Below are 44,264 nucleotides of genomic sequence, written 5' to 3' on the forward strand. Positions count from 1 at the left end.
CGGCGCGATGGATCACGTGCAGGCCGACGACGACCGCTCCCGGCGCCTGGCGGCGGTGCTGGCCGCGCGCCTGCACTCCGGCTGCGCCTGTGCGGTGAACTTCGTGGTCCGCGGCACTCTCGCCGAGCTGCGAGGTCTGGCCTCGCGCAGCGGGATTCGCAGTGTGCAGGCGCTGCCGCCGGATGCCTCCGCGGGCGCGTTCGCGGTGGTGCCGCTGCTGCCCGAACACGTCGACGTCGTGGCGCCGGGACCCGACGACGGCCCGATTCCCGACCACTGAGGCCGGCCTGCGCTGTCGGTGCCGCGCGGCATAATCGAGGCAGCGGGCGAGGGGAGAGGATGTGCCGGTGGATCGAGACGCAGGGCAGCGGGACCGGGCGCAGGGGGTGCTACTGGGGACGGCCGCCGGTGACGCACTGGGCGCCGGATACGAATTCACCCATCCGGCACCGGATTCGGTGATCGAGATGCGCGGCGGCGGCTCGCTGCGGTGGGAACCGGGGGAGTGGACCGACGACACCGCGATGGCGGTGGGTATCGCGCTCGCGGCGGCCGAACACGGTGCGCTGCACCACCCGGCGGGCCTGGACGCCGTCGCCCGGGAGTTCGTGCGCTGGTGGGACAGCCGCCCCAAGGACGTCGGATATCAGACGAGTCAGGTGCTGCAGTGGCGCAGCGCCGACGCCGCCGATATGCGCCGGCGCTCCTTCGAACTCGACGGGCTCACCGGCGGCAACGGATCGCTGATGCGTACCGCTCCGCTCGCCCTGTGCTATCTCGACGACCCGGACAACTGCGCCCGCGCCGCCCGGGCGGTGAGCGAACTCACCCACAGCGACGTCCGGGCCGGTGAGGCGTGCGTGCTGTGGTCGTGGGCGATCCGGCATGCCGTGCTCTACGGCGACTACGACGGCGTGCGCGGCGGCCTGGCCTTCGTGGACGCCGATTTCTGGGCCGCGGTACTGGACGAGGCCGAATCCGGCACTCCCGCCGACTTTCCGAAGAACGGCTGGGTGGTGCACGCGCTGCAGACGGCGTGGTGGGCGATCACCCATACCGAATCCCTGCCGGCCGCACTGGAAGCGGCGGTGCGCGCGGGCGGCGATACCGATACCACCGCCGCCGTCGCGGGCGGATTACTGGGCGCCCGCTGGGGTGCGTCGGCGATTCCGCCGCAGTGGGTCGCGCTCCTGCACGGATATCCGCGGCTGCGCGGCGACGATCTGGTCGCGCTCACCCGCCGCATCGTCGATCGCCGGATCGCACCGCGCGTACGGCCGGATGCCGGATGATTGCCCGCCTGTGGGGCCGGGACCGCGTGCCGTCCGATTCGCCGGAAACGCTCTAGGCTGTCGGACATGTCGATCACCGAGCAGCAAGCGCGCGCACCGGGCCTGACCGCGGCCGAGGTCGCGCAGCGCGTTCGTGACGGGCAGACCAACGATGTGCCGGATCGGGCGAGCCGATCGGTTGCCGACATCGTCCGGGCCAATGTGTTCACCCGGATCAACGCCATCCTCGGCGTCCTGTTCGTGCTGGTCCTGGCCACCGGATCGATCATCGACGGCATGTTCGGCCTGCTGATCGTGGCCAACAGCGTGGTCGGCATCGTGCAGGAGCTGCGCGCCAAGCGGACCCTGGACAAACTCGCCATCGTCGGCCAGGCCAAACCGGTGGTGCGCCGCGACGGTGCCGCCACCGAGGTCGGCCCGAAGGATGTGGTGCTCGACGATCTGATCGAGCTGGGGCCCGGTGACCAGATCGTGGTCGACGGCGAGGTCGTCGAATGCGAACTGCTCGAGGTCGACGAATCCCTGCTCACCGGTGAGGCCGATCCGATCGACAAGTCGGTCGGCGCGAAGGTCATGTCCGGCAGCTACGTGGTCGCCGGATCGGGCGCCTACCGAGCCACCAAGGTCGGCAAGGACGCCTACGCCGCGCAGCTGGCGCACGAGGCATCGAAGTTCACGCTGGTCGATTCGGAGCTGCGCAGCGGTATCGACACCATCCTGAAGGTCATCACCTACCTGCTGATTCCGGCGGGTCTGGTCACGATCTACAACCAGCTGTTCTCCAGCCATCAGAACTGGCAGCACGCGCTGAACGGTATGGTCGCCGCGCTGGTCCCGATGGTGCCGGAGGGCTTGGTGCTGATGACCTCGATCGCGTTCGCGGTCGGTGTGGTGCGGCTCGGCCAGCGCAAATGCCTGGTCCAGGAGCTGCCCGCGATCGAGGGCCTGGCCCGGGTCGACGTGGTCTGCGCGGACAAGACCGGCACCCTCACCGAGAACGGGATGCGGTTGTCGGAGCTGCGGGTCGTCGGCGATGTGCCGCAAGACCGGTTGCGTTCGGTGCTGGCCGCGCTCGCCCACGACGATCCGCGCCCCAACGCCAGCGTGCTCGCCATTGCCGAGGCCATGACCGAGGATCCGGACTGGTCGTCCACCGCGGTCGCGCCGTTCAGCTCGGCCAAGAAGTGGAGCGGCATCTCCTACGGCGAGCACGGGAACTGGCTGCTCGGAGCGCCGGATGTGCTCCTCGACCCGGATTCCGGCATCGCCGCCACCGCCCAGGACATCGGCGCGCAGGGGCTGCGGGTGCTGCTGCTGGCTTCCTCGGATCGGCCCGTCGACGATCCGGACGCGCCGGGCACGGTGACGCCGCAGGCGCTGGTGGTGCTGGAACAGAGGGTTCGCCCGGACGCGCGCGAAACGCTGGATTACTTTGCCGGCCAGGACGTCTCGATCAAGGTGATCTCCGGCGACAACGCGGTGTCGGTGGGCGCGGTGGCCTCCTCGCTCGGCCTGCCCGGTGGTGAGCACGCCGTCGACGCGCGCCGATTGCCTGCCGCCCAGGCCGAATTGGCCGATGTGCTGGACCGCGAAACCACCTTCGGCCGGGTCCGCCCGGATCAGAAGCGGGCGATGGTGGGAGCGTTGCAGTCGCGCGGGCACACCGTCGCGATGACCGGCGACGGCGTCAACGACGTCCTGGCGCTCAAGGATGCCGATATCGGTGTCGCGATGGGATCGGGCAGTCCGGCCACCCGCGCGGTCGCGCAGATCGTCTTGCTGGACAACCGTTTCGCCACCCTTCCGTATGTGGTGGGGGAGGGCCGGCGGGTGATCGGCAATATCGAGCGCGTCTCGAATCTGTTCCTCACCAAGACGGTGTACTCGGTCCTGCTGGCCTTCCTGGTGGGGGTGGCCGGCATCGGATCGCAGATCTTCGATTACGCCCCGCTGTCGTATCCGTTCCTGCCGAGGCACGTCACGATCGCCGCCTGGTTCACCATCGGCATTCCGGCCTTCATCCTGTCGCTGGCTCCCAACAACGAAAGGGCGCGAACGGGTTTCGTGCCGCGGGTGCTGCGGCTGGCGGTACCCTCCGGCACGGTGATCGGGGTGATGACCTTCATCGCCTACCTGATCGCCTACTGGAGCGCCGACCAGAGCCTGCCGACGGAGGCGCGCGAGGTGCAGATCGGCACGACGGCGCTGATCACGCTGCTGGTGATCGCGGTGTGGGTGCTGGCGATCGTGGCGCGGCCGTGGAACTGGTGGAAGATCCTGCTGATCGCCGGTTCGGTCGCGGGTTATCTGATCCTGTTCACGGTGCCGTTCACCCGCCACTTCTTCAAACTCGACCCGTCGAATGCCGAGCTGACCGGGGTGGCGTTCGCCTGCGGCGCGGTCGGCATCGTGCTGGTGGAGGTGGCGTGGTGGGTCACCGCGATGGTGACCGGTGAACAGCGGCACCTGTTCCCGGATTCGCCGGGCCGGAAGCCGCTGGGGCGCAAGGACTGAGCCGCGACGGCGCGTCAACTGGTCGCATGGTATGGCGCGCCGTGAACGTCCTTGTGCCACGCATCGATTCGCAACGCGGGTACCTTCGGCAGTATGGAGGTCCTGCTGCATCAGATCGATGCGTTCGCGGATGCGCCCTTCACGGGTAATCCGGCCGCGGTGATGCCGCTGCTCGGCTGGTTGCCCGACGAGCTGCTGCAGCGACTGGCCGAGGAGAACCGGCTGTCGGAAACGGCCTTCTACACCTCGGCGCTGCCGGTGGAGGCCGGATTGCCGCCCGGTGACGGCCCGGCCTTCTGGCTGCGCTGGTTCACTCCGGCCACCGAGGTCGACCTGTGCGGGCACGCCACCCTCGCCACCGCGGCGCAGATCTTCGACGATATGCATCCCGCCGCCGACCAGTTGCACTTCTACACCCGCAGTGGCTGGCTCGGGGTGAGCCGCAGTGGCGACGAACTCGAACTCGATCTGCCGCTCGTGGAATCCGTGGACACCGTCCCGGACCCGGATCTGATCACGGCCCTCGGGGTGCGGCCGCTGCGCGTGCTGACCGGCCAGGACGAGGTGGTCGTGGTCGCCACCGAAGCGGAAGTGGTTCGTGCCCGCCCGAATTTCGCCGCCTTCCCGGTGCTGCGCCGCGGGGTGATCCTCACCGCACCCGGCGACCACACGGATTTCGTTTCCCGCTTCTTCGCCCCCGGCGTCGGTGTCGACGAGGACCCGGTCACCGGTTCCGCGCACGCCCAGCTGGCACCGCTGTGGGCCCGCGATCTGGGCCGCGGCGATCTGTCGGCCCGCCAGCTCTCCGCCCGCACCGGCCGCCTGCGCTGCACGGTCATCGGCTCGCGCGTGCTGCTCACCGGCCGCTGCCACCGCTACCTCGACGGAGTGGTCCGCCTCCCGCAGGCTGAAATTCTGCCGATCTCGCCCTGAACGAATCCGCTCCCGGCGCCGGAGCGGACCGGCGACCGCCGGGCACCCGTGACCGCGGCGGTCCGCGGCCGTGCCGACGAATGAGCGCGTGGTCCGAAACCCGCTCGACAGGCGTTACCGGACGGAAGTAGCGTGCGGCTGGTGCGGGTGCGTGGATCGGTGAACGACGTGGAGGAGGCGACCGGCGCGGGAGGTGCCGCCGGGGGTCGAGGACGGTGGAGGCGCTCTCCGGCCGGTGGCGGTGTGGCGGTCGGCGCGGCGGCGTATCTGATCTGGGGCATGTTCCCCGCCTTCTTCGGATTGCTCGGTTTCGCGGGGCCGGTGGAGATCCTGGCGCAGCGGATTCTGTGGACCCTGGTCGTGGTGCTGGTGTTGCTGCTGGCGGCCGGGCGGTTGCGCGAACTGGGAGCGATCGACGGCCGGACCTGGCGGCTGGCGGCGGTGGCGGCGGCGGCGATCTCGATCAACTGGGGGACCTACGTCTACGGCGTGACGTCGGGGCACGTGGTGGAATGCGCGCTCGGCTACTTCATCAACCCGCTGGTCACGGTCCTGTTCGCAGTGGTGCTGTTCCGGGAGCGGCTGGTGTGGCCGCAGTGGGTGGCGCTCGGGCTCGGCGGCGCGGCGGTGGTGGTGCTGACCGTCGACTACGGCAAGCCACCGGTGATCGCGCTCGTGCTGGCCTGTTCCTTCGCCACCTACGGTCTGGTGAAGAAGGTGATCCGGCTCGACCCGATGCGCAGCGTCGCCGCCGAGGGTGTGGTGTCCGCGCCGTTCGCACTGGCGGTCGTCATCGCGCTGGGGGTGCGCGGGGACGCCGAGTTCGGGCACGGCGCCGGCCACACCGCCCTGATGGTCGCCACCGGCCCGGTGACACTGATTCCGCTGTTGCTGTTCGCCTTCGCCGCCTCGCGGGTGCCGCTGTCGACTATGGGAATTCTGCAATATCTCACTCCCGCACTGCAATTGGCGTGGGGTGTGCTGGTGGGGCACGAGCCGATGCCGGCCTCGCGCTGGATCGGATTCGGGCTGATCTGGACGGCTCTGGCGGTATTCACCGCCGACGCGCTGCACCGATCCCGGCGCTTGGCACGGCGGGACGCGCTGGGTTAATGTCGGATCCGTGGCGATGCTCCCGTAGGCCGACGAGTACCGGTCCGGGGTCGGGATCGTCACTATCAGAGGAGAAATCCTGTCCATCCAGTTCAACCACACCATTGTCGGCTGTCGTGACAAGCGGGAATCGGCACAGTTCTGGGCCGATATTCTGGGATTGAGCGTGGGAACGCCGTGGGGGCCGTTCATTCCGGTCACCGTGCACAACGGTGTCACCTTCGATTTCGCTCCGGTCCCGCCGCATGTCACCGAGATTCAGCCGCAGCATTACGCCCTGCTGGTGTCCGAATCCGAATTCGACGCGGCCTACGCGAAAATCCGGGATCGGGGCCTGAGGTTCTGGGCCGATCCGCGGCAGAGCCGGGAAGGCGAGATCAACCACAACGACGGCGGTCGCGGTATCTATTTCCTCGACCCCAGCGGTCACTACATGGAGTTGCTGACCGTGCCGTACGGCGGATGGCCCGCGGCGACCGGCGAACAGCGATAGTGTGCGACCGGCGGCCGAATTCGCTTCGGCCGCCGGTCTTTTTTCGATCGAATTCCCCCGTTGTCAGGGCGAGACCGCGATACCCAGCGACAGTGCGGCGAAGGTTTTCGGTGCCGGAGAATCGTAGAACCGATCCATTTCGGTGATCTCGAATCCGGCCTCGTCCAGTAATCCGCGGATATCGCGATTGAGGTGGCATCCACCGGCGATCACCTGCTGAACCGGATCGAGCCGATGCTGCCAGGCACGCACGTTCGCATCCGGCGCCAGCCCGTGCTCGACGAAATGAAATGTGCCGCCGGGCAGCAGAACTCGCCGCACCTCCCGCAGCGCGACGGCGATATCGGGAATCGTGCACAGCGTCCACGTCGACAGCGCGCTGTCGAAACTGTTGTCCGCGAACGGCAACGACTGCCCGTCCAGGCCCGCCCGCTCCACCGGCACCGGCGAGTCCGCGACCCGCGCCGCCGCCAGTCGCCACCCCAGATCCGCCGGCTCCACGGCGCTGACGCGACTCACCCCGGCGGGGTAGAACGGCACGTTGCGACCCGAGCCGAATCCGATCTCCACCACCCGGCCCCGCAACCCCGCGCACACCCGTCGGCGCAGCCGATCGTTGGCCGGCACTCCACAGACCCGATCCGTCAACCGCGGCAGCACCCGCTCGCTGTAAATTCCCACCCTCTCACTGTGTCAAGTCGCCCTGCGCGCCGCTACCCGTCAGGGCACGGGGGTGACGTATTTGCCGAGCCATGTGGTGATGTAGCTCAGTACCTCGGGTGCGATGGTGGTTTCGATGGTCGGGTATTCCTTCGGGCTGCCGGTATCGGCGGGCTGCATCAGATGGTTGAGGCCGTCGAATACGTGGACGTCGGCATTCGGGTTGCCCGCCAGATCCGCCCGCGCGGCCGGGGCGCTCTGGGCGGCCGGAACCTGCATGTCCTTGGTCCCGTAGAAGGCCAGCACCGGAATACGCAGTGCCTGCAGGGCCGGCGCCGGGTCGTAGTCGACCAGGGCCTGGAAATACGGGGTGGTCAGCTGATCGATCGCCGATTGCGGCTGCCGCTGCTCCGGTGGCAGGGAGTCGTTGTGCTCGGTGGCGAAGCGGCGGATCTGTTCGTCGTCGCCGGTGCGGATCAACGTGGTCAGGGTGGTGATGTAGCCGACCTGCTTGCGGATGGCGTCGGCGTCGGCGTGCTCGCTGCGCAGCAGCAGGTCGTTCTGCGCGAGCAGCACATCCGAGCCGGAGACGGCCGGTCCGGCCATCATGATCACGAAGGCGAGCCGGCTGTCGGGGCGGGTGGCGGCCAGCGGCGCGAGATAGCCGCCCTCGCTGTGGCCGAGCAGGCCGATGTGGTTGCCGTCGATATCGGGACGGCTGCGCAGATAGCCCAGCCCGGCCATGATGTCGTCGGTCAGGTCGGTATAGCTGCAGGTGTCGAGTTGCCCGCCGGTGCCGCCCACGCCTCGGTCGTCGGTGCGCAGGACGGCGTATCCGGCGCGCGTGAGGGTATCGGCGAGCAGCAGAAACGGTTTGTGCCCGGCGATCTCCTCGTTGCGATCCTGGGGGCCGCTGCCGGTCACCAGGACGACCGCCGGGAACGGTCCCGGCCCGCGCGGCCGGGTGAGCGTCCCGGCGATGGTGATGCCGTCGCTGCGATAGGTCACGTCCTCGGAGAGGTACGGCCACGGCGGGTGCGGCTCCTGCGGGCGCAGCGGAGCCGGCACCTTCCCCCGATGCATGGTCAGTGCCAGATCGTGACCGGACTGGGTGAAGGTTCCGGTGACGGTATCGGCGCGGCGGTCGTAGCGGCCGGTGAAATGCGGATCGCCCGGCAATCCGGGGATCGTGAAGGCGATCGCATCCGGGTTGGTATCGACCTGTTCGAGCGGCAGATCGAAGATGCCCTGCGCCGGAACCGTCACGCTCCCACCGTCTTCGGTGAAGGTCACCCCGATCGGCAGCTGCTGGTTCGGCAGCGGCAGGACAGCGTTCCAGTCACCGACGACGGGGGCCGGGCGCGGCGTCGCGGTCACCTTGTCGGAACTCGAGCAGGCGGCCACCAGGGCCACGGCGAGCAGCGTGGCCACTGCCACGATCAGATCCCGATGCCGCCGCGATCTCGGCGGTGTTCCCGCCCAGCCGCGGGATTCCGGCAATTCGGACCTCGTTGACCGCAACGATCGCATGTCTCAACCATGACACACCGCAGCGGGTGTAGAGGTGTTTCGGCAGTTCACGACACTGGGTGGGCGCGTGGTCCGAAGATCACGGACAGGGTCGGCGCCGTGTGCGGTCCGGCTCGAACCGGTCTCGGGGGTGTCACTGTGCGGACAACGTCGTTGCCCGCACAACGGTACGCCCGTACCGTAGGGTATGTGAGCAACGACGCTTTACCCGCAGGTTCTGCGGCTCTGCCCGCAGGTGTGCGTGGCTCGGCCGCGGTCGAGTTCGAACCCTTGGTGCGCAATTTCGCGCGTATTGTCGGGGGCCGTGCCGGAGCCGGAGGCGGTCTGACCGTGCTTCGGCACGGTGAGCCGGTGGTCGATGTCTGGACCGGCTACTCCGATCTCACCACGCCCTGGACCCGTGATACGGGTAGCGTCGCGTTCTCCGCGACCAAGGGCATCGCCTCCACTGTGATCCACCGCCTGGCCGACCGCGGCCTGATCGACTACGCGGCCCCGGTGGCCGAATACTGGCCGGAATTCGGCGCGGCCGGAAAATCGCGAATCACGGTGGCGCAGTTGCTCACTCACTGCGCCGGACTGTCCTCGCTGCCAGGTGTCGCCGGCGGACTGGACGAGGTGCTCGACCACGAACTCATGGAACACCGGCTGGCCGCCGCCGCGCCGGACCGGTTGCTGGGGGTGCCGGCCTATCACGCCCTCACCTATGGATGGCTGCTGGCAGGACTGGCCCGCGCGGTCACCGGTACGAGTATGCGCGAGCTGTTCCGCACCGAAGTCTCCGAGCCGCTGGGCATCGACGGCCTGCATCTCGGGCGCCCGGCGCCGGACTCGACCACCACCGTCGCCGCGCTCGCCGGTTCCCGGCTGGCCGTGGCCGGCACCGCACTGGGTGCCCTGCTCCTCGGGCAGGCCGGGCGTTTTCCGGGTCCGCCCGGCGCCGCGATTCGTGCGCTGTTCCTGCCGGGCGTGCATGCCCTCTTCGACGGTGACGAGCCGTCGATCCTCGCGACCGAAATGCCCGCCGGAAACGGCGTATTCACCGCGGGCGCATTGGCCTCGGTCTACGGCGTGCTCGCCGACGACGGCATGATCGCCGGTCGCCGATATCTGTCGGCGCAGACCATGCGTCATATCCGGCGTGTGCAGACGCGCCGGCTCGATCACGCCCTGTTCTACTTCCCGATGATGTGGCATCTCGGATACCACACGTTCCCTATTCCGGGGGCCTCCTCCGGATTCGGCCATATCGGCCTGGCCGGATCCTTCGGCTGGGCCGAACCGCGGCTGGGCCTGTCCGTCGGATTCGTGCACAACCGGTTCACGCCCCAGTCGTTCGTGTGGGATCAGCTGGCCGCGGCCTGGGTGCTGCCGCTGGTGATTCGCGGCGCGCGGGCCATGCGCGACGGCCGTCGTTCGTCGCAGCGCCGCGCTGCCTGATCGGACGCCGAACTGCCCTGTGCCGCAGAACATCTCGCGGCACAGGGCAGTTCGTTCGTAGAGATCAGGTGAGGTACTGGTAGGTGGGGGAGTCGGGATCCAGCTGCTGGCATTGGATCGGCGAGGCATCCATGCGCGCCAGCAGTGCGTCCAGGCCGGACGGCGCGCCCAGTTCGATGCCGACGAGTGCGGCCCCGGTCTCCCGGTTGTTGCGCTTGACGTATTCGAAGAGGGTGATGTCGTCGTCGGGGCCGAGCACCTCGTCGAGGAACCGGCGCAGCGCGCCGGGTTCCTGCGGGAAGTTCACCAGGAAATAGTGTTTGAGGCCCCGGTGCACCAGTGACCGTTCGATGATCTCGCCGTAGCGCGAGATGTCGTTGTTGCCGCCCGACAGCAGGCACACCACCGTCGACCCCGGCTCGATATCGATCTCCGCCAACGCCGCCACCGCCAGCGCACCCGCCGGTTCGGCGATCACACCCTCGTTCTGGTACAGCTCGAGCATGGCGGTGCAGATGGCGCCCTCGTCGACCTGCATCATGCGGAAAGAGCCCGCGCCCCGGGGGGATTCGGTGCCGATGAGCAGCGGCAGGGACGCATGCGACACCACGCGCCCGCCGAATTTCGAGATCGTGGCATAGGGCAGGTCGCCCACCCGCCGCACGGCCGCGCCGTCGACGAAGGGATCGATCTGCGGCAGCGTGACCGGACCGCCCGCGACGAGGGCGGCCGTCATCGAGGCGGCACCGGCCGGCTCGACGCCGAGGATGGCCGTGGCCGGCGAGCGGTCGCGCAGATAGGTGCCGATGCCGGCCAGGCATCCGCCGCCGCCGACGGGGATGATCACCAGATCGGGAGCGCTGGGCAGCTGTTCGAGGATCTCCACCGCCACGGTGCCCTGCCCGGCCGCGGTGCGGGCGTCGTCGAACGGCGGGACCATGGTGGCGCCGGTGCGGGCGACGTCGTCGGCGGCCGCCGCGGCCGCCGCGTCGAAGGTGTCGCCGACGGCGATCAATTCCACGAAGTCGCCGCCGTGGGCGAGGATGCGGTCGCGCTTCTGCTTGGGTGTGGTGGTCGGTACGTAGATGCGGCCCTGGATCCCCATCGCGCGGCAGGCGAAGGCGACGCCCTGGGCGTGATTGCCGGCGCTGGCGGTGACGACTCCGGCCGCGCGTTCGCCCGCATCGAGCTGCACGATCAGGTTGTAGGCGCCGCGCAGCTTGTAGGAGCGGACCGCGGTGAGGTCCTCGCGCTTGAGGTAGACGTTCGCGCCGGTGGCCGCCGACAACCGCTCGATTCGCTGTAGCGGCGTCGGCTCGACGATGTCGGAAATTCGCTTGGCGGCCGCGTCGATCTCGTCCGCGCTCAGTTCGGGCAGCGGAGCGGATACTTTCTCTACGACATCCAGCGGTTCAGACACCCGAACATGCTATCGGTCGCGCTCGGTCCGGCGCGCGGCAGTTTCCGTAGCGGTCCGGAACGCCCGGAAACCGGCGACGCCCGGACCGTAGGCCGGGCGTCGCGGCGGTGATCGTCGTGGACCGGTGACCGTGGTGATCCGGGTGAATCAGGACTTCGGGGTCAGGACGAAGACCGGGATCTCGCGGGCGGTCTTCTCCTGGTAGTCGGCATAGTCCGGGTAGGCCGCGACGGCGCGCTCCCACCAGACTGCCTTCTCCTCGCCGGTCACCTCGCGTGCGGTGTAGTCCTTCACCACATCGCCGTCGCGCAGTTCGACGGTCGGGTTGGCCTTGAGGTTGTAGTACCAGACAGGATGCTTCGGGGCGCCGCCCAGTGAGGCCACCGCCGCGTACTCGCCGTTGTGCTCGACCCGCATGAGCGGGGTCTTGCGCAACTTGCCGGTCTTGGCGCCGATGCTGGTGACCAGGATGATCGGCATCCCGCGGTCGAGCAGGGTATTCGCTTCGGACCCGTTGGAAGCCTCGTACTTCTCGGCCTGCTCGCGGGCCCAGTCGGATGTGCTGGGTGCGTAATCTCCGGTGAGTGGCATGCCCGGCACAACATCGACGGCCACGGATGTGTTCCCACGTCCTTCGTGACCGGATCGCCGCAAATGTTCGGTGGACCGAAATTCCGGATACGTGTAGCCTGACGACATGACAGCGGTCAGCCCCATCGTTCGCCCGGTCCGCCGTGCTACGCATACGGTGCGGATCGCGGGGGTGCCGTGGCCGGTGTACAAGCTCGAGTCCGTCGCGCTGGGCGCGCTGCTCGCGCTGATTCTGGGCCTCATCACCGGTTCCGCAGAGCTCGCCGTCCTGGTCGCCGCCGGCGCGGCGGCGCTGCGATGGATTGTGGGAACTGTTGCCCATCGAGGTAGCACCGCCTGACGGCGACACCACCCGCGCACGGTAGTCGAATCCGCGTGCGCCCAGCCCCTCGTACGGACCATCGAGGAGTCCGGCGTGGCGCCCCGGTGTGCCTCAGCTCGCCAGGCAGCCCGGGCCGAGCAGCGCTTTCAGATCACCCATCAGTGCCGAGGACGGGGAGACCCGCAGGTTGTCGGCGACCTTGAGCATCGTGGTCTTCTCGCGTGATCCGACGTGGCGGATGTGCACATCGGCGGTGCCGGGGTGGCTGGACAGGACCCGCTTGAGCGCGCTCACCTTGTCGGGAGTGCACAGCCGGGTCGGGATCGTCACCGCCAGAGGCTTCTCCATACCGATCGACGACAGATCCGGCACCACCAGATCGTTGGCGATCAGCGAGATCCGGTCGTCGCGCACCGAGACGCGCGCCTTCACGAGCACGACGGCGTCCTCGGCGATGTCCATCCCGTACACCGAATAGGCCTGCGGGAAGAACAGCACCTCGATACCACCGGTGAGGTCCTCCAATTGTGCCGAGGCCCAGGGCATTCCGTTCTTGTTGACGCGCCGGGTCACCGAGGCGAGGATGCCGCCGATGGTCACCTGGGCGCCATCTTTGACATCGCCCTGCAGAATGGCCGGAATCGGCGTGTCCGCCTGTGCGGCGAGCACATGTTCGACCCCGTTGAGCGGATGGCCGGACACATAGAGCCCCAGCATCTCTCGTTCGAGGGCCAGCTTGTGCTTGGCCTCCCACTCCTCGTCGGGCACCTTGACGTTGAAGACCGAGGAGATCGAATCGTCGGCGTCGTCGAGCCCGCCGAACAGGTCGAACTGCCCGATCGCCTCGGCCTTCTTGGTGGCCATCACCGCGTCGATGGCATCGGAATGCACGAGCAGCAGGCCCTTGCGCGGATGTCCGAGGGAGTCGAAAGCGCCTGCCTTGATGAGGGATTCGGTGACCTTCTTGGTGCAGGCGATGGTGTCGATCTTGTTCAGGTAGTCCGAGAAGTCGGTGAACTTCGACTTCTCGGTGCGTGCGGCGATGATCGAAGAGACCACGTTGGTGCCGACGTTGCGCACCGCGCCCAGGCCGAAGCGGATATCGGTGCCGACCGGCGCGAAGTTCTGTTCGGACTCGTTGACATCGGGCGGCAGCACCGTGATGCCGAGGCGGCGGCAGTCCGACAGGTAGACCGCGGCCTTGTCCTTGTCGTCGCCGACGCTGGTGAGCAGTGCGGCCATGTATTCGGCCGGATAGTTGGCCTTGAAGTAGGCGGTCCAGTAGGAGACCAGGCCGTAGGCGGCGGCATGCGATTTGTTGAACGCGTAACCGGCGAACGGGAGGATGGTGTCCCACAGCGCCTTGATCGCGGCCTTGGAGTAGCCGTTCTCCAACATGCCCGCCTCGAAGCCCTCGAACTCCGCGGCCAGCACCTCGGCCTTCTTCTTACCCATCGCGCGGCGCAGGATATCGGCTCGTCCGAGCGAGTAGCCGGCCACTTTCTGGGCCACGTGCATGATCTGCTCTTGATAGACGATCAGACCGTAGGTTTCGCCGAGGATGTCCTTGAGCGGCTCCTCGAGCTCCGGGTGGATCGGCTTGACCTCTTGGCGCCCGTTCTTGCGGTCGGCGTAGTCGTTGTGCGCGTTCATGCCCATCGGGCCGGGGCGATACAGCGCGCCGACGGCCACGATGTCCTCGAAGGCGGTGGGCTGCATGCGTCGCAGCAGATCGCGCATGGGCCCACCGTCGAGCTGGAACACACCCAGCGTGTCACCGCGGGCGAGCAGTTCGAACGTTTTCGGATCGTCCAGCGGCAACGCGTCGAGGTCGACGTCGACGCCGCGGTTGGCCTTGGCGTTGTCGATCGCGTCACCGAGCACGGTGAGGTTGCGCAGGCCGAGGAAGTCCATCTTCAGCAGGCCGATGGCCTCACACGACGGATAGTCCCAGCCGGTGATGATGGCGCCGTCCTGGGCTCGCTTCCACACCGGGATCGCGTCGGTCAGCGGCTCCGAGGACATGATCACCGCGCAGGCGTGCACGCCGGCGTTGCGGATCAGGCCTTCCAGCCCCTTCGCCGTGTCGTAGATCTTGGCGATATCGGGATTGGATTCGATGAGGGTGCGGACCTCGGCGGCCTCTTTGTACCGCTCGTGCTCGGGGTCGGTGATACCCGACACCGAGATGTCCTTGGCCATGATCGGCGGCGGCAGCGCCTTGGTGATCTGATCGGCGATCGCGAAGCCGGGCTGGCCGAACAGGACGCGGGCCGAATCCTTCAGCGCCGCCTTGGTTTTGATGGTGCCGAAGGTGATGACCTGGGCGACTCGGTCGGTGCCCCACTTCTCGGTGGCGTAGCGGACCATCTCACCGCGGCGGCGATCGTCGAAGTCGATATCGATATCGGGCATCGAGACGCGCTCGGGATTGAGGAATCGCTCGAACAGCAGACCGTGCGGCAGCGGGTCGATATTGGTGATCTTCAGTGCGTAGGCGACCAGCGAACCGGCGGCCGAACCGCGGCCCGGCCCGACCCGGATCCCGACCTCGCGGGCGTGGTTGATCAGGTCGCCGACGACGAGGAAGTAGGCCGGGAAGCCCATCTTCAGGATCACGTCGATCTCGTACTCGGCCTGATCGAGGTACTTCTGCGGGACACCGTCGGGGAAGCGGTACTCCAGGCCGCGCGCGACCTCCTTGCGCAGCCACGAGGCCTCGGTCTCACCCTCGGGCACCGGGAATTTCGGCATCCGGTCGCGGTGGGTCCACACATCCTCGTAGGACTGCACGCGCTCGCCGATCAGCACGGTGTTGTCGCACGCTCCGGGGACCTCGCCGTCCCAGATCTCGCGCATCTCCGCGGCCGACTTCAGGTAGTAGCCGCTGCCGTCGAATTTGAAGCGGGTCGGGTCCGACAGCGTCTTACCGGTCTGAATGCACAGCAGCGCTTCGTGATTCGTGGAGTCGAATTCGTGCACGTAGTGGCAGTCGTTGGTGGCCAGCGGCGGAATGCCCAGCTTCTTGCCGATGTCGATCAGGCCTTCGCGCACCCGGCGCTCGATGGACAACCCGTGGTCCATCAGCTCGAGGAAGAAGTTGTCCTTGCCGAAGATCTCCTGCCACTTGGCCGCGGCCTCCAGCGCCTCGCGCTCGTGCCCCAGTCGCAGCCGGGTCTGCACCTCGCCCGACGGGCAGCCGGTGGTGGCGATGATCCCCTCGGCGTACTGGGCGATGATCTCGGCGTCCATGCGCGCCCACTTGCCGAGCTGGCCCTCGATCGAGGCCAGACTCGACAGCTTGAACAGGTTCCGCAGACCGGTCGCGGTCTCGGCGACCATCGTCATATGGGTGTAGGCGCCGGAGCCGGAGACGTCGTCGCTCTTCTGGCTCGGGTCACCCCACTGCACGCGCTTGGTGTTGAACCGGGACTCGGGCGCGATGTAGGCCTCGATGCCGATGATCGGCTTGATGCCCTGCTTCTTGGCCGAGTTGTAGAACTCCGAGGCGCCGTACATATTGCCGTGGTCGGTCATCCCGACCGCGGTCATCCCGAGCCGCTCCGCCTCCTTGAACAGGGGCGTGATCTTGGCGGCGCCATCGAGCATCGAGTACTCGGTGTGATTGTGCAGATGTACGAATCCCGAGTCGGCCACGCGAGGAATCCTAGTCGACCGGACCGACAGCCGACGCCAGGGAACTACATGCGTGCAATTCGGAGCTCGGCGTGTCGGGCGAGTCTCCCGGAATCGCCGGGAATGCCCCGCATCGCCGTGGCGAACCTCACCGCCGCGACCGCGGCGGGCGGGCGATTGCCGGAACGGATTCGAGTGGCACCGGTAACGCCGCGCGGGCCCGGCGGCGATAACCCGGCTGCGAGAGACGAACGGTCCGGAAGGGCAGATCGGTGCGTCACGGCGGTCGGCGGTCATCGTGCCGCTCCCCGTCTCGCCGATGACGGTCGACCGAGACGAGGGCGGTCGGCCGTCATCATTTCTTCGTCGCCGTCGTTCTCTTCGCCGTCGAACGCCGTCCCAGGTAGCTGCCGGCGGATCGCGGACGGGCGGGCTCCCACTACTCGCATCTCTGCCCTCCGATGCCGGCGAGCATTAACGTAATCACGCGCCCGGCGGGATAATTCGAGTAGTTCGCTACTCGCGAGCGGCACGGTACGGGGCGGGAGGATTGCCGGTATGAAGCGTTTGGTTGTGTGCTGTGACGGCACGTGGGGATCGGAGAGCAATCCGACGGTCTCCAATGTTGTGAAGATCGCCGAGTCGGTGCGGTCGAGCGCCGTCACCGACGCGGGCGACCATGTGGGACAACGGGTTTTCTATGTCGACGGCCCCGGCTCCCGCGGCTATCTGGCCGACAAACTGCTCGGCGGCGCGTTCGGGCTCGGCCTCGACGCCAACCTGTCCACGATGTACTGGCAGCTGGCACTGAACTGGGAACCGGGAGACGAGATCTACGTCTTCGGCTTCAGTCGCGGCGCCTATACCGCCCGCAGTCTCGTCGGGATGATCAACCGGCTCGGACTGCTCACCGCCGACGCGATGGTCGAGCGCGCCTATCCCGAGGCGTTGAAGATCTACCGTCAGCGCAAAGTGGATCCCGACGGTCCGGATCGGCCGGAGTGGATCGAATTCCGTGAGCGCAACTGCGTCTATCCGGTGCCGATCACCTTCCTCGGCGTCTTCGACACCGTCGGCGCGCTCGGGGTGCCGCTGCTGACGTCGTGGCGCTACCGCTTCCACGACGTGCGGCTGTCGCGAAATGTGCGGTACGCGCGGCAGGCACTCGCGATCGACGAACGCCGCCGGATGTACGCACCGTGCCTGTGGGAGATCACCGACGACCCCGAGGGCGGCCCGAGCGGAGCCGACCGGGTGCAGCAGATCTGGTTCGAGGGTGTGCACACCGATATCGGCGGTGGCTACGCCGACAGCCGGCTCTCCGACATCACGCTGCGGTGGATGGTGGAGCAGGCGCGGACCGCCGGATTGAGCTTCGACGACGAGCGCATCGAACAACTCCTGAACCGCCCGGCCGCCGTGCCCCCCGTGCCCTCGGTCGCGGCGGCGGAGCCGGCGGTCACGGTGCCGGATTCGCCTCCGCGGGCGCACGATTCACTCACCGTCTTCTACCGCGTCCTCAATCGCGTGGGCTGGGCGCTGCATCCGCGCAACCCCCGCTTCTACGCGGATTCCTGGCGCCGTCTGTCCGCTCCGGGTGATCGACGTGTCTACCTCGCAGACTGTGCCGCGCCGTGCCCGACCTACCGCCCACCGAACGTCGTCCGCTGGGCCGAGGAACTGGACGGACCGTTGCCCACCCTGCCGGTCGGTGTGAGCGACGACAGCGTCGACGATCACCCGGCAGGCGAACCTGTCGCGGGCGGACAGCACCCGGCGGGTAGCGGCTCGGTGGCCGGCACCGCCGCCTGATCGCCGCCGCCCGATCGCCGCCGCCCATCACGGCCTTCGCCAGGTGCGTTTGCCGGCGGTGCGGAGCTACGGCACTGCTGATGCGCCGGAAATGACCGGTTTCGGCAACCGCCGGGATGGCCGACGGTGAATCGGCAGCGCCTCGCTCGCCGTGCGGCGCTGCCGGTTGCCGGGCTGTGCCCGCCGGCTGAACCTGTCCCCGGGCGCGCCCGCTGCGCGCCCGGGTTCGCTTGTGTCTCAGCGCCTTAGGCGGGCGCGGCGACCCGAGTTCCGCATGCGCCGAGGGCGCGTGACCTGATCGAGATAAACCTGGTGTGTGATCGGTCGCACACATCACTGCAGGTCCAGCCGATTTTTCTCAGCGTAATAACATCTGTTGTTCACTCGACGTTATGTTTACGTTAACTTGCCGCAATCATTCTGTGACTCGCCAAGAAGCAGACAAACGGTCTGTTTTCACCGCGGCGAGCGGGCTTTTGTTCTGTAGATCGTCGCGTTGGTCCCACCACCGTTCGACGCATCCGGAGTTCATATCGCCATGCAGATCAGAAGACTGTTACCCCTCGCCGTCCTCGCCGCCGTCGTCACCGTGCCCGTCGCGGCCCACGCCGATGCCCCCGCTGTGCCGCCGCAACTGCAGCAGTTGGTGCAGGGATTGCCGCAGACGCAGCAGGACCAGGCTCAGCAATTCCTGCAGACCCTGCCGCAGCCGCTGCAGCAGGTGGTCCCGCAGACCTATTCCGACAACCTCGACGGCTGGATCAAGCACGCGCTCTTCGTGATGGGCCAGCACGGCATTCCGGGCAGCTACGACGGCATCTACCGCAATGCCATGCGCGAGTCGGGCGGCAACCCGCGTGCCATCAACCTCTACGACTCCAACGCCGCGGCCGGCATCCCCTCCAAGGGCCTGATGCAGGTCATCGATCCCACCTTCGCCGCCTATCACGTGGACGGCACCTCGGGCGACATCTACGACCCGGTCGCCAACATCGCGGCCGCCTGCAACTACGCCGCGCACCGCTACGGCTCGATCGACCACGTGTTCTCGGCGTACTGATCCGGGCTCGATCCGGCCTCAGCGCACGAGTAGCGCCACCGGCAGGCGGGCGAACAGCTTCTCCAGCCGGGTGCGGCCGGTGAAGGTGTGGCCGGTGAGGCGGTCGGTCCAGGTGCCCGAGGGCAGGTCGAGGACGGTATCGGCCCACCCGCCCTCGGTCAGGGCCACGCTGTAGCGGGTCGCGGCCACGATCACCTGCGGCGCCTCACCGCTGCGGCCGCGTGCGTATCCCACCAGGTGCTCGCTGCGGTCGCCGCTGCCGAACAGCGGTGTGTAGGAGCCGCCGACGAAGCAGTCGGGCCGCTCCCGCCGCAACCACAGGGCGTAGGCGACGATCCACATCTTCGCCGCGCCGGAGTTCTCCAATTCCGGTGTGCCCGTGAGCGATTGCAACATCGCCAGGCGATGGCCGAAATCGACCGGCCGCCGGTTGTCCGGGTCGACCAGCGAGTCCTCCCACAGCTCGCAGCCCTGATACACATCGGGGATGCCGGGACCGCACAGCTGAAGCAGCTTCTGCCCCAGCGAATCCGACCACGCGTGCGGTGCGAGGCGGGTCGCCAGCTCACCGAGTTCGGCACCGACCGGCCCGTCGATCACGGTGTCGAGCCAGCGATGCACCTCCGCCTCGAAGTCGACGTCGGGTTCCTCCCACGAGGACCGCAGACCGGCCTCGCGCACCGCCTTCTCGGCGAACAGGTGCAGGCGTTCGCGAAACCGCGGCACCGTGGCGGGGCGCCGCCCGTCGACCGGCCACACGCCGAACATGTTCTGCAGCAGGAAGTTCGCGGTCGGCCCGTCCGGCGCGGGCGCGAGTTCCAGCCAGGCGCCCACCGCCTTGGCCCAGCTGTCGGCCACCTGCGACAGCACCGTGATGCGGGCGCGCACATCTTCGCCACGCTTGGTGTCGTGCGTCGACAGTGTCGTCATGGTGGCCGGGCGGCGCACCGCGCGTTCGGCATTGGCGAGATGGAATTCCAGCACCGAACGGCCGAACCGGCCCGGGTCGCCGCCCATCTCCTGCAGTGACACCAGACGCGACGCCTGATAGAACATGGTGTCGTCGACCGCCTTGGCCGCGACCGCGCCGCCGACCTGATGCATCCGCCGCGCCGCTTCTCCGCCGGCGGCCAGGGCCCGCACCAGGACCGACAGCGGGGCCGTCAGCTCCCGGTTGCGCTGCTGCACCTCGGCCACCACGGTGCCGAGCACCCCGGACAGGGGTGCGTAGTCGGTGCGGTACACCGGCATATGGGACAGCACCTCGATGGTGGCGTTGGTCAGCGCCATATCGCTGATCGCGGCGGAATCGAATCCGTTCACCGCCGCGTCGCGCTTCACCGCGCCGACCAGTCGCCGGACCTCGGGCACGAGCAGGCGCTCGGCCACCGCGCGTTTGATGCGGTGTTCGGTATCGGCCATCCAGGCGGCATCGCTGCCGTGTCCCGACATCCGCCGCGACAACTCGGTGAGCGCGTTCTCCCCGGCCGGATCGACGAAGATGCCGCCGACCTCCGCGAGCGCTTCGTATCCGGTGGTGCCGTCGACGGGCAGGGTGGCGTCGAGCGGTTCGTGGCGGCCGAGCACCTTCTCCACCAGCAGCAGCCGCTGCGGGCCGATCAGCCGGCGCAGTTTCGCCAGATAGGCGGCCGGATACGCCAATCCGTCGGGATGGTCGACGCGCACCCCGTCGATGAGATCGTGTTCGCACCAGGCGGCCAGTTCGCGATGGGTCAGGTCGAAGACCGCCGGCTCCTCCTGCCGGATCGCCGCCAGCTCCGAGACCGCCAGGAATCGCCGATAGCTGCAGATCCCGGCCTTCCAGCTGACGAGGCGATAGTGCTGGCGGTCGTGGATGCGCAGCGCGTTCTCCCCGTCGGTGCCGGGCGCGATCGGGAAACGCAGATCACGCAGGGCCAGGACCGGTTCGGGGCCCGAGCGGTCGACGGTCAGCGCGGCCGGATCGTTCTCGCTGTGCAGTACGGGCAGCGCCAGCCGCCCGCCCGCGCCGTTACCCGGGCTCCAGTCGATGTCGAAGAAATGCGCGAATTTCGAATTCTTGCCGTTGCGCAGCACATCCCACCACCACGGATTGCGCCGCGGATCGCCGACGCCGACGTGATTGGGCACCAGATCGACGATCAGGCCCATACCGCGGCCGCGGACCTCGTCGGCGAGCGCCTTCAGCCCGCCCGGCCCGCCCAGTGCCGCCGACACGGTGGTCGGATCGGTGACGTCGTAGCCGTGCGCGGAGCCCGGCATCGCGGTCATCACCGGGGACAGGTACAGATGCGAAATACCCAGCTGCTGCAGATATTCGGCGATCGCGCGGGCATCGGCGAAGGTCAGGGCGTCCGGGCGCAGCTGTAGCCGGTACGTGCTGCGCACGGGGGTCCGGCGGGCGATCGGGCCGGTGCGGTGTTCAGGGGAAGGGGTGTCTGTCATCTCGATATCGGTGTGGATTCGGTACGGCGGAGAACGAGCAGGCAGCGAGCGGGTACGGCGACCGTAGCCGCTGCGGGGTAGGTGGCATCTGTGCGCCCGGTGGGTGTCGAGCAGTCCAGCGCCACCGTCCAGTGCGCGCCGAATTCCGGTCCGGGTACGGCGAATTCGAGGGGTGCGTCGTGGGCATTGAAACACAGCAGGAAGGAATCATCGCGCACTCGTTCCCCGCGCGGGCCCGGTTCGGCGATCGCCTCGCCGTTGAGGAACACCGCCAGGGAGCGGGCGAAGCCGGTATTCCAGTCGGCGGTGGTCATCTCCGTGCCGCCGGGGGTGAACCACGCGATATCGCCGGCGCTGGGGAGTTCGTCGGGTGCGGCGTCGGGGAGTTCGCCGGGGCGTCCGTCGAAGAAGCGCCGGCGCCGGAACACCGGATGGGCGTGGCGCAGCGCGAAGGCGGTGCGGGTGAACGTCAGCAGGTCGGCGTATTTCTGCGCGGCGCCCCAATCCATCCAGGACAGTGGCGAATCCTGGCAGTAGGCATTGTTGTTGCCCTGCTGGGTGCGCCCGATCTCGTCGCCGTGCAGCAGCATGGGTGTGCCTTGCGACAGCGCCAGCGTGGCGATCATGTTGCGGCTCTGGCGATCTCGCAGCGCACAGACCTCCGGATCGTCGGTGGGACCCTCGATACCGCAGTTCCAGGACCGGTTGTAGTCTTCGCCGTCGCGATTGTCCTCGCCGTTGGCGTGATTGTGTTTGTCGTTGTAGGACACCAGATCTCGCAGTGTGAACCCGTCGTGGGCGGTCACGAAATTGATGCTCGCGCCGGGGCGGCGGCCGGTGGCCTCGTACAGATCGGAACTGCCAGTGAACCGGGAGGCGAATTCGCCCAGGGTCGCCGGTCGGCCGCGCCAGTAGTCGCGCACGGTATCGCGGTACTTGCCGTTCCACTCGGTCCACAGCCCCGGAAAGTTCCCGACCTGGTAGCCGCCCTCGCCGACATCCCACGGTTCGGCGATCAGTTTGACCTGGCTGACCACCGGGTCCTGCTGCACCAGATCGAAGAAGGTGGAAAGCCGGTCCACATCGTGTAATTCGCGCGCCAGCGTGGCCGCCAGATCGAAGCGGAAGCCGTCGACGTGCATCTCGAGAATCCAGTACCGCAGCGAATCCATGATCAGCTGCAGGGTGTGCGGATGGCGCACATTGAGGCTGTTGCCGGTGCCGGTGTAGTCCATGTAGTGCGCCGGATCGTCCTCGGCCAGACGGTAATACGCCGCGTTGTCGATCCCGCGCAGGCCGATCGTCGGTCCCAGGTGATTCCCCTCGCCGGTGTGGTTGTAGACCACGTCGAGGATCACCTCGATGCCCGCGCTGTGCAGCGCCCGGACCATCGCCTTGAATTCGGTGACCGCGGCCCCGGCCCGCGGGTCGGCGGCGTATTCGTGGTGTGGTGCCAGATAGCCGAAACTGTTGTACCCCCAGTAGTTTCGCAGTCCGCGGTCGAGCAGGATCCGGTCGTGCAGGAACTGGTGGACCGGCATCAGTTCGATCGCGGTGACGCCCAGCGACAGCAGATGGTCGATGATCGCCGGATGCGCGATGCCCGCGTAGGTGCCGCGCAGTCGCTGCGGAATCGCCGGATGCGTCATCGTCATACCCTTGACGTGGGCTTCGTAGATGACGGTTTCGTGATAGGGCCGCCGCGGTGCGCGGTCACCGGCCCAGTCGAAGTACGGGTTCACCACCACGCCGGTCATGGTGTGTCCCAGCGTATCCGCGCCGTAGGTGTGCAGGGTGGCGTCGGCGGCGAATCGGCCCGCGAAGGCCTTGCCGTAGGGATCGAGCAGTAGTTTGCTGCTGTCGCAACGCAGACCGCGGGCGGGATAGTAGGGGCCGTGCACGCGGAACCCGTAGCGCTGCCCGGGGGCGACGGTGGGTAGATAGGCGTGCCAGACGTATCCGTCGACCTCGTCGAGCGGGATGCGGTGCTCACCGCCCGCACGATCGATCAGGCACAGCTCGACCCGCTCGGCAACTTCGGAGAACACCGAGAAGTTGGTGCCGGCGCCGTCGTAGGTCGCGCCCAGCGGATAGGCGGCACCCGGCCAGACGCCGAGAGGCGTCATCTCACCGGATGTATCGGGCCGAACCATATATCGACAGTAACCGTCGCGCCGGAGCCGCCGGTGCGGGTGGGCCGGGTCGAGCCGGGCCGGTAATCCGGTGGCTATCGATGGCCCGGTCGCGGCCGACGGTCCGCGCGGGTCGCGCGGCACCGTGGTTACCGCAGGCTGCGCCGCCAGGTCTGCCCGACCAGGTCGGCGCCGAAACTGTGGTGTGGCCGGGAATCGACGAGCTCGAATCCGGCGCGCTGGTAGATCCGCCGCGCCGCGGTGAGCACATCGTTGGTCCACAGCACCATGTCCCGATATCCGGCCTCGGTCGCGAATCGCAGGCACTGCTCGACCAGTGCGGTGCCGACGCCGAGCCCACGCGCCGACGGTTCCACGAGCAGCAGCCGCAGCCGGGCGGTGGTGTCGTCCTCGCGCACGCAGAACACCGCACCGGCCGCCGCGCCGCCGGTCTCGGCGATCCACGCCCGCTCGCTTTCCGGATCGTGCCCGGCCAGGAAGTCGGCCACGATCTTCGCGACCAGCGCCTCGTAGTCGGTGTCCCAGCCGTATTCGGCGGCGTAGAGCACCGCATTGCGCTGGATGATCCAGCCGTAGTCGCCGGGACGGGGAGGTCGGAGGCGGACCTCGCGCGCGCCGCTTGCGCCTCGTGAGCCGGCGCGGCCTGCCGCTGGGATGTTCGGGCTGCTCGCCGTTGCCGTGTTCGCGCGGCCCGCCGCTGGTGAATCTGCGCGACTCGCCGCTGGTGAACTTGCGCGGCTCGCCGCTGGTGAACTTGCGCGGCTCGCCGCGGTGGCCGGGTCGAGCAGTTGTTCGATCGTGCGCATCGCGGTGCGCAGGCGACGCCGGTCCGCGGCGCTGTGCCCGGCCAGCAGCGCGGCGATGTCGTGCGCGGAGCGGCGGTCGAGATCGTCGGCCGCGGCCCGCCCGGCGTCGGTGAGCTGGACGAGTTGCAGGCGAGCGTCGGAGCCGGAGCGGTGCCGGCGCACCAGCCCGGCACTCTCGAAGCGGGCGAGGATCCGGCTCAGATAGCCGGGGTCCAGGCCCAGGTCGGTACGCAGTGTGCGGACGCCCAGCGGTCCGGAGTGCGCGAGTTCGAACAGGATTCGCGCCTCGGTGAGCGAGAAGTCGCTGTCGAGCAGATGTTCCTCGAGGACGCCGATCAACCGGGTGTAGCGGCGGTTGAACGCGCGCACGGCGCCGACGTCGTCGTGATCGAGCGCGGGGATCGTCACGACCCTCCCTTCGCAGTTCTTTGACCGAGTCAAAGATATCGCGCGGCGGCCCCGCGCACACCCGATTCGCCGCGGTGATAACTTGAACGGCGTTCAAGACCATTTCGTGAAGGGATCCGCGTGGCCCTGACAGCCGACCAGATCACCGCCCTCGACGCCGCGCACGTCTGGCATCCCTACGGCGGCTTCCCGGCGAGCACCGAACCGCTGGTGGTCGCCTCGGCCGCGGGCACCCGCCTGACCCTGGCCGACGGCCGCGAACTGGTCGACGGGATGAGTTCGTGGTGGGCGGCGGTGCACGGCTATCGGCACCCCGTGCTGGATGCCGCGCTGCTCGAGCAGTCGCAGCGGATGAGTCACGTCATGTTCGGCGGGCTCACCCACGAACCGGCCGTGCGGCTGTCCCAACTGCTGGTGGAGCTGACTCCCGACGGTCTGGACAAGGTGTTCCTCTGCGATTCCGGTTCGGTCTCGGTCGAGGTCGCGGCCAAGATGTGCCTGCAGTACTGGCGGGCGCTCGGACAGCCGGAGAAACGGCGGCTGTTCACCTGGCGCGGTGGGTATCACGGCGACACCTTCATCCCGATGAGCGTGTGCGATCCCGAGGGTGGCATGCATTCGCTGTGGACCGATGTGCTGACCGAGCAGATCTTCGCGCCCGTACCGCCGGTCGACTTCGATCCCGGCTACGTCGCGGAGCTCGACCGGATGCTGGCCGCGCATGCGCACGAGACCGCGGCGGTGATCGTCGAACCGGTCGTGCAGGGCGCGGGCGGAATGCGTTTCCATCATCCGCGCTACCTGAACGAGCTGCGCCGCCTGTGCGACGAGCACGGCGTGCTGCTGGTCTTCGACGAGATCGCCACCGGATTCGGCCGCACCGGAACGTTTTTCGCCGCCGAGGCCGCCGGGGTGGCGCCCGATGTGATGTGCGTGGGCAAGGCCCTCACCGGCGGATATATGACCCTGGCCGCCGCCTTGTGCACCACCCGCATCGCCGAGACCGTCAGCGCGGCCCACGGCGGGCTCATGCACGGGCCCACGTTCATGGGCAATCCGCTGGCCTGCGCGGTCGCGGTCGCCTCGGTGGAACTGCTGCTCTCGCGGGATTGGGCGGGCGAGGTCGCCGCGATCGAAGCGGGTCTGAAAACGGGACTTGCTGCGGCACAGGATAATCCGCGCGTGGTGGACGTGCGCGTGCTCGGCGCGATCGGGGTGGTGGAGCTCGACCACGCGATCGATATGGTCGCCGCGACCCGCGCCGCCGTCGAGGCCGGCGTGTGGCTGCGGCCGTTCCGCAATCTGGTCTACACCATGCCGCCGTTCATCAGCAGTGCCGACGATATCGCCCGCATCGCCGCCGGTGTGGTCGCCACCGCCGCGGCCGGTTGAGCCGAATTCCATTCCGGCGCGCGGTTCGTCGTATATCGGAAATTTATTTTCGTGTGATATGGTGACAGCGGGCACGAAAATTCCTGTCTATCATCGGCATTCGCGCGGTGATATCCACCGGCTCCTTCGGACGGTGAAAGGGAATTCGATGATCGGCACCGAACCCAGTCGCACGGCGATGATGGCGGCCGCGGCCCGTGCGGCCCACCTGCTGATCGACATCGAGCCCTATCTGTTCCGCGACACCATGGCATCCGCCCTGCTCGGCCCGCATGCGGAGGAGCTCATCGGCTACCACCTGCAGCACGGCGACCATCCGCTGCTCGCCGCGGTCCGGGCGCAGGCGACGGTGCGCAGCCACTGGGTCGAACAGCGCCTCGCAGAATCGGCTGCGGCGCAATATGTCGTTCTCGGGGCGGGACTCGACAGTTTCGGATATCGCGATGCGGCCGAAGGGATCCGGGTATTCGAGGTCGATCATCCCGGCACCCAGCGGTGGAAAAGGGAAATTCTCGCCATCGGCGATATCCGCCCGGTCGGGGAGGTGGTTTTCGTACCCGTCGATTTCGAACGCGACGATCTGCCGCGGCATTTGGCCGATGCCGGATTCGACCCTGCACGTCCCGCGCTCATCAGCTGGCTCGGCGTCAGCATGTATCTCACCGCCGAGGCGATCGGCACCACGCTGGCCGGCCTCTCCGGTCTGGCCCCGGGCACGGAACTGGTGATGGAGTACATGCTCGATCCGGCACTGCGCGACGGCAACGGACACGCCTACGCCGAATCCGTCCAGCCCGTCACCAGTGCCCAGGGCGAACCGTGGCTGAGCACCTTCACTCCGGAAACCCTCGACGACGTCCTGCATCGGTACGGATTCACCACCGTCGAGCACATCAGTCACCGCGCGGCGGTACCGGCAGGCTGGTGGAGGCGCGCCGATGCGCTGCAACCGGTGGATCTGTGCCGGCTGGCATATGCACGCGTCGGCGGGTGACCCCGCCGTGGCCTGCGGCGGTAGGCGCGGTGTGTTTGGCTGGACTCCGACGCCTAGGAGCCGAGGAGTGGGGAATGCGGGCACTGCGAGTGATCGTCGTCGGCGGGGGAATCGGCGGAATGGCCGCCGCGATCGCGCTGCATCGGGGCGGGCACGACGTCGAGGTCTGGGAGCGGGCCGCCGATATCGGCGAGGCGGGGTCGGGATTGACACTGTGGCCCAACGGATTACGTGCCCTGGACGCGATCGGAGTGGGGGCGCGGGTGCGCTCGCGCGCGATGGCCGACACCGAGGGCGGAATCCGTGACCGCTCCGGCCGCTGGCTGACCCGCACCGACACCGGGAAAATGGCCGAGCGGTACGGCTCGGTGGTGGCCGTGCATCGCGCGGACCTGTTCGATATTCTGCGCACCGCACTCGGCGACGACCGGCTGCGCCTGGGACGCACCGTCACCGGCGTCGACACCGAAGGTAGTTGGGAGACAACGGCATCGGGAAACGGCGGCCCGGCGCCGGCAACGGGTGTGCCCGGGCACAACGCCGCGGAAGGCGAGACTCCGGAGGCGCGTGACACCACCGGAGATGTCCGGGCGTCCGATGGGGGACAGGGGCCGGATACCGCCGCGAACGCGCGGAAGCCGGTGCGGGATGTGCCCGCGGAGCGCGCGGCGAGCGAACATGGCGGGCGGGGAGCGCGGGTTCTGTATGCCGGGGGAGCGGAGACGGCGGATCTGGTGATCGGGGCCGACGGCCTGCGCAGTGTCGTGCGGGCCGCGGTCTGTCCGCACGCCCACCCGCCCCGCTATGCCGGATACACCGCCTGGCGGATGGTCACCGCGCCGCGGCCCGAACTTCGCCAGGGCGGCCAGATATGGGGCAGCGGTGAGATTTTCGGCATCGTCCCGCTGTCCGACCACCGGGTGTACATGTTCGGCGCGGTGAACGCCGCCGAAGGTGAGCGCGGGGCAGACGGCGAATTCGCGGAAGTGCACAGGCGTTTCGGTGAGTGGCCGGATCCGGTGCCACGGCTGCTGGCGGCGGTGTCGCCGGAATCGGTGATGCGTCACGACATCTACGAGCTTCCCGATCTGCCGACATTCGTGCGCGGTCCCGTCGCGCTGCTCGGCGACGCCGCGCACGCGATGACGCCGAATATGGGACAGGGCGCCAATCTCGCGCTCGAGGATGCCGCCACCCTGGCCGCGCTGCTCGACGATCGCGGGGTCGAGGACGCACTGCGCGGCTACGACTCGCTGCGCCGCCCGCGTACCCGCGCGCTCGCTCATCGCTCGCGGCGGATCGGGACGGTCGCGCAATGGTCGTGGCCGCCCGCCGTCCGGGCTCGCGACACCGCGCTGCGGCTGATGCCCGGCTGGGCCATGCTGCGTGCCTTCGATCGGGCCCTCGACTGGAACCCGCCGCGCTGACCTGTACGGGTTCGATCGAGGCCCCGCCGCAATCGTCCTGAACGGCGTTCAAGTATGCTTCCGAGCTGTGAACGAGGATCCGTTGAGCTGGTTGGACGAGCGTGCGGGTGACCGGGTGCGCGCCGGATTGCGGCGGCAGCTGCGGGCGCGACCGGCGCACAGCGATCTCATCGACCTCGCCTCCAACGACTACCTGGGCCTGTCGCGGCACCCCGAGGTGATCGCGGGCGCGGTCGAGGCGGTCCGGACCTGGGGCGCCGGTGCGACCGGATCGCGGCTGGTCACCGGCACCACGGTCGCGCACGAGGAATTCGAGGCCGACCTGGCCGACTTCGTGGGGGCGCAGGCGGGCCTGGTCTTCGCCTCCGGCTATGCCGCCAACCTCGGCATCGTCACCGCCTTGGCCGGGCGCGGCGCGCTGGTGGTCTCCGATGCCGGTAGCCACGCCTCGCTGGTCGATGCCTGCCGACTCTCGCGGGCGCGGGTGGAGATCGCGCCGCATCGCGATGTCGAGGCGGTCGACCGGTTGCTGTCGCAGCGCACGGAGGACCGCGCGCTGGTGCTCACCGACTCGGTGTTCAGCGCCGACGGCGACCTCGCGCCGCTGGCCGATCTGCATCGGGTGGTCCGCGCGAACGGTGCGGTGCTGATCGTCGACGAGGCGCACGGCATCGGCGTGCGCGGCGACGGTGGCCGCGGCCTGGTGCAGGAACTCGGCCTGGCCGGGCAACCGGATCTGATCGTCACAGCCACCTTGTCGAAAGCCCTTGCCGCGCAGGGCGGAATCGTGTTGTGCGACGAGCGGGTACGCGCCCACCTCATCGATACCGCGCGCACGTTCATCTTCGACACCGGATTGGCGCCCGCCGCGGTGGGCGCCGCACATGCGGCCCTGCGGCTGCTGCGCAAGGAACCGGAGCTGGGCGGGCGAGTGCTCACCCGGGCCGCCGATATCGCGCGCATCGCCGGTGTGCCGCAACCGGATTCGGCGGTCGTCTCGGTGGTGCTGGGACAGGCGCAGGTCGCCTACGACGCCGCGCAGCAGTGCCGGGAGCGCGGTCTGAGCGTGGGCTGCTTCCGGCCGCCGTCGGTGCCGGAAGGCACCTCGCGGCTGCGGCTGACCGCGCGTGCCGACCTCACCGATGCCGAGATGGAGACCATCGCCACGGTGCTGGACGAGGTGCTGACCGCGGCGCGGGATCCGCAGGCCGCCTGAGTGATGCGAGGAACGACAGGAGCGAGGCGCTATGAGCAGGTTGATCGTCACGGGAACCTCGACCGACGTCGGGAAGACCGTCGTCACGGCCGCGCTGGCCGCGGCGGCGCGGTCGGCCGGGCGCACGGTCGCGGTCTGCAAACCCGCACAGACCGGCGTGGCTCCGGACGAACCGGGCGACCTCGCGGTGATCGAGCGGCTGTCGGGCGTGACCCGCACGCTCGAACTGGCCCGCTATCCCGAACCGCTGGCCCCCGACACGGCCGCCCGCCGCTGCGGGCAACCGTTGCTCACTCTCGGTGAGACGGTGGCCGGAATCGACTCGCTGGCCGATGCCGACCTCACGCTGATCGAGGGCGCGGGCGGACTGCTGGTTCGCGTCGGGGAGTTCACGCTGCTCGAACTGGCGCAGAAACTGGACGCACCGGTACTGGTGGTGGCGGCCGCGGGCTTGGGGACCCTCAACCACAGCGAACTCACCACCCGAGCCCTCGCCGCCGCCGGTGTGCGCTGCGCGGGACTGGTCATCGGATCCTGGCCGAGCGCACCGGATCTCGCCTCCGAATGCAACCGCACCGACCTGCCCGAGGTCACCGGTGTCGGGGTCGTCGGGGTGATTCCCGAGGGCGCCGGACAGTGGCTGCCCGAGCGATTCGCCGATACCGCCTCCGGCTGGTTCCATGCGGACTGGATGCGGCGATACCTCGGCTGAGCCGGCCGAGGCGGCGACGCCCCGGTTCGTGTCGGTGGGGCCTGGCAGGATGCGGGGTATGAGCGCAACCGGGGAGGATGCCCGCGACTATGCCCTGTCGCTGCCGGAGACGTCGGAGCAATTCGCTTGGGGGATGCCGACTTTCCGGGTCGCGGGCAAGCTGTTTCTGACGCTGCCCGAGGCAGAGACCTCGATGGCGGTGCGCTGCCCGATCGTCGATCGCGACGAACTGGTCGTGGCCGAGCCCGGGAAATTTTGGATCGCCGCGCACGAGGCCGGTAACGCGTGGGTGCGCGCCCGGCTGGCCGCCCTGGACGACCGGGCCGAACTCGAGGCGATCATCCTCGATTCGTGGCGCCAGGCCGCACCTCGCCACCTCCTCGACGACCAGTGGTAATCGATATCGGGTATCACCGCGGCGCGGCGCGGAGGGGATGCGCCGGTCGCGAACGCCCTTACAGTGGGTGGGGATGTCCATGCGAGATCGGCACCCTTCCACGGTCGCGGATTACGACGATGCGCGACGGCGGGCCCGGCTGGCCGAAACCCGTGTGGGGCACCGCTGGCGGACGCTGGGGCGGACGCGGCGCGTGCTGCTGCGGGCGGCACTGGTCCCGATCGTCGTTCTGGTCGTGTTCGCGCAGTACTGGCATTACGACGTTTCCCCCGAGCAGGCACGGCTGGCGCGCACCGATCCCGCGGTGCTGCCCATCTCCGGCCCAGCCGCGGCGAGCGACCGCGACACCGCGGTGTTCGACCTCGTCGGCCTGGGTTCGCTCGATGCCTCCGATACCGCGCGCGCGTTGCCCTCACTGCGGCAACTGGGTTCGGTGTGGGCGGTGCGATACGACAACACCGGTATCGACACCAAGGTCATCAGCGATCTGATCATCCGCGTCACCGAGGCCGCCCGCATCCACAAGGTGGTGCTGGTCGGCCACAGCATGGGCGGGGTGATCGCCCTCGAGATCGCCAAACACATCCACACCCACAGCACGCGCACCCTGTCGGGGGTGATCCTGGACTGCACGCCGGTCGACCTGGCCGCGGTGCGGCCGGAAAGCCGCGACCAGGGCGAGGATCTGCTGCGCTGGTTCGGCTGGTTCCCGGGCACGCGGGAGAGCCGGGGGCTGCGACTGCTGGCGGAAACCTATTCCCGGCATGACCAATTCGTCGACTACGGCTCCAGTCCGCCCGGCATCCGGACCGCGTCGCTGCGCCGTACCGTCACCGATGTGCTGCGGCAGAAGATCTTCAACACCGACGCCGCCAGCAACGGCCTCATCGAAGATCAGTTCAAGGCCATCGTCGCCAGCGGCGCGATCGACGACCTGCGCGCGCTGGCGAAACCGGCGGCCGGCAAACCCCGCCCGGCCGTCGTGTTCATCCGACCGCACAATCCGTACCGGGATTCCGTCGTGGACGACGTATACACCCATCGCGCACTGATCGACACCGTCGGCGGTGTCGACGGCACACTCCTGGTGGTGCTGACCCGCAGCACGGGCCACGCCGATCCGCGCCAGCATCCCCGCGAATACAACACGGTGATCGCGCAGCAGGTCGTGCCGTTCATCGGGCTGGTTCACTCCGAGCAGTCCATGGGCATGCCGTGAACCGGCGGTTCAGCGCACGGCGTCGTCGAAGGCCGGGCGAATTCCCGAGGGCGGCACCATGTTCCACCGCTCGAGGTGGGCCCGCACCTGCTCGGCGGCATCGATGTTGAGTGGGCTCGACGTCCACAGCACATAGGGCAGATCGAGAAACCGCTGGTGCGTGACGGCGCGCAGCCGGTTGATTCCGGGTTTGGCGCGCAGCGCTTCCACCTTCTGGGCGAAGTTCTGCCCCGGATAGTCGACGAAGACGATGGCGTCCGGGTCGGCGGCGGCCAGGCGTTCCCACGACACCGTAGTCCACGTGTCGGCCACATCGTCGAGTGCGTTGCGGGCACCCGCGGCCTCGAGTACGGCCTGGGGTCCGCCGAATCTGCCGCTGGAGAAGATGGTGTCGCTCGCGCTGTCGAAGACGAACACGGTCGGGGGTGTCGCGGCTCGCGGTGCCGCGCGCAATCGCTCGAGGCGGGTATCGATGTCGGCGACGAGTGCGGTGGCCCGATCGGGACGGCCGGTGATCGCACCCAGATTCGACAGATCCGCGCGCAGCGCCGCCCACGGCTCGACGGTGCCGCGCTGCCGCTGACCGGCGTGCGGGCGGCAACTCTCGGTGAGGATGTAGGGCGCGATGCCGTGGGCGCGCAGCGTATCCGGGGTGAGGTCGGTGGCCTCGCTGTAGCCGTAGTTCCAGCCGGCCACCATCACATCGGGGCGGTGGGCGAGCACCGTCTCCCGCGACGGCGAGGTCGGCGCGACATTGTTCAGGCGATCGACCACGTCACCGTAGTGGCGCCGCAGGGTCGCGACGTCCTGTTGCAGACCGGCCACGGCGGCCACCGAATCCTGTGCGCCCAAGGCCAGCGTCATCGCGACCATATTGGTGTCGTTGACGAACATGCGCTGTGCCGGAGCCGGAAAGCGTGCCTGTTCACCGCAATTGGTCAGGGTCAGGTTGCCGTCCGAAGGCTGCGCGGGGCCGCACGCCACCAAGCACGCGACGGTCGACCCGACGGCGAGCCAACGCAGAAGTTGCATATCGTCCACCTTCAACGGTTTTCGGGACTACAGCTGCCGGGTTCGCGGCGCCGGCGAGGTTCGTGCACGGTGGACGGCCGGCATATGCGCCGCCGTTTCCGGGCAGCGGTGAGCCGGGTGGTGCCGGAATCACGATGACCGACGTCCGCGAGCGGCGGGTGGGCCCCGGGCGGCGTCGCGCGGTGCGGTCGGCTCGGGTCACCGCAGCGGTGCCGGTACCTCATCCCGCAGCCTCGGAATTCGGTTCCAGCAGTAGATGTGTCGCACCCGTCTCCGGATGTCGCACGCGCGCCGCCCGCACACCGAAGACGGCGGCGAGGACCTCGGAACTCAACGCCTCCCGGGGCGGACGCGGATCCGATGCGGATCCGTCGTGCACGACCAGAACCCGATCGCAGTAACGGTCGGCCAAGGTCAGATCGTGCAGGGCGACCACGACCGTGCGGCCCAGTCCCCGAACCAGATTCAGCAGCGCGAGCCGGTGGGTGATGTCCAGGTGATTGGTCGGCTCGTCGAGCAACAGCAGCGGACTCGCCTGCGCCAGCGCCCGGGCCACCAGCACCCGCTGCCGCTCACCGCCGGACATCCGCCGCACCGGGCGCTCTGCGAAGCCGTCGAGATCGACCGCCGCCAAGGCCTCGCCGACCGCGCGGCGTTCGGCCGGACTACCGGCGCCCCACGACGGCAGATACGGCGTGCGCCCCAAGGCGACCACCTCGCCGGCGCACAGATCCGCCGGCGGCTGGTCGTCCTGTCCGACCATGGCGACCAGGCGAGCGCGCCGTCGCGGTGACATCGCGTGCAGCGCTTCGCCGTTCACCAGGACCCGGCCCTGCCGTGGGCGCAGCAGTCCGCCCAGCGTGCGCAGCAGCGTGGATTTCCCGGCGCCGTTCGGCCCGACGATGCCGACCACTTCACCGGGCTCGACGCCGAAATCGACGCCTGTCAGCACGTCCCGGTGGCGGGGCCCGCATGCCAACTGCCGGATCCGGAGAACAGCGGGCGCGGCCTCCGCCGCCTTCGCAGCGGGCAGCCGCACACCGGCCACAGGGTCGGGCTCGCGGGACCGGAGACGGCGGATCATGCCGCACCGAACCGGTAGTGCCGCCGACCCATCAGCAGCAGGAACACCGGTGCGCCGATCAGCCCGGTGAGCACACCGACCGGAATTTCGGTGGGCCGCACCAGGATCCGGGCCGCCGCGTCGGCCACGACCAGGAACAGCGCACCGCACAGCGCGGCGACCGGCAGTAATCGCCGATGGGTGGAGCCCACCAGCATCCGCGCCACATGCGGTACCACCAAACCCACGAAACCGATCCCGCCGGACACCGCCACCAGGACGCCGACCAGAATCGCCAGCCCGGTGAACAGCCCGTAGCGCACGGCCCGCACCGGCACTCCCACCGATGCGGCGGTATCGGCGCCCACGCTCAGCGCGTCGAGCCAGCCGTGTACGGCGAACAGCGCCGCGCCCGCGCCCGCGACCACGGTGGCGGGCATCGCGATTCGGGTCCAATCCGCCCCAGCCAGGCTGCCGAGCAGCCAGAACAGCACCGACTGCGCGGCCTTCGGATCGGCGCTGCGGAAGATGAGATAGCTGCTCAGTGCCGAAAACGCCGATCCCAGCACCGTTCCGGTCAAGACGAGACGCAGCGGCGTCAATCCGCCCTGCGCCATCGCGATCGCGAAAACCGTTGCCGCCGCGACCAAGGCGCCGACGAGCGCGCCGCCCGACAGCGCCCAGATGCCCGCACCCGCGAACAGGCCCGACGTGATCACGGCCGCGGCGCCCACCCCCGCGCCCGAGGACACACCCAGCAGATAGGGATCGGCCAGCGGATTGCGCACCAAGGTCTGCATGGCGGCACCGGCGAGCGCCAGTCCCGCGCCGACCACGGCGGCCAGTATCGTGCGCGGCACCCGCAACTGCCACACGATGGTGTCGAAGGCGGGATCGACCGCACCGCCGCCGTTCAGATGTCCGCCCAGCACTTCGATCACTGCTCGAATCGGCAGCGGTTCGGCGCCGCACGCGGTCGCCACGACCATCGCGACGAGCAGCGACGCCACCGTCAGGGGAACGACGATCGTTGTCCGGACGCGGTTCATCGCCGGAACTCCACAGGCATCACGCGACCTTTTCAGAGCAGTGCCCGGCGACCGAGGTCTGACTCCCGCACCGGTCCGCATCAGCGGCCGCCGCGGTCACAGTGGCGCGACCGTCCCGGATTCCCACCGGATTCCCGCGCCGCCGGGGATGACGGTCCCGAATACTACCGTCCGAAATGTCCGGCTAGCGCACCCGGCTCCCGAGCAGATGCAGTACCCCGCCCACGAACAACTGCAGTCCGAAGTCGAACCGCTCGGTGGCCGAGGTGTTCTCGTAGAGCGGGGAATCCTCCTCCGCCAGTGCGCCCGCGGAGTCCATCTGCATCCGCGACTGCTCGTCCACCGTCTCGCCGAGTACGTAGTAGAGCAACGTGTAGGCGGCCAGATCGGCCTCCTCGCGCGTCATGCCGCCGCGAATCATCGCACTGGCCAAGCGTTCCCGGCCCTTGCTGGTGGTCAGCCGGGAAGCGTAGGTGGCCGAGACCACCTCCGCGCCGTCGCGATACGCCAGCAGGCACGAACGCAGCCGATGCGCCAGTTCGCTGATCTGGCCCGGCCAGTCCTCGGCGGCGACGGGCTCGTCCATCGGGGTGAGGATGCGGTCGGCGACCGCGCCGAGCAGCGCCTGCTTGTTCGGGAAATGCCAGTACAGCGCGCCCGGCTGCACGTGCAGAGCGGTAGCGAGGCGGCGCATGGTCAGATCGGCGAGCCCGTACTGATCGAGGATGGCGATGGCGCCGTCGATCACATCCGCCCGATGTAGCTGCACTTCTACCCCTCGTATGTTTTGACTCACTGACCCCGCTACCCTAGCCTGAACACCGTTCAAGTTGCACGGCATGGACGCGCAGGCCCGGAGGCGGCAGCCTGCGTAACCACGGAGGGCCCAGTCCATGCCACTACGGGCACGGCCGCACCGGCCGAAAGAAGGGATTCGTGCTGTGACGCAGGCACCCGTGAAGACCGACATTCTGGCCACCGCGCGTGAGCAGGTTCTCGAACGTGGCGTCGGGCTGACTCAGGAGCAGACCCTCGAGGTGCTGCGTCTGGGCGACGACCAGCTCGAGCCGCTGCTGGAGCTCGCGCACGAGGTGCGGATGAAGTGGTGCGGCCCCGAGGTCGAGGTCGAGGGCATCATCTCGCTCAAGACCGGCGGCTGCCCGGAGGACTGCCACTTCTGCTCGCAGTCGGGTCTGTTCCAGTCGCCGGTGCGCGCCGCCTGGCTCGACATCCCGAGCCTGGTCGAGGCCGCGAAGCAGACCGCCAAGACCGGCGCGACCGAATTCTGCATCGTCGCCGCCGTGCGCGGTCCGGACGAGCGCCTGATGGCGCAGGTCGCCGCCGGCGTCGAGGCCATTCGCAACGAGGTCGACATCCAGGTCGCCTGCTCGCTGGGCATGCTCAACCAGGAACAGGTCGATCAGCTCGCCGCCATGGGCGTGCACCGCTACAACCACAACCTCGAGACCTCCCGCTCGCACTTCCCGAACGTGGTCACCACCCACACCTGGGAGGAGCGCTGGGACACCCTGCGCATGGTGCGTGAGGCCGGTATGGAGGTGTGCTGCGGCGGCATCCTCGGTATGGGCGAAACCCTGGAGCAGCGGGCCGAATTCGCCGCCGATCTGGCCGAATTGGAGCCCGACGAGGTTCCGTTGAACTTCCTCAACCCGCGCCCGGGCACCCCCTTCGGTGACCTCGAGGTGCTGCCCGCGGCCGACGCGCTGCGCGCCGTCGCCGCGTTCCGGCTCGCGCTGCCGCGCACCATCCTGCGCTTCGCCGGCGGCCGCGAGATCACCCTGGGCGACCTCGGCGCCAAGCAGGGCATCCTGGGCGGGATCAACGCCGTCATCGTCGGCAACTACCTGACCACCCTCGGTCGTCCCGCCGAGGCGGATCTGGACCTGCTCACCGATCTGAAGATGCCGATCAAGGCGCTCAACGAGACCCTCTGAGCGCCCGCGGCCGCGGCGGTTCGGGTATTGTCGAGCAGCTGGAGAGCTGCACTTCATAAGGGGTTTCGCGAATGGTGGTCCAGATGCCACAGCCTGATATGCAAGAGCGCTACAACCCGTACACGGGGAAGCGGATCGTCGTGGGTCTCGACGATCCGGTGCCGGCGGCCGCGGCCCTGGGCCTGGAACCGCCGCGTTACTGCGAGCACTGCGGCCGCCGGATGATCGTGCAGGTGAGTCCGGACGGCTGGTGGGCTAAATGCTCCCGGCACGGGGTGATCGATTCCCACAGCCTGGACCATCGCTGATGACCTCCCGCGGCGCCGCCGCAGCCTCTCCCGCACCGCGCGAGCTGCGGGCGGCGCTGGGAATCGTCGCGGCGGTGCTGGTGGTCAGCATCATCGGCGGCGGAGTGTGGGCCATGCTCGCCCCGACCGAGAAGGTCTTCGTCGTCGAACCCGGTAGCGGTATGGCGCTCACCGGCGAAAGCGCGCACCGCTTCGACGCGGTCGCGATCTTCGGCTGCGTCGGTTTCGTGGCCGGCTTGCTCACCGCCGCCGCGGTGTGGCGCTGGCGCGTGATGCGCGGGCCGATCATGCTGGCGAGTCTGCTGATCGGCTCGCTGGCCGGGGCCTGGGTGATGTCGTGGTTCGGCGAACAGGTCGCGCGCTGGATCCACCCCCGCTCACACAACCCGCCCGTGCACACCGTCGTGGAGCTCGCGCCCACCGTCGAAGGCTGGACCGCTCTCCTGCTGCAACCGCTGATCGCCGGACTGGTCATCCTCCTGCTGTCGGCGCTGAGCACCTCCGAGGACCTCGGGAGCGGCCGCGGTGACACGGCGGAACCCGCACCCCGCACGCCACTTTCCGAGGTGACCTACGGCCCCTACCATCGGCCCGGGTCCTATCAGAACGCCGATTCGCAGCGCTGAATCGCGCCGACCACGTTGCGCCACTGGGTGAATGCTGTCGTGCGCGGCATGGCTGACCGCTGCCGGCAGCCCGGATCGCCGCTTATTCGATGGCGATCCGGGCTCGCGGTGGTTACCGTTGCGGCGGATCAGCCAGGAGGGGAGGTGTATACGAATGGCAGGAACGAACGCGCGAATCGGAAGTGATTGCGCGGCAACCGCACAGCTCGAACGGCCCGATCTCACCGCGTGGCGGCGTCGGCACGAACTTCGCCGGTCCGCTGCGGCGCAGCCGGTGGCGAACAAGCGCACCTATCGGCGCACGGTCAAGCATCGGGATCGGCAGTGGTGAGCCGGCGGTAGGGGATTCACCGACCGTCGTGGGTGGCGTGGTATTCGGATTCGATCTTCTTCTCCTGGCGTCGTTCCCGCAGCTTCCACACGATCAGCGCCACGACGACGATCACCACGACCGCGATCGCCATATCGCGGCCGACGGTCTTCGCCACCTTCTCGTAGGAATTGCCGGCGATGTAGCCGAGGACCACGAAGGTCGTTCCCCAGACGATGCCGCCGAAGGCGTTGAACGAGAGGAACCTCGGGTACGGCATACGGGAGGCGCCCACCAGGGCCGGCATCACCGCGCGGAAGAAGGCGGTGAAGCGGCCGAGGAAGACCGCCCAGCCGCCGCGGCGGGCGAGGAATTCCTGAGCGTTGTCCAGACGACCGCGGTGCTTGTCCAGGTAGGAGGCGGCGAGCAGGCGGCTGCCGAAATGTTTGCCCACCTCGTAGCCCACCGAGTCGCCGATGATCGCTGCGGCCACCACCAGCAGGATCATCACCCACAGCAGGACATGCCCCTGGCTGGCCGCGACACCGCCGAGGACGGCCGCCGTCTCGCCCGGAATCACGAAGCCGACGAAGATCGCGTCCTCGGCGAAGACGAGCAGGCCCACCGTCAGGTAGATCCACACCGGCGCGATATCGAGAATCCGGTGCATCAGCGATTCCATTCCGCCGACGCTACCGTGCGCGGACCACAGGCGTCGGCGGCGGTCGGCGCACATCGTTCGCAGTGACCCCGCTGCCGCGGGCGGTCCGCTCACACAGCGGCGGAGACCGCTCACCCCGGGGGGCGCAACGCCGCGAATTCGTCGGTGACCCGAATCTCGTCGTCGGTGAACCGATAGACCGCCGCCGGCCGCCCGCCCGATTTACCGGGCGCGGCGGTCTCCCCGGTCGGCGTGATCACTTTGCGGCGACTCAGCACGCGCTGCAGATTAGTGGTGTCGACCTCGTAACCCAGAGCGGTGCAATAGATTTCGCGCAAGGTCGACATGGTGAACGTCGAAGGCGCCAGGGCGAAGGCGATATTGGTGTACGACAGCTTCGCCGCCAGCCGGGTGCGGGCGTGATGGACGACGGTGCCGTGGTCGAACGACATGTTCGGCAGCGCGGAAACCGGATGCCAGCGGGTGTCGGCGGGCAGTTGCGGGTCCGCGGTCAGCGGCACCAGACCCAGATAGGCCGAGGCGATGCGGCGCACCCCGGGCACGCGATGCGGATCACTGAAGACCGACAGCTGCTCGATATGCCACAGCTCCCGCACGTCGACCTTCTCGGCCAGCTGACGGCGGGCGGAGGTGTCGAGATCCTCGTCGTCGCGCAGCCGGCCGCCGGGCAGCGACCAGGTGCCGGTCTGCGGTTCCATCGCCCGCTGCCACAGCAGCACCCCGAGTTCGGTGCGTCGCCCGTGATTGCCGCGCGGACTCTGTGGATCCACCGGTTCGCTCGCAATCACCGAGCGATCACCCTCCGGACCTGCGGTGACGGTGTCCATGAAGCGACGAACCTGGAACACCGCGGTGAGCGATTCGTGAATGGTGCTACTATGGGCCACGTTTTCGATTGTAAGTCGAAAACCGGGTTGAAGCTAATCGGCCCGGGGTGATGCGACCGGTGAGGGTGCCGGGCGCATGAGGAAGGAGCATGCCATGGCGTCACCGACGCAGGCATTCGCAGCGCAGGTCGTCGACGGTCCGGCCGGTTACGGCGGAGTCGAGGCCACACCGGAGTGGGCGGCCGAGATCAAGCGACTCGCGCGCGAGCGCAACGCCACCATCCTGGCGCACAACTACGAACTACCCGAGATCCAGGACATCGCCGATCACGTAGGCGATTCCCTCGCACTGTCGCGGATCGCCGCCGATGTCCCCGAGGACACCATCGTGTTCTGCGGTGTGCACTTCATGGCCGAGACCGCGAAGATCCTGAGCCCGGACAAGACCGTGCTGATTCCGGATCAGCGCGCCGGATGTTCGCTGGCCGACTCCATCACCGCCGACGAGCTGCGCGCGTGGAAGGCCGAGCATCCCGGCGCCGTGGTGGTGTCGTATGTGAACACCACCGCCGCGGTGAAGGCCCTGACCGACATCTGCTGCACCTCGTCCAACGCCGTCGACGTGGTCGCGTCGATCGATCCCGGCCGCGAGGTGCTGTTCCTGCCCGACCAGTTCCTCGGCGCGCACGTCAAGCGCGTCACCGGTCGCGAGAACATGCACATCTGGGCCGGTGAATGCCACGTGCACGCGGGGATCAACGGTGACGAGCTCACCGAACAGGCCCGCACCCATCCCGATGCGGAACTGTTCGTGCACCCCGAGTGCGGGTGTGCCACGTCGGCTCTCTACCTCGCCGGCGAGGGTGCCTTCCCGGCCGACCGGGTGCACATCCTGTCCACCGGCGGCATGATCGACGCCGCCAAGAACGCGCAATCGAAGCAGGTGCTGGTCGCGACCGAGGTCGGCATGCTGCATCAGCTGCGCAAGGCCGCGCCGGACATCGACTTCCAGGCGGTCAACGATCGCGCCGCCTGCAAGTACATGAAGATGATCACCCCGGCGGCGCTGTTGCGATGCCTGACCGACAACGTCGACGAGGTGCACGTCGATCCGGAAACCGCAGCGCTGGCACGCAATTCGGTGCAACGCATGATCGCCATCGGCAATCCCGGCGGCGGCGAATAGCACCGGCACCCGCCTCCGGGCGGGCCGGAAAGGTTCGATCGATGATGATGACGCCTTCGATCGGCTGGGAAGCCGAAGCTGATCTGGTGGTGATCGGTGGCGGTGTCGCGGGTTTGACCGCGGCCCGCACCGCCTCGCTGCGGGGGTTGCGGGTCCTGACCCTGAGCAAGGGCGGCCCGACGGATACGTCCACGCAATACGCACAGGGTGGGATCGCGGTCGTCGCGCCCGACGGCGACACCGTCGACTCCCATGTCGCCGACACCGTCGACGCCGGGGCGGGACTGTGCGACGCGCAGGCGGTGCGCTCCATCGTGGCGGGCGGCCGGGATGCCGTCGCGGCGCTGACCGACCTGGGCGCGGTCTTCGATCTCGGCCGCGACGGCCAGGTGTCGCGCACCCGCGAGGGTGGACACAGCACTCGCCGCATCATCCACGCCGGTGGTGACGCCACCGGCGCCGAGGTGCAGCGCGCGCTCAACGCCGCCGGCCTGCCCGTGCTGTTCGGCACCGCGGCCCTCGACATCGTCACCGGGCCCGACGGTGTGCGCGGTGTGATCGTGGTGTCGGACCAGGGGTTCGGCATCGTGCACACGCCGGCTGTCCTGCTGGCCACCGGCGGTCTCGGCCAGCTCTACGCCTGCAGTACCAATCCGCCCGGGGCCACGGCCGACGGCATCGCGCTGGCGCTGCGGGCCGGTGCGCTGGTCGCCGATCTGGAATTCGTGCAGTTCCACCCCACCGTGCTGTTCAGTCCCGGCGGGCTGGGCCGGCGACCGCTGATCAGCGAGGCGGTGCGCGGCGAGGGCGCGGTGCTGGTCGATTCGAACGGTGATTCGGTGACCGCCGGTGTCGATCCGCGGGGGGATCTGGCGCCGCGCGATATCGTCTCCAAGGCCATCGCCGCCCGGATGCGACAGCTCGGCACCGATCATGTGTATCTCGACGCTCGCGCGATCGACGGTTTCGCACAACGATTTCCGACGATCACCACCTCGTGCCGCGCCGCGGGCCTGGATCCGCGTGCCGACCTGATCCCGGTCGCGCCGGCCGCGCATTTCCAGTGCGGCGGGGTCGTCACCGATACCCACGGGCGTACCGCCGTCCCCGGCCTGTACGCGGCCGGCGAAGTGGCGCGCACCGGTCTGCACGGCGCGAACCGGCTGGCATCGAACAGCCTGCTCGAGGGCCTGGTCGTCGGCGAGCGAGTGGGTGCCGCCGCGGCCGAGCGGAGCGCTTCCGCATCGGAGGTGACCTCGGTGCCGGAGATGTCGTTGCCGCGCATCGACCGCACCGCCCTGCAACAGTTGATGTCGGCACACGCCGGCGTGGTGCGCGACGGTGACGGGCTGCGCGGGGCGATGCTGCGCGTCCTGCATCTGCGCGGTGGCGGATCCGGGAAATCCGAGGCCGCGGATGCTACGGAAGGCGCTGTGACACAAGGGGTTACCGGCGCGGAGCCGTCCGATCCCGCGGACGACGGAGGCGGCCGCGCGCCGGAAACAGCCGCAGTGCAGGCGATTTCGCGGCTCCACGGCGAGCATGCCGGCGTGCTGGCCGCGGTGGAGGACGCCGCCCTGACCCTGACCGCGCGGACCCTGCTCCTCGCGGCCACCGCCCGCGCGGAAAGCCGCGGCTGCCATACCCGATCCGATTACCCCGATCCGCGCGATGAGTTGCGGCGCAGCGTCGCGATCCGGCTCGGTGACGACGGCCGTCCGCAGGTCGTCGCCGATCCGCTCCCCGCCGCGGACCCGCTGCCGGCGGTGAGCACCCGATGACCGCCGCCACGCACCACCTGCTGAGGAGTAGATGATGGCACTGGACCCGCAACTCGACCCCGGGGAACTGCGCACCCTGATCCGCACCGCCCTCGACGAGGATCTGCGCTACGGGCCCGACATCACCTCGGCCGCAACGGTTCCCGCCGAGGCGACCGTCAAGGCCGCGATGGTCTCACGCCAGCCGGGCACGGTGGCCGGCATCGACGTCGGGCTGCTGGTGCTCGACGAGGTGATCGGCGCCGGGAACTACGAGGTGACCGATCGCGTCGCCGACGGCACTCGCGTCGGCCCGGGCGACGCGGTGCTGACGGTCGTCGCGCCGACCCGGCAGTTGCTGACCGCCGAGCGCACCATGCTCAACCTGGTCACCCACATGTCGGGAATCGCCACCGCCACCGCCGCCTGGGTGGACGCCGTCGAGGGCACCGAGTGCCGCATACGCGACAGCCGCAAAACCCTGCCGGGGCTGCGTGCGCTGCAGAAGTATGCGGTGCGCGTCGGCGGTGGCGTCAACCATCGGATGGGCCTCGGCGACGCCGCCCTGATCAAGGACAACCACGTCGTGGCCGCCGGATCGGTGGTCGCCGCGCTGCGTGCGGTGCGCGAACTGGATCCCGATATCGAATGTGAGGTCGAGGTCGACAGCCTCGATCAGCTCGACGCCGTCCTCGCCGAGGATGTGGAACTGGTGCTGCTGGACAACTTCCCGTTGTGGGCCACCCAGGCAGCCGTCCAGCGCCGCAACAGCCGCTCGCCGCGCACGAAACTCGAATCCTCCGGCGGGCTCTCCCTCGAGTCCGCCGCCGACTACGCGCGCACCGGCGTCGACTATCTGGCGGTCGGCGCTCTCACTCATTCGGTGCGGGTGCTGGATCTCGGCCTGGACATGTGAGGGCGGATCAGCTGGTGAGTTCGCGCTCCAACGGGGTGCGGAAGCGGGGGATGGCGCGCACGTCGCCGTACCAGGCGGCGGTGCGCTCGACCTCGGCGTCGATCAGCGCTTTCGCATCGGCGCCGACGTCCTCCAGCAGCCGCCAGGCGATCTCGCCGTCGGCGCGCTGAGCCCAGCCGCCGACGATGCGGCCGTCCACCCAGATGCTCGGGCCGATGTTGCCGTTGGTGTCGAACAGGGCCGGGGCGTGCGGGCCGAGGAACCAGTCGCGCGACTGCCAGCCCATCGGAGTCGGATCCAGGGCCGGCAGGAGCGCCGCCCACGGTTCGGTCTCGGGTTCGGGATCCGTATCGTCGGACAGCATCACTCCGGGCCTGCCGTCGAGGTCGACTTCGGTGAGGTCGAGACTCGAAAGCGTCTTGCGCACATCCGTTTTCGTCCACCCCGTCCACCAGGTCAGATCCTCGACGGGAGCCGGTCCGAAGCTGCGCAGCCAGCGGCGGGCCAGTTCGGCGCGCGCCGCGTCGAGTGCGATCGGCTCGGCGTCGGCGGGTAGCCACGCCTC

General features: G+C 68.8%; 38 protein-coding genes and 1 pseudogene. 24 read left to right on the plus strand and 15 right to left on the minus strand.

All coding sequences use genetic code 11. From position 1 onward, the window contains the following. The 6 genes and pseudogenes from NN2_RS37715 to NN2_RS11350 form a co-directional block, all read left to right on the plus strand. Positions 1 to 280, plus strand: a pseudogene (locus NN2_RS37715) (hypothetical protein); the annotation flags it as partial. A 67-nt stretch (positions 281 to 347) separates the two neighbouring features. Beyond that, positions 348 to 1,292, plus strand: coding sequence for an ADP-ribosylglycohydrolase family protein (locus tag NN2_RS11330; protein ID WP_051755749.1), 945 nt, complete (start codon positions 348 to 350; stop codon positions 1,290 to 1,292). Positions 1,293 to 1,358: 66 nt separating this feature from the next. Then, positions 1,359 to 3,806: a cation-translocating P-type ATPase gene (locus NN2_RS11335; RefSeq protein ID WP_063012918.1), complete on the plus strand. Its 2,448-nt coding sequence runs from the start codon at positions 1,359 to 1,361 to the stop codon at positions 3,804 to 3,806. Positions 3,807 to 3,899: 93 nt separating this feature from the next. After that, positions 3,900 to 4,739 carry a PhzF family phenazine biosynthesis protein gene (locus NN2_RS11340; RefSeq protein ID WP_063012919.1) on the plus strand — a complete coding sequence of 280 codons (840 nt, stop codon included), beginning with the start codon at positions 3,900 to 3,902 and terminating at the stop codon, positions 4,737 to 4,739. Between the two features lie 243 nt (positions 4,740 to 4,982). Beyond that, on the plus strand, positions 4,983 to 5,852 hold the full coding sequence (gene rarD / locus NN2_RS11345; protein ID WP_063012967.1) for an EamA family transporter RarD: 870 nt from the start codon (positions 4,983 to 4,985) through the stop codon (positions 5,850 to 5,852). Between the two features lie 79 nt (positions 5,853 to 5,931). After that, positions 5,932 to 6,345, plus strand: a complete 414-nt coding sequence (locus NN2_RS11350) for a VOC family protein (RefSeq protein ID WP_063012920.1) — start codon at positions 5,932 to 5,934, stop codon at positions 6,343 to 6,345. A 63-nt stretch (positions 6,346 to 6,408) separates the two neighbouring features. Here the strand turns inward: NN2_RS11350 and NN2_RS11355 are convergent, their stop codons facing one another. Together NN2_RS11355 and NN2_RS11360 are read right to left on the minus strand one after the other, a co-directional pair. Continuing rightward, positions 6,409 to 7,026 (minus strand): class I SAM-dependent methyltransferase, encoded by a 618-nt coding sequence (locus tag NN2_RS11355; RefSeq protein WP_030514685.1) that lies wholly within the window; start codon positions 7,024 to 7,026, stop codon positions 6,409 to 6,411. 39 nt (positions 7,027 to 7,065) lie between these two features. Continuing rightward, positions 7,066 to 8,442 carry an alpha/beta hydrolase family protein gene (locus NN2_RS11360; RefSeq protein WP_342749264.1) on the minus strand — a complete coding sequence of 459 codons (1,377 nt, stop codon included), beginning with the start codon at positions 8,440 to 8,442 and terminating at the stop codon, positions 7,066 to 7,068. Positions 8,443 to 8,724: 282 nt separating this feature from the next. Between NN2_RS11360 and NN2_RS11365 the strand changes: the two genes are divergently transcribed. Then, complete coding sequence (locus NN2_RS11365) at positions 8,725 to 9,975, plus strand: serine hydrolase domain-containing protein (protein WP_063012925.1); 1,251 nt, start codon at positions 8,725 to 8,727, stop codon at positions 9,973 to 9,975. Between the two features lie 64 nt (positions 9,976 to 10,039). On the opposite strand, the gene ilvA is transcribed toward NN2_RS11365, so the two are convergent. Beyond that, positions 10,040 to 11,395: a threonine ammonia-lyase IlvA gene (ilvA, locus tag NN2_RS11370; RefSeq protein ID WP_063012927.1), complete on the minus strand. Its 1,356-nt coding sequence runs from the start codon at positions 11,393 to 11,395 to the stop codon at positions 10,040 to 10,042. Between the two features lie 147 nt (positions 11,396 to 11,542). Further along, positions 11,543 to 11,986: a nitroreductase family deazaflavin-dependent oxidoreductase gene (locus NN2_RS11375; RefSeq protein ID WP_063012971.1), complete on the minus strand. Its 444-nt coding sequence runs from the start codon at positions 11,984 to 11,986 to the stop codon at positions 11,543 to 11,545. A gap of 106 nt (positions 11,987 to 12,092) precedes the next feature. On the opposite strand from NN2_RS11375, the gene NN2_RS11380 reads away from it, so the two are divergent. Further along, a complete protein-coding gene (locus tag NN2_RS11380; protein WP_063012929.1) occupies positions 12,093 to 12,326 on the plus strand; it encodes a hypothetical protein in 234 nt (77 codons plus the stop codon). Between the two features lie 93 nt (positions 12,327 to 12,419). Here NN2_RS11380 and dnaE read toward each other — a convergent pair whose 3' ends face one another. Continuing rightward, on the minus strand, positions 12,420 to 15,965 hold the full coding sequence (gene dnaE / locus NN2_RS11385) for a DNA polymerase III subunit alpha (RefSeq protein ID WP_063012931.1): 3,546 nt from the start codon (positions 15,963 to 15,965) through the stop codon (positions 12,420 to 12,422). A 537-nt stretch (positions 15,966 to 16,502) separates the two neighbouring features. Here dnaE and NN2_RS11390 point away from each other — a divergent pair. Next, entirely contained in the window at positions 16,503 to 17,756 is a 1,254-nt protein-coding gene (locus NN2_RS11390; RefSeq protein ID WP_082856913.1) for a T6SS phospholipase effector Tle1-like catalytic domain-containing protein, read from the plus strand. A gap of 538 nt (positions 17,757 to 18,294) precedes the next feature. Further along, complete coding sequence (locus tag NN2_RS36205; protein ID WP_081879377.1) at positions 18,295 to 18,816, plus strand: transglycosylase SLT domain-containing protein; 522 nt, start codon at positions 18,295 to 18,297, stop codon at positions 18,814 to 18,816. 18 nt (positions 18,817 to 18,834) lie between these two features. On the opposite strand, the gene treY is transcribed toward NN2_RS36205, so the two are convergent. The 3 genes from treY to NN2_RS36210 all read right to left on the minus strand — a co-directional run bounded on the left by treY (position 18,835) and on the right by NN2_RS36210 (position 24,628). Then, positions 18,835 to 21,261 carry a malto-oligosyltrehalose synthase gene (gene treY / locus NN2_RS11400; protein ID WP_063012932.1) on the minus strand — a complete coding sequence of 809 codons (2,427 nt, stop codon included), beginning with the start codon at positions 21,259 to 21,261 and terminating at the stop codon, positions 18,835 to 18,837. Further along, positions 21,258 to 23,414, minus strand: a complete 2,157-nt coding sequence (glgX, locus tag NN2_RS11405; RefSeq protein WP_063012936.1) for a glycogen debranching protein GlgX — start codon at positions 23,412 to 23,414, stop codon at positions 21,258 to 21,260. Before glgX ends, treY begins: the two co-directional genes overlap by 4 nt. 128 nt (positions 23,415 to 23,542) lie before the next feature. Continuing rightward, complete coding sequence (locus NN2_RS36210; RefSeq protein WP_245658659.1) at positions 23,543 to 24,628, minus strand: bifunctional helix-turn-helix transcriptional regulator/GNAT family N-acetyltransferase; 1,086 nt, start codon at positions 24,626 to 24,628, stop codon at positions 23,543 to 23,545. 120 nt (positions 24,629 to 24,748) lie between these two features. Between NN2_RS36210 and NN2_RS11415 the strand changes: the two genes are divergently transcribed. The 7 genes from NN2_RS11415 to NN2_RS11445 all read left to right on the plus strand — a co-directional run bounded on the left by NN2_RS11415 (position 24,749) and on the right by NN2_RS11445 (position 31,985). Beyond that, entirely contained in the window at positions 24,749 to 26,020 is a 1,272-nt protein-coding gene (locus NN2_RS11415; RefSeq protein WP_063012938.1) for an adenosylmethionine--8-amino-7-oxononanoate transaminase, read from the plus strand. Between the two features lie 148 nt (positions 26,021 to 26,168). Then, a complete protein-coding gene (locus tag NN2_RS11420) occupies positions 26,169 to 27,014 on the plus strand; it encodes a class I SAM-dependent methyltransferase (protein ID WP_218022020.1) in 846 nt (281 codons plus the stop codon). A gap of 74 nt (positions 27,015 to 27,088) precedes the next feature. Further along, positions 27,089 to 28,441: an FAD-dependent monooxygenase gene (locus NN2_RS11425; RefSeq protein WP_063012940.1), complete on the plus strand. Its 1,353-nt coding sequence runs from the start codon at positions 27,089 to 27,091 to the stop codon at positions 28,439 to 28,441. Between the two features lie 67 nt (positions 28,442 to 28,508). Further along, positions 28,509 to 29,657: an 8-amino-7-oxononanoate synthase gene (locus NN2_RS11430; protein WP_063012942.1), complete on the plus strand. Its 1,149-nt coding sequence runs from the start codon at positions 28,509 to 28,511 to the stop codon at positions 29,655 to 29,657. Positions 29,658 to 29,688: 31 nt separating this feature from the next. Continuing rightward, the gene (gene bioD, locus NN2_RS11435) at positions 29,689 to 30,369 is read left to right on the plus strand and encodes a dethiobiotin synthase (RefSeq protein ID WP_063012944.1); all 681 of its coding nucleotides are present in this window, start codon (positions 29,689 to 29,691) and stop codon (positions 30,367 to 30,369) included. A gap of 58 nt (positions 30,370 to 30,427) precedes the next feature. Beyond that, entirely contained in the window at positions 30,428 to 30,766 is a 339-nt protein-coding gene (locus tag NN2_RS11440; protein ID WP_063012946.1) for an MmcQ/YjbR family DNA-binding protein, read from the plus strand. Positions 30,767 to 30,839: 73 nt separating this feature from the next. Beyond that, a complete protein-coding gene (locus NN2_RS11445; protein WP_063012947.1) occupies positions 30,840 to 31,985 on the plus strand; it encodes an alpha/beta fold hydrolase in 1,146 nt (381 codons plus the stop codon). A gap of 9 nt (positions 31,986 to 31,994) precedes the next feature. Here NN2_RS11445 and NN2_RS11450 read toward each other — a convergent pair whose 3' ends face one another. The 4 genes from NN2_RS11450 to NN2_RS11465 form a co-directional block, all read right to left on the minus strand. Beyond that, on the minus strand, positions 31,995 to 33,017 hold the full coding sequence (locus NN2_RS11450) for an ABC transporter substrate-binding protein (RefSeq protein WP_063012977.1): 1,023 nt from the start codon (positions 33,015 to 33,017) through the stop codon (positions 31,995 to 31,997). A gap of 220 nt (positions 33,018 to 33,237) precedes the next feature. Beyond that, positions 33,238 to 34,101, minus strand: a complete 864-nt coding sequence (locus tag NN2_RS11455) for an ABC transporter ATP-binding protein (protein ID WP_082856915.1) — start codon at positions 34,099 to 34,101, stop codon at positions 33,238 to 33,240. Beyond that, positions 34,098 to 35,129: a FecCD family ABC transporter permease gene (locus tag NN2_RS11460; protein WP_063012948.1), complete on the minus strand. Its 1,032-nt coding sequence runs from the start codon at positions 35,127 to 35,129 to the stop codon at positions 34,098 to 34,100. Before NN2_RS11460 ends, NN2_RS11455 begins: the two co-directional genes overlap by 4 nt. A gap of 184 nt (positions 35,130 to 35,313) precedes the next feature. Continuing rightward, positions 35,314 to 35,898 (minus strand): TetR family transcriptional regulator, encoded by a 585-nt coding sequence (locus NN2_RS11465; RefSeq protein ID WP_030514662.1) that lies wholly within the window; start codon positions 35,896 to 35,898, stop codon positions 35,314 to 35,316. Positions 35,899 to 36,070: 172 nt separating this feature from the next. Here NN2_RS11465 and bioB point away from each other — a divergent pair, with 172 nt between their 5' ends. The 4 genes from bioB to NN2_RS37720 all read left to right on the plus strand — a co-directional run bounded on the left by bioB (position 36,071) and on the right by NN2_RS37720 (position 38,349). Next, positions 36,071 to 37,084 carry a biotin synthase BioB gene (gene bioB, locus NN2_RS11470; RefSeq protein ID WP_063012964.1) on the plus strand — a complete coding sequence of 338 codons (1,014 nt, stop codon included), beginning with the start codon at positions 36,071 to 36,073 and terminating at the stop codon, positions 37,082 to 37,084. A gap of 83 nt (positions 37,085 to 37,167) precedes the next feature. Continuing rightward, the gene (gene bsaP, locus NN2_RS11475) at positions 37,168 to 37,392 is read left to right on the plus strand and encodes a biotin synthase auxiliary protein BsaP (protein ID WP_030514660.1); all 225 of its coding nucleotides are present in this window, start codon (positions 37,168 to 37,170) and stop codon (positions 37,390 to 37,392) included. Continuing rightward, positions 37,392 to 38,018: a DUF2567 domain-containing protein gene (locus tag NN2_RS11480; protein ID WP_063012966.1), complete on the plus strand. Its 627-nt coding sequence runs from the start codon at positions 37,392 to 37,394 to the stop codon at positions 38,016 to 38,018. Before bsaP ends, NN2_RS11480 begins: the two co-directional genes overlap by 1 nt. Before the next feature lie 154 nt (positions 38,019 to 38,172). Continuing rightward, positions 38,173 to 38,349 carry a hypothetical protein gene (locus NN2_RS37720; RefSeq protein ID WP_169812397.1) on the plus strand — a complete coding sequence of 59 codons (177 nt, stop codon included), beginning with the start codon at positions 38,173 to 38,175 and terminating at the stop codon, positions 38,347 to 38,349. Positions 38,350 to 38,365: 16 nt separating this feature from the next. Here the strand turns inward: NN2_RS37720 and NN2_RS11485 are convergent, their stop codons facing one another. Beyond that, a complete protein-coding gene (locus tag NN2_RS11485) occupies positions 38,366 to 39,010 on the minus strand; it encodes a DedA family protein (RefSeq protein ID WP_030514658.1) in 645 nt (214 codons plus the stop codon). A 110-nt stretch (positions 39,011 to 39,120) separates the two neighbouring features. Beyond that, positions 39,121 to 39,897 (minus strand): NUDIX hydrolase, encoded by a 777-nt coding sequence (locus tag NN2_RS11490; RefSeq protein ID WP_030514657.1) that lies wholly within the window; start codon positions 39,895 to 39,897, stop codon positions 39,121 to 39,123. A gap of 94 nt (positions 39,898 to 39,991) precedes the next feature. Here NN2_RS11490 and nadA point away from each other — a divergent pair, with 94 nt between their 5' ends. Genes nadA through nadC form a run of 3 tightly spaced genes read left to right on the plus strand, consistent with a single transcriptional unit; the run spans position 39,992 to position 43,699 of the window. Further along, the gene (gene nadA / locus NN2_RS11495) at positions 39,992 to 41,023 is read left to right on the plus strand and encodes a quinolinate synthase NadA (protein WP_030514656.1); all 1,032 of its coding nucleotides are present in this window, start codon (positions 39,992 to 39,994) and stop codon (positions 41,021 to 41,023) included. Between the two features lie 44 nt (positions 41,024 to 41,067). After that, the gene (locus tag NN2_RS11500; protein WP_063012981.1) at positions 41,068 to 42,804 is read left to right on the plus strand and encodes an L-aspartate oxidase; all 1,737 of its coding nucleotides are present in this window, start codon (positions 41,068 to 41,070) and stop codon (positions 42,802 to 42,804) included. A 34-nt stretch (positions 42,805 to 42,838) separates the two neighbouring features. Further along, a complete protein-coding gene (gene nadC / locus NN2_RS11505) occupies positions 42,839 to 43,699 on the plus strand; it encodes a carboxylating nicotinate-nucleotide diphosphorylase (protein ID WP_030514654.1) in 861 nt (286 codons plus the stop codon). A 7-nt stretch (positions 43,700 to 43,706) separates the two neighbouring features. On the opposite strand, the gene NN2_RS11510 is transcribed toward nadC, so the two are convergent. Then, a partial coding sequence (locus tag NN2_RS11510) for a winged helix DNA-binding domain-containing protein (protein ID WP_169812398.1) occupies positions 43,707 to 44,264 on the minus strand: 558 nt, incomplete at its 5' end.

Source organism: Nocardia nova NBRC 15556, assembly GCF_001613005.1.
Classification (GTDB): domain Bacteria; phylum Actinomycetota; class Actinomycetes; order Mycobacteriales; family Mycobacteriaceae; genus Nocardia; species Nocardia nova.

Excerpts from the sequence above, each read along its gene's own strand:
- NN2_RS11335 (WP_063012918.1), top strand. The coding sequence starts at position 1,359 with ATGTCGATCACCGAGCAGCAAGCGCGCGCACCGGGCCTGACCGCGGCC.
- NN2_RS11340 (WP_063012919.1), top strand. The coding sequence starts at position 3,900 with ATGGAGGTCCTGCTGCATCAGATCGATGCGTTCGCGGATGCGCCCTTC.
- NN2_RS11375 (WP_063012971.1), bottom strand. The coding sequence starts at position 11,986 with ATGCCACTCACCGGAGATTACGCACCCAGCACATCCGACTGGGCCCGC.
- NN2_RS11380 (WP_063012929.1), top strand. The coding sequence starts at position 12,093 with ATGACAGCGGTCAGCCCCATCGTTCGCCCGGTCCGCCGTGCTACGCAT.
- NN2_RS11390 (WP_082856913.1), top strand. The coding sequence starts at position 16,503 with ATGAAGCGTTTGGTTGTGTGCTGTGACGGCACGTGGGGATCGGAGAGC.
- NN2_RS36205 (WP_081879377.1), top strand. The coding sequence starts at position 18,295 with ATGCAGATCAGAAGACTGTTACCCCTCGCCGTCCTCGCCGCCGTCGTC.
- treY (WP_063012932.1), bottom strand. The coding sequence starts at position 21,261 with ATGACAGACACCCCTTCCCCTGAACACCGCACCGGCCCGATCGCCCGC.
- glgX (WP_063012936.1), bottom strand. The coding sequence starts at position 23,414 with ATGGTTCGGCCCGATACATCCGGTGAGATGACGCCTCTCGGCGTCTGG.
- NN2_RS11420 (WP_218022020.1), top strand. The coding sequence starts at position 26,169 with ATGATCGGCACCGAACCCAGTCGCACGGCGATGATGGCGGCCGCGGCC.
- NN2_RS11425 (WP_063012940.1), top strand. The coding sequence starts at position 27,089 with ATGCGGGCACTGCGAGTGATCGTCGTCGGCGGGGGAATCGGCGGAATG.
- bioD (WP_063012944.1), top strand. The coding sequence starts at position 29,689 with ATGAGCAGGTTGATCGTCACGGGAACCTCGACCGACGTCGGGAAGACC.
- NN2_RS11440 (WP_063012946.1), top strand. The coding sequence starts at position 30,428 with ATGAGCGCAACCGGGGAGGATGCCCGCGACTATGCCCTGTCGCTGCCG.
- NN2_RS11445 (WP_063012947.1), top strand. The coding sequence starts at position 30,840 with ATGTCCATGCGAGATCGGCACCCTTCCACGGTCGCGGATTACGACGAT.
- NN2_RS11450 (WP_063012977.1), bottom strand. The coding sequence starts at position 33,017 with ATGCAACTTCTGCGTTGGCTCGCCGTCGGGTCGACCGTCGCGTGCTTG.
- NN2_RS11455 (WP_082856915.1), bottom strand. The coding sequence starts at position 34,101 with ATGATCCGCCGTCTCCGGTCCCGCGAGCCCGACCCTGTGGCCGGTGTG.
- NN2_RS11460 (WP_063012948.1), bottom strand. The coding sequence starts at position 35,129 with ATGAACCGCGTCCGGACAACGATCGTCGTTCCCCTGACGGTGGCGTCG.
- bsaP (WP_030514660.1), top strand. The coding sequence starts at position 37,168 with ATGCCACAGCCTGATATGCAAGAGCGCTACAACCCGTACACGGGGAAG.
- NN2_RS11480 (WP_063012966.1), top strand. The coding sequence starts at position 37,392 with ATGACCTCCCGCGGCGCCGCCGCAGCCTCTCCCGCACCGCGCGAGCTG.
- NN2_RS37720 (WP_169812397.1), top strand. The coding sequence starts at position 38,173 with ATGGCAGGAACGAACGCGCGAATCGGAAGTGATTGCGCGGCAACCGCA.
- NN2_RS11485 (WP_030514658.1), bottom strand. The coding sequence starts at position 39,010 with ATGGAATCGCTGATGCACCGGATTCTCGATATCGCGCCGGTGTGGATC.
- nadA (WP_030514656.1), top strand. The coding sequence starts at position 39,992 with ATGGCGTCACCGACGCAGGCATTCGCAGCGCAGGTCGTCGACGGTCCG.
- NN2_RS11500 (WP_063012981.1), top strand. The coding sequence starts at position 41,068 with ATGATGACGCCTTCGATCGGCTGGGAAGCCGAAGCTGATCTGGTGGTG.
- nadC (WP_030514654.1), top strand. The coding sequence starts at position 42,839 with ATGGCACTGGACCCGCAACTCGACCCCGGGGAACTGCGCACCCTGATC.